The 57,671-nt window shown below is 37.0% G+C and carries 51 protein-coding genes (1 of these 51 running past the window's edge); 19 read left to right on the top strand and 32 right to left on the bottom strand.

What is annotated here, in order from left to right; genetic code table 11:
• Positions 1 to 338 (top strand): ATP-binding domain-containing protein (locus KME09_00005; protein MBW4532301.1); only part of this gene is annotated, 338 nt, incomplete at its 5' end.
• Between the two features lie 99 nt (positions 339 to 437).
• The gene (locus tag KME09_00010) at positions 438 to 1,496 is read left to right on the top strand and encodes a site-specific integrase (protein ID MBW4532302.1); all 1,059 of its coding nucleotides are present in this window, start codon (positions 438 to 440) and stop codon (positions 1,494 to 1,496) included.
• A gap of 497 nt (positions 1,497 to 1,993) precedes the next feature.
• Here KME09_00010 and KME09_00015 read toward each other — a convergent pair whose 3' ends face one another.
• Both KME09_00015 and KME09_00020 read right to left on the bottom strand, forming a co-directional pair.
• Positions 1,994 to 2,152 (bottom strand): hypothetical protein, encoded by a 159-nt coding sequence (locus KME09_00015; GenBank protein MBW4532303.1) that lies wholly within the window; start codon positions 2,150 to 2,152, stop codon positions 1,994 to 1,996.
• Complete coding sequence (locus KME09_00020) at positions 2,149 to 2,637, bottom strand: crossover junction endodeoxyribonuclease RuvC (protein MBW4532304.1); 489 nt, start codon at positions 2,635 to 2,637, stop codon at positions 2,149 to 2,151. The genes KME09_00015 and KME09_00020 overlap by 4 nt, the downstream gene beginning before the upstream one ends.
• A 33-nt stretch (positions 2,638 to 2,670) precedes the next feature.
• Between KME09_00020 and KME09_00025 the strand changes: the two genes are divergently transcribed.
• The 4 genes from KME09_00025 to KME09_00040 all read left to right on the top strand — a co-directional run bounded on the left by KME09_00025 (position 2,671) and on the right by KME09_00040 (position 4,868).
• Entirely contained in the window at positions 2,671 to 2,934 is a 264-nt protein-coding gene (locus KME09_00025; protein ID MBW4532305.1) for a hypothetical protein, read from the top strand.
• Positions 2,935 to 3,183: 249 nt separating this feature from the next.
• Positions 3,184 to 3,813, top strand: a complete 630-nt coding sequence (locus KME09_00030; GenBank protein ID MBW4532306.1) for a ParA family protein — start codon at positions 3,184 to 3,186, stop codon at positions 3,811 to 3,813.
• Between the two features lie 13 nt (positions 3,814 to 3,826).
• The gene (locus KME09_00035; GenBank protein ID MBW4532307.1) at positions 3,827 to 4,702 is read left to right on the top strand and encodes a ParB N-terminal domain-containing protein; all 876 of its coding nucleotides are present in this window, start codon (positions 3,827 to 3,829) and stop codon (positions 4,700 to 4,702) included.
• Positions 4,695 to 4,868, top strand: a complete 174-nt coding sequence (locus KME09_00040; protein ID MBW4532308.1) for a hypothetical protein — start codon at positions 4,695 to 4,697, stop codon at positions 4,866 to 4,868. Before KME09_00035 ends, KME09_00040 begins: the two co-directional genes overlap by 8 nt.
• Before the next feature lie 139 nt (positions 4,869 to 5,007).
• Here the strand turns inward: KME09_00040 and KME09_00045 are convergent, their stop codons facing one another.
• Positions 5,008 to 5,340, bottom strand: coding sequence for a hypothetical protein (locus KME09_00045; GenBank protein MBW4532309.1), 333 nt, complete (start codon positions 5,338 to 5,340; stop codon positions 5,008 to 5,010).
• Positions 5,341 to 5,456: 116 nt separating this feature from the next.
• Here KME09_00045 and KME09_00050 point away from each other — a divergent pair, with 116 nt between their 5' ends.
• Positions 5,457 to 5,870, top strand: a complete 414-nt coding sequence (locus tag KME09_00050) for a hypothetical protein (GenBank protein MBW4532310.1) — start codon at positions 5,457 to 5,459, stop codon at positions 5,868 to 5,870.
• A 111-nt stretch (positions 5,871 to 5,981) separates the two neighbouring features.
• On the opposite strand, the gene tnpA is transcribed toward KME09_00050, so the two are convergent.
• On the bottom strand, positions 5,982 to 6,392 hold the full coding sequence (gene tnpA, locus KME09_00055) for an IS200/IS605 family transposase (GenBank protein ID MBW4532311.1): 411 nt from the start codon (positions 6,390 to 6,392) through the stop codon (positions 5,982 to 5,984).
• Positions 6,393 to 6,431: 39 nt separating this feature from the next.
• On the opposite strand from tnpA, the gene KME09_00060 reads away from it, so the two are divergent.
• Positions 6,432 to 7,706: a transposase gene (locus KME09_00060; GenBank protein MBW4532312.1), complete on the top strand. Its 1,275-nt coding sequence runs from the start codon at positions 6,432 to 6,434 to the stop codon at positions 7,704 to 7,706.
• Between the two features lie 32 nt (positions 7,707 to 7,738).
• Here the strand turns inward: KME09_00060 and KME09_00065 are convergent, their stop codons facing one another.
• Complete coding sequence (locus KME09_00065) at positions 7,739 to 8,623, bottom strand: sigma-70 family RNA polymerase sigma factor (GenBank protein ID MBW4532313.1); 885 nt, start codon at positions 8,621 to 8,623, stop codon at positions 7,739 to 7,741.
• Between the two features lie 259 nt (positions 8,624 to 8,882).
• On the opposite strand from KME09_00065, the gene KME09_00070 reads away from it, so the two are divergent.
• Positions 8,883 to 9,932: an ABC transporter substrate-binding protein gene (locus KME09_00070; GenBank protein MBW4532314.1), complete on the top strand. Its 1,050-nt coding sequence runs from the start codon at positions 8,883 to 8,885 to the stop codon at positions 9,930 to 9,932.
• Here KME09_00070 and KME09_00075 read toward each other — a convergent pair.
• The 14 genes from KME09_00075 to KME09_00140 form a co-directional block, all read right to left on the bottom strand.
• Positions 9,929 to 10,546 (bottom strand): CAP domain-containing protein, encoded by a 618-nt coding sequence (locus tag KME09_00075; protein ID MBW4532315.1) that lies wholly within the window; start codon positions 10,544 to 10,546, stop codon positions 9,929 to 9,931. The genes KME09_00070 and KME09_00075 overlap by 4 nt on opposite strands.
• A gap of 150 nt (positions 10,547 to 10,696) precedes the next feature.
• Positions 10,697 to 11,188 (bottom strand): ferric reductase-like transmembrane domain-containing protein, encoded by a 492-nt coding sequence (locus KME09_00080; GenBank protein MBW4532316.1) that lies wholly within the window; start codon positions 11,186 to 11,188, stop codon positions 10,697 to 10,699.
• Positions 11,189 to 11,263: 75 nt separating this feature from the next.
• Positions 11,264 to 12,841, bottom strand: coding sequence for a hypothetical protein (locus KME09_00085; protein ID MBW4532317.1), 1,578 nt, complete (start codon positions 12,839 to 12,841; stop codon positions 11,264 to 11,266).
• Positions 12,842 to 12,881: 40 nt separating this feature from the next.
• Positions 12,882 to 14,666 carry a glycoside hydrolase family 9 protein gene (locus KME09_00090; GenBank protein ID MBW4532318.1) on the bottom strand — a complete coding sequence of 595 codons (1,785 nt, stop codon included), beginning with the start codon at positions 14,664 to 14,666 and terminating at the stop codon, positions 12,882 to 12,884.
• A gap of 716 nt (positions 14,667 to 15,382) precedes the next feature.
• Positions 15,383 to 16,327, bottom strand: a complete 945-nt coding sequence (locus tag KME09_00095; protein ID MBW4532319.1) for a hypothetical protein — start codon at positions 16,325 to 16,327, stop codon at positions 15,383 to 15,385.
• Between the two features lie 12 nt (positions 16,328 to 16,339).
• Positions 16,340 to 17,323, bottom strand: a complete 984-nt coding sequence (locus KME09_00100; GenBank protein MBW4532320.1) for a hypothetical protein — start codon at positions 17,321 to 17,323, stop codon at positions 16,340 to 16,342.
• Positions 17,324 to 17,355: 32 nt separating this feature from the next.
• Positions 17,356 to 18,156 (bottom strand): substrate-binding domain-containing protein, encoded by an 801-nt coding sequence (locus KME09_00105; protein ID MBW4532321.1) that lies wholly within the window; start codon positions 18,154 to 18,156, stop codon positions 17,356 to 17,358.
• A 366-nt stretch (positions 18,157 to 18,522) separates the two neighbouring features.
• Positions 18,523 to 19,518, bottom strand: a complete 996-nt coding sequence (locus tag KME09_00110) for a hypothetical protein (protein ID MBW4532322.1) — start codon at positions 19,516 to 19,518, stop codon at positions 18,523 to 18,525.
• Positions 19,519 to 20,078: 560 nt separating this feature from the next.
• On the bottom strand, positions 20,079 to 23,423 hold the full coding sequence (locus tag KME09_00115; GenBank protein MBW4532323.1) for a DUF3854 domain-containing protein: 3,345 nt from the start codon (positions 23,421 to 23,423) through the stop codon (positions 20,079 to 20,081).
• Between the two features lie 908 nt (positions 23,424 to 24,331).
• Positions 24,332 to 24,490, bottom strand: a complete 159-nt coding sequence (locus tag KME09_00120; GenBank protein MBW4532324.1) for a hypothetical protein — start codon at positions 24,488 to 24,490, stop codon at positions 24,332 to 24,334.
• A 73-nt stretch (positions 24,491 to 24,563) separates the two neighbouring features.
• Positions 24,564 to 26,585, bottom strand: coding sequence for a type I DNA topoisomerase (gene topA / locus KME09_00125; GenBank protein MBW4532325.1), 2,022 nt, complete (start codon positions 26,583 to 26,585; stop codon positions 24,564 to 24,566).
• Positions 26,567 to 28,060, bottom strand: a complete 1,494-nt coding sequence (locus KME09_00130) for a hypothetical protein (protein ID MBW4532326.1) — start codon at positions 28,058 to 28,060, stop codon at positions 26,567 to 26,569. The genes topA and KME09_00130 overlap by 19 nt, the downstream gene beginning before the upstream one ends.
• A gap of 253 nt (positions 28,061 to 28,313) precedes the next feature.
• A complete protein-coding gene (locus KME09_00135; protein MBW4532327.1) occupies positions 28,314 to 28,628 on the bottom strand; it encodes a hypothetical protein in 315 nt (104 codons plus the stop codon).
• Positions 28,629 to 28,754: 126 nt separating this feature from the next.
• On the bottom strand, positions 28,755 to 30,173 hold the full coding sequence (locus KME09_00140) for a DUF3102 domain-containing protein (GenBank protein MBW4532328.1): 1,419 nt from the start codon (positions 30,171 to 30,173) through the stop codon (positions 28,755 to 28,757).
• A 209-nt stretch (positions 30,174 to 30,382) separates the two neighbouring features.
• Between KME09_00140 and KME09_00145 the strand changes: the two genes are divergently transcribed.
• The 3 genes from KME09_00145 to KME09_00155 all read left to right on the top strand — a co-directional run bounded on the left by KME09_00145 (position 30,383) and on the right by KME09_00155 (position 34,713).
• Positions 30,383 to 31,888 (top strand): BamA/TamA family outer membrane protein, encoded by a 1,506-nt coding sequence (locus KME09_00145; GenBank protein ID MBW4532329.1) that lies wholly within the window; start codon positions 30,383 to 30,385, stop codon positions 31,886 to 31,888.
• Positions 31,889 to 31,909: 21 nt separating this feature from the next.
• Positions 31,910 to 32,581, top strand: coding sequence for a DUF928 domain-containing protein (locus tag KME09_00150; GenBank protein MBW4532330.1), 672 nt, complete (start codon positions 31,910 to 31,912; stop codon positions 32,579 to 32,581).
• A 128-nt stretch (positions 32,582 to 32,709) separates the two neighbouring features.
• Positions 32,710 to 34,713, top strand: coding sequence for a CHASE2 domain-containing protein (locus KME09_00155; GenBank protein ID MBW4532331.1), 2,004 nt, complete (start codon positions 32,710 to 32,712; stop codon positions 34,711 to 34,713).
• A gap of 156 nt (positions 34,714 to 34,869) precedes the next feature.
• Here the strand turns inward: KME09_00155 and KME09_00160 are convergent, their stop codons facing one another.
• Genes KME09_00160 through KME09_00215 form a run of 12 tightly spaced genes read right to left on the bottom strand, consistent with a single transcriptional unit; the run spans position 34,870 to position 49,701 of the window.
• Positions 34,870 to 36,081 (bottom strand): hypothetical protein, encoded by a 1,212-nt coding sequence (locus KME09_00160; GenBank protein ID MBW4532332.1) that lies wholly within the window; start codon positions 36,079 to 36,081, stop codon positions 34,870 to 34,872.
• The gene (locus tag KME09_00165) at positions 36,056 to 37,528 is read right to left on the bottom strand and encodes a hypothetical protein (protein ID MBW4532333.1); all 1,473 of its coding nucleotides are present in this window, start codon (positions 37,526 to 37,528) and stop codon (positions 36,056 to 36,058) included. Before KME09_00165 ends, KME09_00160 begins: the two co-directional genes overlap by 26 nt.
• On the bottom strand, positions 37,525 to 37,875 hold the full coding sequence (locus KME09_00170; protein ID MBW4532334.1) for a hypothetical protein: 351 nt from the start codon (positions 37,873 to 37,875) through the stop codon (positions 37,525 to 37,527). The genes KME09_00165 and KME09_00170 overlap by 4 nt, the downstream gene beginning before the upstream one ends.
• A 4-nt stretch (positions 37,876 to 37,879) precedes the next feature.
• Positions 37,880 to 39,682, bottom strand: coding sequence for a type IV secretion system DNA-binding domain-containing protein (locus tag KME09_00175; protein ID MBW4532335.1), 1,803 nt, complete (start codon positions 39,680 to 39,682; stop codon positions 37,880 to 37,882).
• The gene (locus KME09_00180; protein ID MBW4532336.1) at positions 39,666 to 40,409 is read right to left on the bottom strand and encodes a hypothetical protein; all 744 of its coding nucleotides are present in this window, start codon (positions 40,407 to 40,409) and stop codon (positions 39,666 to 39,668) included. Before KME09_00180 ends, KME09_00175 begins: the two co-directional genes overlap by 17 nt.
• A gap of 3 nt (positions 40,410 to 40,412) precedes the next feature.
• Positions 40,413 to 42,290, bottom strand: coding sequence for a hypothetical protein (locus KME09_00185; GenBank protein ID MBW4532337.1), 1,878 nt, complete (start codon positions 42,288 to 42,290; stop codon positions 40,413 to 40,415).
• Positions 42,283 to 43,029 carry a hypothetical protein gene (locus KME09_00190; GenBank protein MBW4532338.1) on the bottom strand — a complete coding sequence of 249 codons (747 nt, stop codon included), beginning with the start codon at positions 43,027 to 43,029 and terminating at the stop codon, positions 42,283 to 42,285. The genes KME09_00185 and KME09_00190 overlap by 8 nt, the downstream gene beginning before the upstream one ends.
• A complete protein-coding gene (locus KME09_00195; protein ID MBW4532339.1) occupies positions 43,026 to 44,150 on the bottom strand; it encodes a hypothetical protein in 1,125 nt (374 codons plus the stop codon). Before KME09_00195 ends, KME09_00190 begins: the two co-directional genes overlap by 4 nt.
• Positions 44,151 to 44,154: 4 nt before the next feature.
• Positions 44,155 to 45,150, bottom strand: coding sequence for a hypothetical protein (locus KME09_00200; protein MBW4532340.1), 996 nt, complete (start codon positions 45,148 to 45,150; stop codon positions 44,155 to 44,157).
• The gene (locus KME09_00205) at positions 45,147 to 48,329 is read right to left on the bottom strand and encodes a hypothetical protein (GenBank protein MBW4532341.1); all 3,183 of its coding nucleotides are present in this window, start codon (positions 48,327 to 48,329) and stop codon (positions 45,147 to 45,149) included. Before KME09_00205 ends, KME09_00200 begins: the two co-directional genes overlap by 4 nt.
• Positions 48,326 to 48,868, bottom strand: coding sequence for a hypothetical protein (locus tag KME09_00210; protein ID MBW4532342.1), 543 nt, complete (start codon positions 48,866 to 48,868; stop codon positions 48,326 to 48,328). Before KME09_00210 ends, KME09_00205 begins: the two co-directional genes overlap by 4 nt.
• On the bottom strand, positions 48,868 to 49,701 hold the full coding sequence (locus tag KME09_00215) for a hypothetical protein (protein ID MBW4532343.1): 834 nt from the start codon (positions 49,699 to 49,701) through the stop codon (positions 48,868 to 48,870). The genes KME09_00210 and KME09_00215 overlap by 1 nt, the downstream gene beginning before the upstream one ends.
• Before the next feature lie 431 nt (positions 49,702 to 50,132).
• Between KME09_00215 and KME09_00220 the strand changes: the two genes are divergently transcribed.
• From KME09_00220 to KME09_00235, 4 genes are all read left to right on the top strand, one after another.
• Positions 50,133 to 50,432 (top strand): hypothetical protein, encoded by a 300-nt coding sequence (locus tag KME09_00220; GenBank protein ID MBW4532344.1) that lies wholly within the window; start codon positions 50,133 to 50,135, stop codon positions 50,430 to 50,432.
• A gap of 8 nt (positions 50,433 to 50,440) precedes the next feature.
• Positions 50,441 to 51,313: a hypothetical protein gene (locus KME09_00225; protein MBW4532345.1), complete on the top strand. Its 873-nt coding sequence runs from the start codon at positions 50,441 to 50,443 to the stop codon at positions 51,311 to 51,313.
• A gap of 5 nt (positions 51,314 to 51,318) precedes the next feature.
• Entirely contained in the window at positions 51,319 to 52,083 is a 765-nt protein-coding gene (locus KME09_00230) for a hypothetical protein (GenBank protein MBW4532346.1), read from the top strand.
• A 69-nt stretch (positions 52,084 to 52,152) separates the two neighbouring features.
• Positions 52,153 to 53,739: an AAA family ATPase gene (locus tag KME09_00235; GenBank protein ID MBW4532347.1), complete on the top strand. Its 1,587-nt coding sequence runs from the start codon at positions 52,153 to 52,155 to the stop codon at positions 53,737 to 53,739.
• Positions 53,740 to 53,759: 20 nt separating this feature from the next.
• Here KME09_00235 and KME09_00240 read toward each other — a convergent pair whose 3' ends face one another.
• The gene (locus KME09_00240) at positions 53,760 to 53,954 is read right to left on the bottom strand and encodes a hypothetical protein (GenBank protein ID MBW4532348.1); all 195 of its coding nucleotides are present in this window, start codon (positions 53,952 to 53,954) and stop codon (positions 53,760 to 53,762) included.
• Positions 53,955 to 54,032: 78 nt separating this feature from the next.
• Here KME09_00240 and KME09_00245 point away from each other — a divergent pair, with 78 nt between their 5' ends.
• The 3 genes from KME09_00245 to KME09_00255 form a co-directional block, all read left to right on the top strand.
• Entirely contained in the window at positions 54,033 to 56,282 is a 2,250-nt protein-coding gene (locus KME09_00245) for a CHAT domain-containing protein (GenBank protein MBW4532349.1), read from the top strand.
• A 453-nt stretch (positions 56,283 to 56,735) separates the two neighbouring features.
• Complete coding sequence (locus tag KME09_00250) at positions 56,736 to 57,584, top strand: substrate-binding domain-containing protein (protein MBW4532350.1); 849 nt, start codon at positions 56,736 to 56,738, stop codon at positions 57,582 to 57,584.
• 31 nt (positions 57,585 to 57,615) lie between these two features.
• Positions 57,616 to 57,671: the 5' portion of a hypothetical protein gene (locus tag KME09_00255; GenBank protein ID MBW4532351.1), read on the top strand. The gene runs 676 nt beyond the window's last position; 56 of the gene's 732 nt are visible here — the first part of the coding sequence; its start codon is at positions 57,616 to 57,618; the stop codon falls past the right edge of the window.

Consider the following 57,671-nt stretch of genomic DNA (forward strand, 5'->3'; position numbering starts at 1 on the left):
CAAAATCTTTAATTGACTCTTATTCTAAAGCTTTAAATGCTCTAGGTATCACAACTTGCCAAATACATAGAAGCCAAGCTGACGATCTCACAACTCCAGGGTTAAGAGTAGCCACAATGCACCGAGTCAAAGGACTTCAGTTTGAATACGTGCTGTTGGCTGGTTTAACCAAAGATGAGTTGCCACCGAAAAGAATACTCGATCGCTTGTCGGATAATCGGGCGCGTCTGTCTTTAATCGAACGCGATCGCTGTTTGCTTCACGTTGCAGCTACTCGCGCTAAAAAAGAAGTTTTGGTTACTTATCACGGTCAGCCAAGTAAATTAATTGAACATTAAATAAACAAAAAACCGTATTTGAGGAGATTGTACCGTTTTTACTGCCGAAAACTAGGATTCTCGGCAGTAAAATATGATAAGTTGCCAAAAGCTAGAACCATGACGATTAACAACACAGAGCGCGCGAACCATAACCACCCAGATTCAAATAATAATTCTGACGGTCGAAAACGTCGAGGTCATGGAGCAAAACATAAACCAGTCTCCTTGCCGACTGTCGAAGTGATGAGACAGTGTTTTAACAAATATTTAGAGATTGAAGTAGCTAATGGTGATGCTGCACCCGATACAATCAAGACCTATCAGCGTAGAATCGAGCAGTACTTAACTTGGTGTAGCCAGAGGTCTTTATCTCCTGCTTTAGTAACCCAGGAAGATATTTTAAACTATCGAAGATATTTAATAGTCGAGCGCAAGCTTCAATCTAAAACGATCGCTTTGACATTAGTAGTAATTCGAGCTTTTTATCATGCTTGTTTTAAACTTGATTTGGTCAAAGAAAATTTGGTTATTGGAGTAAATCCGCCCAAAACTAAAATAGATGCTGTTGATTCGATCACTTTTTTAACCATAGAGCAATTAAAACATTTGTTTTCTCAGATGAGCAGTGATAATTCCGTCAAGTCATTACGCGATCGCTTCATTGTCAGTTTGATGGCATTAGAAGGATTACGCACCGTCGAGTTAAATAGAGCGTCTGTTGGCAATATAAGAGGAAACAAGGGCGATCGATGTTCCCTTTGTGTTGAAGGAAAAGGTAAAATTCGTACTGTTCCTTTACGTGACGATTTGGCTAATTTGATGTGGCGATATCTTGAAGCTAGATCTTTTCAAGGAGAAAAACTTACTTCGATTTCTCCCTTATTTATTTCCTTATCAAACCGTTTTAATGGGCGTAGATTGTCTCGTCGAGGTATTCGCTATATAGTTGATGGTTATTTAAATGAAGCTGGCTTAAAAGAAATCGATTTCAACTCCTCTCGCTCTTGCCATAGCCTGCGTCATACAGCAGGAACTTTAGGGTTGGCAGGGGGAGCAAGTTTGAGACAAGTGCAGGAACTTTTAGGACATAGCGATCCTAAAACTACAGCTATCTATGCTCATGTTTTAGAGCGTCATGAAAATAATCCTGCTCTCGGTATTAATGTTGAAATTTGAGCAGATTACTTTTATCTACGTGAGCGGGAAGACCCCGTTAAACCGAAGCTTAGCGAGAAATGATGTTTTGCTTGCTCTATCTCTTCTAACCTTTTCTGAAGTTTATCTACAACTGTTGAAGTGTCTTTAGATCCTTTTCGATTTAACCTTAAATTTAAATTATTGAGCATGATTATTAGGGTATATTGATTGATAATTCTGCCGACACTTTTTATGCTTCTTTGCTCAATTACGATTTTATCTCTTGCAAACCTCAGAAGCTCTATAATATAAGAATATTTAATTAATTATTTATAGAAGAAATCGTCAAACTTCAATCGAGTACTAGTTAAAAATCATACTGTTTTTCAAAGCACAATCGACAATAGCAGCGCGTAGGGAGGGCGAATTTAAAGCCAATGTTTTCATCTTTGCCGAATCAAGCTGTGGCTTTGCTCTTTCATAAAGAGCAATCGAGTTTTCGCTATTATGTGCATTGTTAAAAATCACCCCATCAATCAACCCGTAAATCTCAACGTTTTCGTCAAATTACAGACAGGGCGGAACGCCCAATGCGCCGCTAGGGGCTGTGCTTCGCTACGCCAGTAATCACGAGATTCAATTTCTAATTCTTGGTCGCGCTCTGAAACATCAATTCCGCAGAATCTTATTCTCAACTAATATTATTCCTCAAGCCACACAAACCCGCATAACCAATACCAATGGCATCAACGCTATCATCAATTGGCAAAGTTTCTAAATCGAATAAAACCTGTACCATCCCTGCTACTTCATTCTTATCCGCTTTGCCATAACCTAGATGACATTTCCAACTTGATTGATGTAGATATACAGGTTGAATCCCCATCTCTCGGTAACAGACTAAATTAATCACGCCAAAGGCTTGTAATACTCCTCCTGCTGCCTTGATGCTTCTACCAAAGAAGGGCATCTCAATCGCTATGTGTGCGGGTCGAAATTCAGCGATCAATTCCACCATGTTCTGCTCGATTTCCAGCAGTCTTTCAGATGTGGTTAACTGTTTACTAGTTTCTATCGTTCCAAATTCTAGTAATCGTGCATCTAGGGCTTTAACCTCTTCTAAAAATGCCCAACCAATTGTTGCTAGTCCAGGGTCAATTCCCAACCAGGTTTGATTCATTCGACCACCGCATATTGCTATATATTATTTATCATGGATAGTTTTCCGTCTGGAATTAACCGTCAAACCGTCAAAGATACTTTGAAAAAACTTAATTCTGGAAAAGGGCAAAAGAAAGTCCAAAAACTGCTGCGAGAGTACACAGATAGCAATCAAAGTCAGCTAAACGATGATGAGTTTATCGAGCAGATAGTCAAGGATACAGAGATTCTTAATTTACTAAATCTTGACAGGATTAAACCTACCAGCTTAAAAGCTTCTCTATCGGCTTTGCTTTTAAGAACACAAGTAAAATAGCGATTACCCTAAAGGATATGCGTAGCGGTATTCTTTAGCACTAGCCCTAAAGGATTCCTTTAGGACGTTAGGAGCTAATCCGTGATAGACGCATCCGAATAAGTGTACCCTTCTCGCAATCGCACTTACTACAACTTATCTTACAAAGAAACCTTTTTTGCTTATATTATCTTATATCATCACACTTTTTCATACTTTATGTTATCGTACTAGCGGTAAACAGTTTACTTATCTCTACACATTTTTTCGATGACGATTTTTTCAATTTGCAATATAAAAGGCGGTAGTGGCAAAAGTACAACAGCTATTCACTTAGTAAGTTTCTTATCAAATCATGGCTTCAAGACTGCCTTGGTAGATTGTGATGGACAACAATCATTAAGCGCCTGGGCCAACTCGGTGGATTCTTTGAAGGAGCTGACGATCTTTAAAAGTACCGATACTGATGAAATTGAAGACGAGATTATTAAGTTAGAGAGTAGCTACGATGCGGTAGTAGTAGATACAGCAGGGAGTTCAGAAGAAACTATGAAAATTGTAATCAGCCTCAGCGATCGGGTTGTTATACCCCTGTCTCCCTCGTCGTTAGATATTACTTCAACAGTCGCGACTATAAAACAGGTAGTTCGGGCAAGAAGACGAGCAGCTAAAAATATTTCAGCCACGGTATTTTTAAATAAAGTTGTGAAAAATACCACATTACTAAAAGAAACTAGAGAGCTATTTGCGGATTTTGAGGATATTAAATTTAGTTCTGTAGAAATTCCTCACACTCAGAGAATAATTAGGCTAACCTCTGACAAGCAGACAGCATTTGACAGCAAATCTAATGAAGATCTTGCTAATTTATACAGCCAATTGTTCGCTCAGATAATTTAATTAGAGGGGTAAGATGAATTCGTTAATTCTAGATACTGATAAAACTGCCAAAGGAAAAGGAAGATTCATAGCTTTAACTGAAATTACTGTTTTGAGTTGGATTAAAAATTTAATCCCGCCCCGGTCTGAAGAAGAGCAAAGACTTTTGCTCGAAAATATTGAGGATAATGGACAACAAACCCCCGCTCTAGTCACACAGCTTGATGGTCATAAATACGTTTTAGTAGACGGTCATGGACGCTATGAAGCGCTGCAACAACTACAAGAAAGTTCAATTTGGGTTGTCAGTCAGAAATTTAAGGATGAGCAGGCTATCAAAGATGCCATGCTACGCATTCAATTGGGAAGACGCAATCTAAGTGAAAATGTCAGGATACGTCTTATTGGCGAGATTTGGAATCGAAGAACTCAACTTTCAGAGGAGGGTCAGGCTGACCCCCTGACCAGGAAAGAATTGGCCAATCAAACTAAAACCAGTGAAAGTACAGTTAAAAGGGCTGCCAAATATGCCTCTGCCGTTGACAAGATTGAGTCTGTGGTTCCTGGAGCTAGAGCAATAATGGACGATCCTTCTACTCCCAGGGCGATCGCCGAACCATTAGTCGAGATTGCCAGCATCAATCCCGAACTAGCTAAGAATATTCTCGCTCAAGTTTCCTCTGAAGAATCTGATAAGGCTAAAAATAAAGTGTTCAAGAAAGCCCTAGCCGAGGCTCAAAGGTCGGGGGGTCAGTCTGACCCCCCGAACAGAAAAGAAAAGTCTCAAAAAATAAATCTATCTCCCGAAATTGTTGAATTGGTGATGCCCATTGCCAAGTCTAATAACTTATCATTGGCAACCCAGATTGAAAATCTAATTAAAGAGCATTTAGCGGAAATTAATGAGTAAGGTCAAAAAAACTGTAACTTTGTCATCTGAAACAGTCGAGCGAGTCAAAGAAATAGCAAAACAAGAGTCTCGCTCCTTTTCGCAAATGCTAGATATTTTAGTTAAAAGACAGTTATCTGATAATTGTCTAACGGATGATATAGCCAATAACAATCCTCACCTTTAATTCACTATTGAATTGTTATTAGCTAAAAGGGTATGTAACAGATTTTGAATATGAGCGCGAGTTTCCCGAATTAAAATTGTTACAATCGTTGGTCGAACATCGAGCAAGTTCTACAGTTAAGCTTCGTATGATTCATTCATTAATATCTCACCGAAAAATAAAGCAAGGTCGAAATAAATGATAGAAGAAACCACAAAAAAAGTAATTGAAGCATACTTTTTTTAAGGGCAGATTGCAATAAACGATTATTTTCAAGGATAAATTCTTGTATAGCTATTAAATGTATAACTCTAGCATTCAGCGTTTCTGTCAATTCACACAAGTCAAGGCACTCGTGTCGTAATTTTGAATTATATTTATAATATTGAATTGCTAATTTGATAGCTTCTTGCGGCTCTGTTTCTAGATACATTCTGAGAGTTGTAGCCACAAATTCTTCAGCTAGACGCTCTGGCTTATCTTTAGAAGACATTAAATTATGATAATTCTTATGGCTCGATTTTACATCTTAATTATCATATAGAACAGAACTCTACCGATTTCTTTAATTTTTATTCGCGACCTATTCACCAAATTCAAGATGAAACTATGAATTTTAAACTAGAAAAATTGTCAAATAAAGTAAAGCAAATTAAAGTTAGTGATGAAAATATAACCACAAGAATGTTATTTTTTGAAGAATTTATTAACAACGTATCTGTTAATGGAGTTTACTATTTTGACGAATTAGAATTTATTTCAAAAATGTCTTTTGAAAGTCAAAAAGATTTTTTTACTTTCTATGATTGCTTTTTAGAATCTAGATTTATAGAAGTTGAAGCAAAAAAAGTCAAAATAATAGTTACACTAGAAGATAGTAAATATTTTTTTAGTGTTAAATTTAATCATAAAGAAATTGAAAAAATAAGTTTTTACGATCCTAGTATTGACAATAACGAAGAAAAAATTCTCATACTTCAAGAAATTTGGAACGATCTTTACAGAGCCATTAAAGAACATTAAGAAATCTCAGTTAATGCAGACAATATTGAGACAAAGCAGCAAACAACAAAAATTATCTTTCTTCTGGTTGAAGACCCTCATGTCCCGTGAGGGATGAAAACCAGACAGGGTTTAACTTGGAGAATCTTGGTCTTGGACATACTTTTTCAATACATCTATCGTAACCCCTCCGCAGCTTGAAACGAAATATGCACCTGTCCAAAAGACTCGCTTGCTATACGTTTTAGAAACTATAGACTCGAAGGATCGCCACATTGTCTTCGATGATGTGGCTTTTAAATTGGCTATCAAGCTGCTTAACAGCTTGTGAGGTGGAAACGACACAATTAGATGAGCGTGGTCTGACTCACAATTAAATTCAAGTAATTCGCTATCCCAAGATGCCAGTACGGATCTGAACACCCTTTCTAGTTCTGTTTTCATCGCAGCATCAATTACTTTTCTACGATACTTAGTTACCAGTACAATGTGAACGGTTAGATTGAATACTGCTCTACGAGTAGTGCGATAGTTAGTTTTCACGGCTTGAAAATATATGTACGGTTAATGTATAATCTTACCATGCGGAAAACTTACCAGTACAAATTAATCCTGACAGCTACTCAACGGCAAGAAATTGACCGTTGGTTGAGTATGCTCAAAGCGCAGTATAACTATTTGCTGGGAGAACGTTTTAACTGGTGGGAATACAACCGTTCCTATCTAACAATTCCTCAAGGAGAATACTGTCTGCGGTGGTGCGAATTAGGCAGTGGCGAACTTAAAGACAATCCAGATTGGCACAGTCAATCGGCTAGTCTGCCACAATTAAAAAAGGATAGACCCTGGTACGCCGATATCTACAGTCAAGTTTTGCAAGATTGCGTCAAGCGGGTGAAGCTTGCTATGGAGAAATTTTTAGCTGGTGATTCTAAAGGTCGTAAAAGTGGTCGCCCTCGTTTTAAAAATCGAGCTAGATATAGAACGCTCACCTATCCTGCTATTAAGGATAAAAACTTAGTTGGCAGTACGATTAAGCTACCCAAGCTAGGAGTTCTGAAGTTCCGCAAATCCAGGGATATCAAACCTGGGTTCAAGCTAAAAACAGCATCGATTACCAGAAAAGCTGATGGTTACTACCTCAATCTTTCGGTAGAGGATAAGTCTGTTCCCGACCTGGAGTTAGATACTGTACCAACCGAATCTAATACAGTTGGGATTGATGTTGGCTTAGAAAAACTATATGTAGATTCAAGCAACAATCAAGCTAACCCACAAAGGCACTTGAGAAAATCCGAATCCAAGCTGGCACTTTTACAAAGAAAACTAGACGACAACGCTCGTGGCAAGAAGGCGAAAAGACTCATACGACGAGCAATAGCTAGACTTCATCAGAAAATAGCCAGGCAGAGAAAACATTGGCACTATGGCGAAGCTCACAAGCTTGCTAGGAACTGCCAGGTTTTAGCTATCGAAGATTTAAAAATTCGCAACATGAAGCGAAAAAATAAACCTAAGAAAGTAGATGGTGTGTTTGTTCCTAACGGGCAAGCAGCATCTAGGGGTCTGAACAAATCTTGGAGCGACAACGGAGTGGGTAATTTCCTAGAGATACTGTCTCAAGTTGCTCAAAAGTACGGCACGAGAATAGTTAAAGTCAACCCCAGGGGGACTTCTCAGCATTGTAGCAGATGTCTAAATCGGGTTAGCAAAACCCTGTCAGATAGATGGCATCAATGCAATAGCTGTGACTTAAGTTGCGACAGAGACTATAACTCGGCACTTCTAATTAAAAAACTGGCGGTGGGCAGTCGTCAGTCTAAAACGCTCCCTTCCCTTAAAGATATAATGGGCTGAGGAGAATCCTGCGTGTCCCGCGCAGGAGTATGTCAATTCACTGAGCGTAAGTACTCGATCGCTTTTTTCTTGAGTAGCTGTATTGCTTTATTGTCAATCTGCCTAACTCTTTCTCGGCTAATTCCACAAATATTACTAATCTGCCCGTAGCTCATAATTTTGCCGTCATTTAAGCCATAACGCAAGATAATTACATCTCGTTGCAGAGGAGAAAGGGTATTTAACAGATTTTGGAGATGAGCGCGAGTTTCCTGACTTGAGGCAAAATCTGCTGGAGAAACAGAGTCATCAGCTATAATTTGTCCTAACTCAGTTTGATTTTCATCAATCGTCACGTTAAGACTTTTAAGTTTGGTAATTTGGGCAGAGTGAGCCAAAAATCTCAGCTTATCCAAATCCATACCTAATTCTGTAGCAACTTCACGATCGGTTGGTTTTCGACCCAACTGTTGCGATAGCTGGCGAGTTACCTTCTTAATTTTGTTCAAATCTTGAGTAATATGAATAGGCAGTCGAATTGTTCTGGCATGATTGGCGATTGCCCTAGTCATTGCTTGTCTAATCCACCAGTAACTATAGGTGGAGAATTTATACCCTTTGCTTAAATCGAACTTTTCAGTTGCTTTCATTAAGCCAATACTGCCTTCTTGGATCAAATCCAAAATTGATAGACCAAGGTTTTGATATTTCTTGGCTACAGACACCACCAAGCGTAAATTTGCCTCAACCATTTTTTGTCTTGCAATTTGTCCCCGATAGATGATGCGTTGCTCGTCTAGAGTTAAGTCTGCTTTATTCTTATTTAGTAAAGGCAGCATAGCCTGGATTTGATTTGCGTATTCAACCTCCTCTTCTGCCTTCAATAAGGGAGTACGACCAATCTCAATTAAATAGTCTCGAACTAAATTATTAACCATCAAATTTCGTAATTTCTCAACTTAATAGATCTTAAAAATGTTATATATATTGAATATCTCCGATGGCTCAAAATATTTTAGCGCTCTACCTTAACCAGAAAAGATAAAGACCTCTGTATTCAATTTTACCCTGATAAGTCTTGATTGCATCGGTCGCTTAATTATTCGCTCCCAATCAGCAATCGCTTTTTGCTAAAAGTCACAAAGGTTGCACCCTTAACAAAATTTGTTGTGTATCTTGATAATAATTACAACCAATATGTTTAAAAAGATTTGGTTATTAGCTCTTGGATTACTGATAAGTTTAATTATCATAGCCAATAGCGATCGCCAAAAGTCAACAATGTCAGAGCGGATTCTTGAAGATCCTCCGAAAAATGTTGCCGAACATCCGATAGTAATTGGCTATAGTAATTGGCCTGGTTGGTGGCCATGGGCGATTGCTGAATCAGAAGGTTTATTTGCCAAAAATGGTTTGAATAATCTTGAATTGCGCTGGTACGACAATTATACTCAGTCAATTGATGATTTGAAAGCAGGAAACATTAATGGAAATTGTCAAACTTTAAACGACACGCTTTCAACTGTTGATGATGCGCTCAAAGGAGAAGTTGTTGTGCTGATAAATGATAACTCTGCTGGTAATGATAAAATAATCGCCGCTCAAGGAATTAACGAAGTAAAAGATCTAAAAGGAAAAAAGGTAGCAGTTGAAGCGGGAGTGGTAGACGACTTTTTGCTAACTTTGGCACTAGAGCAGGAAAATTTATCTCGCAGTGAGATTAAAGTTTTTAATCTAGAAACGGGAGCGGCAGCAGAGGCTTTTGTTACGAAACAAGTCGATGCAGTAGGAGCTTTTCCTCCATTCTGGTTAACTGCACTACAAAGGTCGGGATCTCAAGAACTTATTTCTTCGGCTGCTTTTCCAGGAGCAATTCCCGATCTACTGGTAGTAACAGAAGAATTAATCGAAAAATATCCAGAACAAGTTCAGTCGTTAGTCAATACTTGGTTTGATGTATTAAGGTTTATGGCTAGTGATTTAGATCGAGCCGAAGAAATTATGGCAAATCGAGCAGGAATTACTCGTAGTGAGTTGCAGCTACTTAAGGCGGGAACAAAAATATTTACATTTAATGAGAACCTAGCGGCTTTTGTTGAAGGAAACAACATGACATCCATTCATTATGCTGCTGAAAAAATTGCTGAAAATCTACAATTTGACCTGAAGTTAATTAGTAAAAAGCCAAATATAAGAAGAATGTTTAATTCAAATTTTTTAAGCGGCGTTAAAAAATCAAACAGTTAAGCCATAATCGGACCATTGATATCTGTGCCAAAACTTTGCGTCCAGTAAGCACTGCCATTGTCGCCTACACTATATCCTACTCCAAGCTCCTCAAAAGCAGGATTGAGAATATTTTCGCGATGACCATCGCTTCCCATCCAACCAGTTACTACGGTTTCTGCATCTGCATACCCAACAGCAACATTTTCCCCTATTGTTGAGTATTGATAACCAGCATCTAAAATACGCTCGTCAAAATTACTACCATTTGAGCCAGTATGGCTCAAGGTGTCTGTATTAGCTTGATCTTGAGCATGTAAATCGGCGGCTCGATCTAACTGCTCATTAAGCTGTAAAGGATCGATTCCGACTTTGGCACGCTCTTTATTCACCAATTCGAGAATTTGTCGATCGAATGTATCTGATACAGGTATTTCTTCTGTTCTAGCCTTATCGGACTGGTGTAAAACAGTCCCATCGAATAACGAGCTATTTAACAAATTGCCTCCTTCCCCTGCTGAATATAATCCGAACTGATTATTATTGCTATCGGTCGATTCTGAGCGATATCGTTCACCATTGTCGGTGGGGCTTGCGGCTGACCGTTGGTCAGAATAAGCATGATAGTCTTGCATGTCACCTAAAGTTTAAAGTTGAATGAAGTATAAGTTTTTAAGCGATTACGTTCCGTGCGACGCTGCCCGTAGCCGATCGCTGCGTCCGTAATAGCCGCATCGCTGATTGGGAGCCAAGAAAAATTCGGCGGCGACTATACCTAAGAATAATCAGCACTTTTTTCTGATGAATAAAACAAGTGTCCCCATCAATACTAATACAAAGGCATTTAAAAAATTGTTGAGATAATGCGGTCCTACTAAAACGGTATGAAAAATCGCAAGAGGTAACGCAGGAACAGTTAAAAAATGTAATTTCCGCCACCAAACTTTTCCCAGCTTACGCTGCCAAAATTTAAAAGAAGTAATTGCTGCTGGGATCATGAGTGAAAGTGATACAGCCCCTAAAGCTATTCCCCAATTTTGCCAGAACGGCTTGAACAAAACTAATTGTTTAAAATTTATTGCCTCTGAATTTGCCAATAAACAGTGAGTGATACCTGCTACAAATGCGATGATTCCAATTGTCCGCCGATGTTTAAGGGGAAATTGCCAGTAAAACTTGATCGGACGAGCAACTAAAGATAACATTAAGCAAAATAAGCTAATATGCCCTGAATAAAATCCAAGCTCATTTAATTGCAAAAATAGAATAACTCCCATTTTTATTACCTTTAAGTCAAAAGAAGGCTGTCGAGAAAAATCTAAATCTGGCGATTTAGATTTTTCTGTAAGCGATCAAGCAAATTCAAAAGCTCCGTCAGTAACATTAGAATTAACGGTTACATCAGTACCGTAATTGAAATTGCCATCATGATTAATGGTAAGCGTACCTGATACATCAAAATCATGAGCGTCACCACCGCGAGAACCATCGGCACCTTGATCGCTATACAAACCTAATTTGATCTGGTTATCTGATTCTTCCAGCACAGTAACCGCGACAGTGTGACCAGCAATATTAACCTTGTCTCCATCACCACCACTACCGCTAAAGTTCGCGATCGTATCTTGTCCGATACTATCTAACCAGTGGTCGTGATAATTATTGTTTTCTCCTGTTACACCTGCCCAATCAATTTTTCCTTCCGCATCAATATGCTGCTGGTAAATTTCTGGTTTGGCATTTAATAGCACATTGACATCAAAGATATTGGCTCCTTCACCACCTGATAAAGAACTATCTCCGCTACCGTTAGGATTTGTGTATTGAGAACTGAAGTCTAATTTATCTATGTCGTTTCCGTCGTCAACATTTGCGGGAACATTATCACTTTCAATCGGTGTACCAGCATCACTAAATAGATTGGGCGCTTCTTCCATTGGCATCTCTGCCATATCTTTTGGTGCTTCTTCCATTGGCATCTCTGCCATATCTTTTGGCGCTTCTTCCATCGGCATTTCTGCCATATCTTTTGGCGCTTCTTCCATCGGCATCTCTGCCATGTCTTTCGGTGCTTCTTCCATTGGCATTTCTGCCATATCTTTCGGCGCTTCTTCCATCGGCATTTCTGCCATATCTTTTGGCGCTTCTTCCATCGGCATCTCTGCCATGTCTTTCGGTGCTTCTTCCATTGGCATTTCTGCCATATCTTTTGGCGCTTCCTCCATCGGCATTTCTGCCATATCTTTCGGTGCTTCTTCCATTGGCATTTCTGCCATATCTTTCGGTGCTTCTTCCATTGGCATTTCTGCCATATCTTTCGGTGCTTCTTCCATTGGCATCTCTGCCATGTCTTTCGGCGCTTCCACTGTCGGCATTTCATCCTGGCAGTCTTTGGTTTCTACATCCTCCATCGGCATCTCTCCCATATCCTCTGGCGCTTCCACTGTCGGCATCTCCCCCATATCCTTGGGTGCTTCCACTGTCGGCATCTCCCCCATATCCTCTGGCGCTTCCACTGTCGGCATCTCCCCCATATCCTCTGGCGCTTCCACTGTCGGCATCTCCCCCATATCCTCTGGCGCTTCCACTGTCGGCATCTCCCCCATATCCTTGGGTGCTTCCACTGTCGGCATCTCCCCCATATCCTCTGGCGCTTCCACTGTCGGCATTTCATCCTGGCAGTCTTTGGTTTCTACATCCTCCATCGGCATTTCTGCCATGTCTTTCGGCGCTTCTTCCATCGGCATTTCCTCTGTTTTAGTGCTGTGGAGTGGCTGTATGCCCACTACTCCATCAAATAACGAGCTATTTATTAAATCCTTTGCGTTTTCTGGCGAATATAATCCAGCATTGCTATCATTCGATTCTGAGTGGGATTGAGAAATTTCGCCACCATCGAAATAAATATGAGATTTTTGTGTGTTATTCATGTGATATATGCTATATGTATTTGAGCGATGAACTATTTGACTATTTGACTCCAGGAATTGAACTTAGATCGCCATCGGGCAATGGATCTCCGCCGAATTTTTCGTATTGTTGAACAGCAGCAGCAGCAAACGGGGCATTATAACCAGTTCCAACCTCATTAGTCACCCAGTCATCGCGTTTATCTTGATGCGAATTATCAGTATTGCGCGGTCCTCCGACCAGCGCTCCTACTAAAAGATTGTCGTTTGGGCGATCGCTACCATCTAGCGGGGCAGTACCCGCCGATCCCCTGTGATGTGCCCTCACAGGATAATTTTCGCCAAACCCGACAACGTAACTATAGTTGAGCGGATTATCCCCCAACACATAGTCAACCTGTTTCTGAGCAAAAGTCGAGTATTCCTGGTTTGGTTCGACAAAATCATCATACCACTCCAGTAAATAAGCTGCTGACATATCTAAAGGCGCTGAAGCCCATTCAGCACGAACCGCAAATCCTCCTTCAGTATGCTGTACTCCTCCAGAACCATTAAGCCAATTTTGCGCCCAGGTTTTAAATTCCTCTTTAAAAAAATTATCAGAGCTTTCAAGTGCCAACAATGCCATGGCCGCATAAGAATGATCGTCAGCAGCATAAGTCCACGAACCAATATGTCCAATGCCGTCACGATAATAATTTTCTGCTTTTGATAGGTAGGCTTTATCACCCGTCGCCCGATAAAGCCAAACAGCCCCTAAAACCAACTCGTCTTTATAGCCACTCCAGCTCGTGTAGAACGGATTTGCTGCGCTGACCGAATCAGAGTATTTGCCTTGATATTTTTCCGCAAAGTCGAAAAGTTGCACGGCATTTTCTAAAAGCTTTGCCGAATAGGCCTCATCTACTCCTGCAAAAAGAATTGAAGCCGAAGCCAAAGCCGAAGCAGTTCCAGCAGCAGCATCAGACCCTGGTTTATTGGCATCAACAGCGAAAGATGGTCGAGCAGTTTTTTGATCGATTTGTTCGGGCGGAACCCAAAAGTTGTGATCGTTGGCATCACCAACCTGAACCCAAAACCGAGTAGTACTAGACCCATTAGTTTCGTTGCACTTTAGAAAATAGTCGGTTCCCCATTTGACCGCCTGGAGGAGATCGTCAAACTGCCCAGCTTTTTGATAAGTCTCTCGATAATCTACCCCGCTCCACGCCAACATGGCCATGCTAAATGCCATGGGTTGAATGAATTTGATATGATCTCCCGCATCGAAGTAGCCTCCTACCAAGTCGCGCCCGACATCTTTACCGTCGCTAGTAGTGGAGTCAGAACGCCATTCTAAACGGTTGTCGGCAGGTAGCGGACCCGAACGGTTGGCTTCAAAAAAGAGCAAGCTTTTTTGTAGGGCTTCGCCATAGGCGAATTTTCCTTGTTGTCCGACGGATTGTTCGGGAGAATCGGGAATGTCCACAGGAGTGTTAGGACTGGTAGGAGAGGTGACGGGAGTAGGAACTTCAGGAATGTCTTCACCTGCTGCACCGCTAAATTCTGGATTCAAGGCTTGTTGTCCACCGTCATCGATAATGAAAATGGGCTTGATAGACTGTCCTGAAGTAAGGTCGATCTGGTCGTTTTGTCCCGTGATGGTGTAGCTGCCGTTGCCATTGTCGATTAAATCTACACCATAGGCTGCGGTAATTTTATAGGGCAGGTTGAAGTTTACTTGCCAGTCATCCGCCTGAGACTCGGCTTTAAGTTCTAATTCTAATTTGTATCCTCCTTGCCAATCTTCGACAATCGATGGTGCCGCGCTGAGATTCGCCCCACCTAAAGATTTTTCCTGAATCATCGGTGCAGTATCGGTGTTAGTTTCTTCCTCCGTCGGAGTTTGATTTGCCCTATTGTCTGTAGTTTCCTCCACCATCGGGTTTTCAGCTATAGATTGCACATATTTCTGCCTTTCTTCTTCAGTTAAACTACTGTAAATAGGTTCACCGACATTTTCCAAATTTAGATAATTGCTAAATTTGAGAGCGGCTTCTTCTGGATTGCCTTTGACTAAAATAATAGCTTTTGTAACTTTTCCTTTAGCTAAGCTGGAATTCCAAGAATCGCCTGCAAAGTTAACACTGTTTTCTCCTGAAGAAATAAGAATTCCGTAATTTTTAATAATTTTATGGTTTTCAGGTAGAGTAATTGATGCTTGCCAATTTTCAACATCTTCTTTGGCAACTATATTTAGTTCTACTTGATAACCATCAGAATAAAATTTGGTAATTTGATAGTTTATTTCAACTCGGTCTAAAGACTGAACCTCTGGTACTCGATCTTGGTTATCTATAGATAAATTTTGGGCTATTAATTTTTGAGCCCAATTTAGATTGTTACGCAAAAGTGGAGGATTGCTAAAACCTTGCCGATTTAAAAACAAGGGCTGACTATAACCCAACCTAGCTGTAAGGGAAATTAAACTTGAAGCAATCAATCCAGATGATAAACAAAATACTATTCGATTTTTCATGGTCAGATATTAAGTTGATTTGATTTTCAAACACGCGCCGAATATTAACGAGATTCCAAAAAACGAGAAATTATAATAATAATGAAAACGCTAAGTATAAATAAAAATATATATATAAATGGTAAATAACGTTTTAAACGTTTAAACTTAACCCAAGATTTACCCGATTTACCTTGTTTAGTTGACTGTAGCTCGGTTTTAGAAATAACAGCGAGATCGATAGTATTGATAGAATCAACTTGCTTCATTTCTTCTTTAGAAGCCTCTAATTTTTTAGTTTTACTTTGGTCGAGTAACCTATTGTTTGCCTCTTGGCTATAAAACACTTGCGTTCCGCCCGAATTGTTGACCCATTCGCCGTAGTCGGGTAAAAGCGAACAATCGTATATTTTTCCAGGCAACAATTCCGTTCCATTCGTATGAATTAGGTCGCCAAGATTCAGGATCAGAAAATCTTTATCTTTTTTTAAAATATTTGCATTGTATACTCCTTGTTCAAAAGATAATTCCTCCAACGCAGAAACTAGCGAGGATAAATTAGCTCTTTGGGATAAGTCCTTTGCAGAAGCATAATGGTGCAAGATTACGCAATTTAGCTCGATTGCACTCCGCCAAAAATAATCGCGAAAAGCAGGAAATTTTTCCATAATGTCTTGAGCAGCTAGAAGGTCTAAATATAGTACCTGCAATCCCTGCGTAGAATATGCTTTATATATTTGCCAAAGTTCTTTGGGAAACAAGTGAGACAGCCCGACAAAACCTGAATTAAGAATAGTAATAAGCTCCCCACGATCGCTTTTTACTCGAACGCTACCTTTAATTATTAAAAAAATCTTTTGTTGGCTATTTGACCATAATAATTGTTCTCCATTAAAGGTATCTATACTCGAAGCACTTGTATAAAACTCTAATTCTTCTTGCGAAAGCTTATTTTGAAAAATAGACTTAATAAAACTTTCTCTGTTTTTAGCAATATTAGTGTTAGTCATAAACCTTACATATTAAGTTAGGTGTTCTATGAAAGCAGCTTCAAACTCTGCAAAAATTGACAGCATTATCGGTTCTAAATTTGAGAGTAACTTTGCTTCTATTTGTTGCCAAGAAGCTGGAGAATCGCCCCAATAATTTAATTTATGACCGCCAAGCCAAATCTCTAGAAGTTTTTCTTGCTCCTTAGAATCAATTTTATTAAGCAAGCTAAAAACTGGAATAGAAACGCTAATATTTAAAGAGTTTTTATCTTTTAATGAGTTTTTTATATGTTCTAGTAATATAAAAGATTGATTTACATGACTAGAATATGTTTGACAAACTTTAATTAATTCAAAGATTACAAAACTCATTTGCTCATATTTTTCTGCTTCTAACTTTGCTTCAAAAGCTATATCAATAGCATTTTTCATACTCGTATTATTTTGCTCTAATTCTTCATACTGGTAAAGCTTGTCAAAAGCATGCCAAGCAGATTTTTCCCGCTCTACGTACCAGATTTTTTTGGTTTCTGATTTACCTCTTTGAGAAATTAGCTTTTTTATTAGCTGCTTTAAAAAATCAAGCAAGTTTTTGGGACTGGCTTCTGCAAACTGAACATTAAGCAGATTTCTTAATAAACTAGTTGATTCCGTTTGTAATTTTTGGCTTAATTCTTGAATTTTAAAAAATATTGTATCATGATAATATATATCTAGACTATTTTTAACGATCGCCAAATCTTTAGCAGTAATATCATTTTCTAATTCTTGCTTTTTATCAATTATCTCAGTTAACAACTTGCTAAATCCACGCTCTTTTTCAAGCTCTAAAGCTTCCATTACAAGATCGGCATTAATACTTACTAAATACTGATTTTGTAACAAATTTATAACTTCGCTAGCCATCCAGTATGTCCATCCTTTTATAAGAACATCAGATACTTTAAATTTATTTTGTGTATGCAAATTGCTATTGTTAGCGCCGTTATTGATGGCTAGAGCATTTTTATTCATAAACTTAATAATTTTAGACACTTAATACAAATTTAATTAAGAGGAACATAATTAGATTTTTCGATAATTTTCTGACCTGGCTGCGAAGTCAGAAAGTTAGTTACTGCTTCTCCCGTCACTCGATCGTTAGTATTGTCCTCGCGAAATACTAGGAATAAGCGTCTAGTGAGAGGATAGGCACCCGTTTTAATTACTGTACTATCAAGTTTATTATTATTAAAAAGGTTAATAAAAGAGGAATTGCCATCAGCTATACTATATACTTTGATTAAGCGTTGGTTTTGAACCAAAGATGCTGAAGCCAAAGATATGGCTCCAGGAGTATTTATTACCTTTTTTATAACTTCAGTATAACCCGATAGTTTGATGGCTGTAGGAAAGTTTTGAAAATCAAAAGTGCCGTAATTTTCATTGTTTACAATTATTGGCACTATCGGCATACTTTCATATTGCGGATTAATTTGCTGCCAATTAGTAATCTCTCCTGCAAATATTTTTTTAACTTGTTGAAGATTTAATCGAGCAGTAGGAGTCCATAAATTGCTAAATACAGATATTCCATCAATAGCTATTGGTGTTTGCCTAAGTTCAAATCCTCGTCGGCGAGCTACTTCATACTCGTCATCGGTTAAAGGTCTTGCATTATAGGCAAAACTTAACTCTCCTTGTAACAGCATTTCAATTCCTTTAACAGAACTAAAGTCACCATTACCTGGTTTGGCGTATCTAAGCTGTAGGTTGGGATATTTAGTTTCAATGGCTTTATTTAAACCATTTGCTACTAAAGGCGCAAATATAGGATCTCCGCCATAGCTCGATAGACCACTAATCATTATTTCTGACTGTTGCTCTGTCGAAATAATTTTCGATCTATTCTTTGATAAATTATTGGTAAAGCTAAAAAGTAATCCCAGTCCGAGCGCGGATAATACTAGACCAAGCTGTAATTTTTGAGATTCTAATTGCTTGAATTGTTTTATATTTGGCAACTTAAAGTTTTGTAAAAAACTATTCAGCGCAACTTTATTAGAATTATTGTTTTTTACTGTCTCTCCAACATTTAAATTTTTAGTAACCAAAGAAGTGGAACAAATTTCACAGCATATAGCATTTACTCCTTTTTTATGAACATAATGTTCGCATTTTGGACATTTATTTGCTTTTGAACTGACTGAATTTAAATTAGCTACCATAAATTTCTAAGATAAAATAAAAAATTGACGAAAATCTACGTATATGTCTAAGACAATAGGTTCGAGATCTTCTAACAGTTTTGTCTCAATCTGTTGCCAAGATATAGAAGAATAACCCCAATAATTGATTGAATGACCGATCCAATTCTCAAGCGATTTCTTATATTTAATAGCATCAATCATATTTGTATCTAAATACATAAATGCAGGCAATGATTTAATTTGAAAAGCTAAATCGTATTTTTTATTTAACGATTCTTGTAACTGCTCTAAAATTCGAGATGATTGTATTAACAAATCGTAATAAGTTTGCGCTCGCTCGATTAAATTTTGTAAGGCATCTAAATAAATCTGATAGTAGGTAGCTTTTAACTGAGCTTCAAAAATTGCAAAAATGGCTTTCCATTTACAGTCTGTGATATTATTGTATTGCACTGAATCAACGGCAACTTTTTGCAATTTTTGGTTGAGAATAAAAAATGATTGCCATGCGGAAGTTTCATATTCTTGATATATTTTTCTATTATTTTCAAAAATATTTTTTTGAGCAATTAGTTTTTTTAATAAGCTATCAAAAAAAAGTGTTAATTGAGAAGAACTACTTTGCTGCCAATCAAGAGAAATTAATTGTTGCATTGCTTCGGTATTCTTAGTCCTAGCATTCTGCAAAATCAGTTTTATTTCTTGGATTGCATCGTCCAAATAATTAAAAAGCAATTGATTACTATTCAAATTAAAATCCTTAAAATTTGTCGATTCCTTAGTTTGCCAAACTTTTAACTTTAATTTCTTTTGCAGGATGTCAAAAGATGTTTCGCTTTGTTGATTGGTTAAATTTAATGAATTTAGCAAAGGTTCGCCAAATTTAAAATCAGTTGCAGTTTGATGCCATTGCTCTACTACCCTTTTTGCGACCACATATCGCCAGTTATTTAACAAATCCTGTAGTTGTAGATTAATGGGTTGAATTCGAGTATCAGGACTATCAACTGTATGATACATAATTACACTATCTCACGGGTACAAAACCTGCTTGCTCGATTCGATTATTTGCTGACCTTTTGTGTTGAGTGTAAAGTTTTTAGCATTTTGGCTATTCGTCTTTTAGTTTTTGCCCAAGGCTGTGGCTGCTTTTTTCTATTTTCCAAACCCTCTAAAAAAAGTCTTGTAGTTGGTGCCGTTTGTTTGGGAGTAGTGTACTTAAATGGTCCGCCTGTAGGCTGGCTTTTGCTAGTTCTTTGATTGAGTCTTTGGCAACAAATTTCACAATGGGTTTTACCAAAAACATTTCCTACATAGTGACAAGTTGAACATTTGCGGTAACAGACTAAACAAGCTGTAGCCGAAACTGTAGCTTTTGTAACTTTAGGATTTGTAGACTCGTCGCTCCATGGATCTTTTATAATATTCATCGAGAAGTGCTTTAGTGGATACTCTGTACCTCATTTCGTTATGGCAGGTACGGGTAATTAAATATCAACTCTTACAATAAGATATCTGCTTTTTTAAGTGCAATTACTTAAACTTAACATATAATAAAGCTTACATACTATATTCTTTCCTTACGAAAGGGTGAGAACCGTATCTCGATCGTGTCTTGACTCACGAGCTAACCAGTTATTAAAAACCTCACCTCTTTTGTCAGGGTCAACATTACAGCCACCATAAACACGCTGCTTAGACGAGCGATCGCCACGCCAACATTTAAATTCGAGTTTTAACCCAAGCTGCTTAAGAATTCTTTGAGCCACTGCGATCGCCGAATCTTTTTCTGGATTGACACTTACACCTAACAGAGATTTAAGTTCGTGCCGAAATCTTATAATCATCTCTAGCCAGTCAGTTAAAGAGGACGCGGTAAACTCTCGCTCTGGCTCTAAAAACTGCTCGATTGATAAAATTTTTAAAGCTTTAATTGGTGCTGATAGCTGTCGATTATTAATGTCGGGTTTGAATACTTTACCGTTACCCTGTTTCGACATCTGTAAAAGCGATCGCCGATCGCGTCCCTCTAAATAAATATTGCCGACAGTTAGATAATAATGCAGTTGTAACTGAGAATACCAGCCAGAATCATCTTTTTCTACCAGTTCTGGTGTCACCTCAATGCCATAGCGTTTATTCAAATTTCCTTTTCTTTCTGCCAATCTTTCAGTTTCCGTTTTAGCTTTTTGACAATCGAGCTGTTCTAATTCTCGCTCGGATAAGGTTGGTGCTGTCGATACTTTTTGGCAAAAACTACGATAATTTTCTTGACACACCTGTACGACTTTTTGTTTGATGATGTTGGTATCATCGAGATCTTCTAACTCGACTGGCTTTTCTAATTCATAACCTTCACTAACAAGTTTAGCAAGAATTGAATCTCGATAATTATTTTTGCCAGCATTAACAACACAGGCTCTTTTGCCCCAACTCCAGAATGAGGCGGGAGAAAAATTAACCTCAAGACCGTCAAAATCTTCAACAGAAGCTTGTTGAAGAAGCATAATATTGGCTTGAGTCAACTTATGCTGAGATTTGAGTAAGCCTTTTACCGAAGTCGAACCATTACCAATACGATTTCCTTTAGCAGTTGTTTTGATCCAGATATGGCGAGGCACATCTTCTCTCAGGCGTTCGATAGTTTGGCACACAGCATCAACAGTTTGAACTCCCTGAGCGATTGCCCAAACTGAATCAAAATGACCTCTGATATCGATAGATACCCCAGTTTCAATTATTGGAGACGCAATTACAATATCGTAGCTGCTAAGAATATGGTCTAAATTTGCCATACAGCCCATTGCTGGATGCCCTGGTTCGGATACAGTTTCTCGATCGATTCTGAGAATTCGACGGTCGGGAAACCTTTGTTTGAGTACGAGTTCCAAATTGGTAGAACCCCACTTACTTTTAGCTTTTTGACCAGTGGTTTGGACAAAAACTTTGCGGTCTTGTTCGATAGTTTTAATTAAAGTAGCAATTAATTCACGAGGATCGTTTCCCGTGTAAGAAATTAATTTACGCTTGATTGGCGAACGATAAACGTTTTGGGCGACCCAAGTGCTGACGGGAAAACCGATGGAATCATTTACATAGTCAAGGGCGATCGCTGATAAATCGGCATCGCTTAAATAAATTTGACCTCCTGAAGAAACGACTGTTCTGAGCAGTTTTTGAAAATTTTCGATAATTTCTACACGATTACTTTGGCATGTAGAACTGTCTAGTAGATGCCAAATTACCTGTTCTGCTTCGTCTAGAATTACTACAGATTCCGACCAATCTTCAGGATTAAAATGAGCTTGAGAATTAGGGTGAAGAGAATCTATACAAAGCCCGTATCCCAGTATTCCTCTAGTTTCACTATTTTTGACTTCTTCAATATGATCGACGCCAAATCTGGCGCATAAAGCTTTGGCAAGCTGAATTCTGTGGGTAATAATTAAGCAGGGCTTACCTTTTAAAAGTAGCCGTCGCACAATACGAGATAGCCATTCAGTCTTACCTGTGTTTTTTGGCGATTTTAGACCAATGAGTCGAGCATGTTCGGGAGGAACTAAATTATCCCCAAGATATCTTTGATTGACTAATAATGGCTTGTATTTAGAAATATCTAACGCAGCTTTCAACTTGAAATTTGATAGGGAAGTTCGAGCTTGGTAAAGAGATTTAAAATAGTCAATTCCTCTTGCTGCAATAAGGTCGTCTACTCCTTTTTCTAGATCGCTCCAGGTGATGACGCTGACAGAAGCTCCCTGGAGTTGTAGGAGAGTTCCTGTTTTGGCGATCGCAGTACGAACATTTTGAACTGTTTCAGGTTTAGTATCGTTATCAAAACAGAAGATTATTTCTCTTCCACCCTTAGCCAATAATTCAAGTTGGGGAATTAGGCGAGGAGTACCTACTTTATTCCCCCATTCATCTTTGGGTTGACGATAACCATTGTAAATTCCAGGTAAGGCGATTCCTACATAGTTAGCACAAATTATCGCTCCAGCTTTTTTGCTGCCTTCAGTAAGAATAAGAGGAATTTGGGGAGTCTCGATGAACCAAGGCCAGAAACCTCGATCTTCTATCTTGCTAAGTCTCTCAACTCCTCTGCTATCAGTGTTTCTAAATTGTTCTGGATTATATTTGAACTTATTCCGTATTGGCTGAAGTAATCGATCGATTTTGCGATATTCTCTTCCTGCACAAGCTTCTTGAAGTTCTCTAAGGAATTTAGCTTCTGTCGATTCTTGGCTGTCAAGGCGCTGTCCCCCGAATTCATTCGGGAGGGGCTGTGACTCGAATTGCATTCGAGTCCTTGAAAGCCCCGTGGGCTTGTACGCGCCGTCAGTTCCTCTACTTTCTGTAGTTGTCGTCTCACTTCTGGATAAGCATCTTCTGTTATTGGAATCAACTGTCCGAATCGATCGACCTCGAACATTGCCTCTTTTTTCTGAGTCAAATGTCCAATTCTCCTGAATTCTCTTAATCCATTCATTTTTTACTGCCTCATTTTGATTTTTTACAATATTCCAGCTATCAAGGAAACTGACTTTAAGAGCGATTAACTCAGTGGGTACATTCTTTGGTGTCTCATACTTGATGAGTTTGTTTTTGTATCGATCGCAGCTAAATCCTTTCCCTATTTTCTCCCGATAGCGATAAGGGATATCTGGCTTAAATTGCCCCCAACTTGAATCTTCGCCAGTGAATAAATCTATTCCAGATACCCACCAACCGCCTTTTTCTGTGTGTTGGTATCTTTTTAGTAGTCTATCGCGTATTCTACCATCATTACGGCGATCGCTTTGGGCAATTCCGTACAAAATTCGGTCATAAGGTTCAAAATCTTGCAGGGATACAACATTTAGATCGATAATACTTTGGCTGACGGCTGAATTAAGCCATTCTTGATTGTGTGTTTTAAAAAGCACAAGCTTCTCCAGATAACTATGTTGATTGTTTCTGGTTGTTTGTGTATTACCCAAATCAAAAACCACTCAAATTAAGCTTGCTCTAGACCCCCAGTTCGAGTCATAATAGAGATTCAATTATTGAGATTGGGGTTGGTCTGTTTCTCGATTGCCGTCGAGAAAGAAAAGAATTGAAATTTGTGTTTTTGATTCGGATAACAGAAAACAACCTTTTTTCTAATTTCCTCAGCTAAATAATTCTTTACTAAGCCTAGTTAGGGCTAGTCCTTGTGCTGACTACTTTCTGGGTTTAAATTTGTGTACGCAGCAAAATTTGTCTGTCAAAACTTGTCAAACAGGTAATTTGATTGGTACAATCAAACAGAAGGCAGCAAAAAGACCAGCGCAATTATTTTTAATAATTTGCTCTTTAGCTGATCGGTCATTAAATTTGGATAGTTAATTGTTACATTCTGACTTTCCTCCTTCCCTTAATCGGGACTTTTCCCATTCTTGGGAGCTACTTAAATAGAACGCCGATTAAACCTCCTACAGTTCTCTATCGGTGTTCAGTGGTTTTTTACTAGATTGAATAAAATCCAATTAGCTGGTTAAGATTGTAACTCTATTAGAGTCATCTAACCAGTTTTAAACCGCTAGGGATCGTCTTTTAGATCGAATTGCTAGGGTTTTTGGCTTTAATCGATCGCAATCCTTAATATTTTTAAGTTGTTTTTAGTTTTTCGCTCGACCGAACATTAAACCCTTGTTCGAGCGAGAAATTGATGACGGCGTAATATTTAAGTAGGATAATTTTTTGATGAAAGTCCGAGTATCTTAGTAGAAGATTTTAATCTAAGTGTTTTCTCTGATAACATCATAACGTTTTAGGACTATTTTGCAAACTAACTACATGAACTACCTAGTGTTCAGAAGGCGCGTTTTTTGTAGGTCGGCTTTTGGGTAAGAATACTCTTACCCAACGCCGTGGTTGGAGATGCTGGGGAAACCCCAGCCTCCCCCACGACCAAAACGCGACCGTGGGAAGCTTCCCCCAAAAAAGCCGCCGCTTCGCTATCATCTCCCACTAAACTCCTATCGTCGTTTTGAGGGAGAATTCCCGCTCACATTCGTTAAATGTTTTTATTAGCGAGAGATCGGTTATTTTTGTTGGGTCTTTAATTTGATTGGAGAAGATTTTTTCGTAGACTGACATTTCTTTTTTAAATTTTGCTGAGATGTTGGCTCTCCAAGCTCCCCGTACTTCTTGCTCCACCAATTATCATTACGAGTTAAAAAAAATACGACTTGCTTGTGGTTAGATTTATTCCTAGATTTTGGGTCACAACAGCGCAACAAAGACTTCTGCTCATTTTCTTTAAGATAATTGTATTGTTCGAGATTCTGGTCGCAGACGGGACATTTGTATTCCGATAGGATTGTAGTTCCTTTGGGTTTTCGGTTAGATTCTGGCAAGGTTAGTTTGGCGAGCGCTAAGGCTGGGGAAAAATAAGTCTGATTCCAGCTAGTGAGATAAGGTTGCCATTTCTTCTCTCCTTGAGCGATCTCATCCAATGAAGCTTCCATGCCAGCAGTGAATTGAGCATCGATCAAATCGGCAAAGTTTTTGCCCAGAAAAGAATCCACTGTCATGCCCAGTTCGGTAGGAATTAGCTTGTTCTGGCTAATCTTGACATAGGAGCGAGCTTTAATCGTCTTAATTGATGATGAGTAGGTGCTGGGTCTTCCAATACCTTTTTTTTCCATTAAAGCTACCAATTGAGGCTCACCGTAGCGTGATGGGGGAGAAGTTCTTTTGGACTCAATTTCAGCTTTAGATAGTTCAAGAGTTTGTTCTGGTAAGAGAGTAGGCAATTGGCTATCGGCACTAAGGTTATTCCAATATTTGGCATAACCTATGAATTTAACCATCTGACCTTTCGCTTGCCAAAATACCGAACCTGATTGTGATAAAACAATAGTCCGATCGATTAAAGCTGGACGACATTGAGAAGCGATCGCTCTTTTCCAAATTAAGAGATACAGCTTGAATTCTTCATCCCCTATTTCTTGTTTGAGTTTAACAGAGGAATAGCTCAAATCGCTGGGACGAATGGCTTCATGCGCTTCCTGACTATTTTTAGCTTTTTGGTGTTTTCTCGGTTTTTCCAAAACATTTTGCGGATCTTTGTTTTCAAGCCAAGCTTTGGCCGCGTCACAAAATTCTTCGGAAAGAACTACCGAATCTGTTCGCATATAGGTGATCAAGCCCTTTTCATAGAGAGACTGGGCAACTTTCATAGTGCGATCTGGACTCAGCCCTAACTTTGAGCCAGACTCTTGTTGTAGAGAAGAAGTGATCAAAGGAGGAGGAGGATTTTTAGAGGTTGTTTTTTGCTCGACTCGAACGATCTTGTGGGGACAACTCTTTGCTATTTCAACCAAATTTTCTGCTTGAAATCGTTGATAAATTCTGGTAGATTCAGTCTGCGGCTTTTCTAGTTCTGATTCATTTTCTGATTCATTTGGAGTTACGTTGGATGCTCTGCCACCATAACTATAGAAAGATCTAAACCCTTCTGCATATTTTACGAAAACAGAAAAATAATCCTCTGGCTGGAAATTATTAATTTCTTTTTCGCGATCGCAAACAAGATGCAAGACTGCCGATTGAACTCGACCAATGCTTTTGGCTCCCAGATTCCAAACCAGTGGGGAGCCTTTAAAACCAACTAATTTATCTAGTAAAGATCTAGCCAAACCCGCGTCTACAAGGTGGGAATCGAGCTGACGAGGAAAGGCGATCGCTTTGTTGACAGCATTTGCGGATATTTCGGCAAAAGTTACTCTAACAATATTGCGATTGACACCTTTAAGAATCTCCCAAAGATGCCAAGCAATTACCTCTCCTTCGCGATCTGGGTCAGTGGCGATAAAAACCTTCGCCACTTTACCCGCAGCTTCTTTTAATTCCTCGATTGTTTTTTGGGATTTAAGATCTTTTGGCTGAAACCGCATAGAAATGCGATCGCCAACAAAATCAAAGCCCAAGTTATCTTCCCCATCGTTAGCCAAAATGCGAAAATGACCGATGCTAGCTTTAATGAGCCAGTTAACACCCAATATCTGCGATATCTTCTTGATTTTTCCTGGACTTTCGACGACTAGTAAGTTCTTTGGCATATATTTTTTTGTTTGTTTTCAAGTTTGGGGACGATACTTTCAAAAATTTGTTGCTCTTTTTGAGGACTTAAGTTACTTCCTTTGTCTATCCAAACCTTTCGATTTGGTTCAAACTCCGCTCGTAAAAATTCAGATTGATCTATTTTATTTTGGAAAACAATAGTCTTGGTTTTCCAGTCGATACCAAGAATACTGCTTTGGTTTTCCAAAATTGATTTTTGATTTAGTTTTAGATAATTTGCTAATACGCTGGTAACTTTGGCTATACGTTCCTGCTCCTTTGAATTAGAGACATTAATATTGACCCGATCGTTTTTGCCGATAGCCCTATTAACTTTGTGGCGATATTGAAGTTCGTCCCTCGGATGATATCCACTGTATAGTTTCCCTAAATTATAAAAATAATCAGGACTGATTGCTAAAAACTGCCTGTCTTCTCTCTCGTCAATATCATGGTGCTGTTGTTTATCAGTTTGCCCCCACCAAGCAAACTGCGGGCTGTATTTTTTTTGCTGCAAAAAATCAATAGCGCGGGCATACTGCCTAATGACAGCAGGGTTTTTAACGGCTCCTGCATCGGGATAGAGGACAACTTTTTGAGAATTCAGAGTTTTTGATGCCGAACTTAAATATTCCTCAAATGTTTTTGGAGAACTAGTGAATAGACCTCCCGAAGCTCCGATAACTATTTGATTGTATTTATTGGCAGCTAACTGACATTTGAAACCAATGGCTTCGGTAAGTCCTATATACTCAGAATCTAACCGACCAGAATGAGGTAAACAATAAGCAAGGGGTAGCTCTAAATTTTTCTTATCATGGGAGGTAATATTATAGTCCCTCGACTCTACCTCAGTCTTTGCCCAAAAATATTTATGTTTTGAAGTAGTATGGCCTCTGTATTGCCAGCCTGTATATTTGCCTCTATTATTTTTGATGGGAATAAGTAAAGCTGGAATTTTGAGAGATAAGTTATGTCCATCAGCAGTTACCCCAGCTAGTAAATTGCTAGTTTTTTCAATTGGTTGTTCGGCTTGTACTGACTTATATTGATAGTCTATTATTTGTTCTCGACTAAATCCCCTCTGTTTTAAATTCTCATAATCTCGATCTGAAATTGATAGAGATTGAAGCACTTTTCTAATTTCGCGATCGCGGTCGTCCTCATTTAGTAAAGCATTTCGCCATTTTTCTACTGCTTGTTTGTTTTGTTCGGCTTTTGCTTTTAGTCTCTCTCGATGTAGATTTTCAATTTCAATTTTCTTCTGAGCAGAGAGTGACGATATATCGTTATTTGAATTACTCCACTCACTAGATAATTCTGCTGACAATTCATGGCTGATATATTTGCCCCAAGCTCCATTTGCAGTTTCGCCAGTAAATTTATAATAATTTGTATCGCCACGTAAATTCATGCACAGCAGATGTTCTCCCTCAATTCCTAATTTTTTACTTTGGCTTGGGGTACTAAACACGATCGTAGCCTTGAGACATTTTGCAGAAGTACCCAAGCAACAAGGGCAAGGATTTGTTTTACTCGATCTTATATAATTACCATTCATCATAAAATGTTGAGAGGATACTCAGTCTTCGGCTTTGCGCTAAAGCACTAGCTCCGCGTCGCCAAGGCTGAGAGGATTCAATAACCCCTACCTGCCCTAACGGGACGAGGTAGGGGTTATTGAAAACCTATTTTAAAGATAAAAAACGCAGCACGACTAGCTCGATTCAACTACATAAATCTTGCTCTAGCTTCTGCCAATAGGTAATATCTGCTTCTTCAATACCAACTGCGAAAACTAAATTTCCATCGAGCATTTCGATGCTCATTCTTTCGTCATTAGATTTGACAGTTAGATAATTTCCAGATTTAGTAATTTTATTAGCAATCGAATATGAATTTTTTTGCAACTCAACATCTTGTGGTGACAGGAAAAAAGTAAGAGGTTCCGCTTCTCGTTCAATTAACAACGAAGCTACTTTAAGAATTTCATAAGCTGGATTGATTTGATCGGGAAATAATTCTAACATACTTTTTGTCATTACCTTTGATTTTATATTACTCTGTTTAAAGTATAAAAATGAAAGTAATTAATACCGATCGAGTGCAAATATACGAGATTGAAAATTTAAGTTAAATTTCTCAATTTGCTAAATTTGAACAGTAGTTCATGTAGATCGAGAATTAACCTGGTTGTAGAACTCAACTAATTCTAAGCATTTATCCAAATCGGGATCGACGATAATAGCTTTACATTCAAGATTGTCTATAACTGATAAAATTCCAGGATGCGGGATATAACATACCACGACAATATCAGATCTATCGGTCGATAGAGAAACTGCTTGATCGACCATTTTCAGTAATTCCATATTGTCTAAATCATCATGGTGGCTATAAAAAATGTTTTGTGTTGTACTGTTAAATGGACATTGCCAATTAGCAACAGGGGGGAAAGAAAGGCATAAAGATACTGTTTGAGATAACTTGTTAATAAACTCGTTAGAACTAGGCTCTAAAGCGAATACAGAATGTTGGTCTATATTCCAGCTTTTTTGCGGCTGACGAATTACTTTAAGTATCTGTTCTTTAGCTGAAGTAATAGCAGTTGAGGCAGCTTGAACTATCTGAAGTTCGTTAGTTACAGTTGATTTTTCAACTATTTCTGTGGGTTCTGTTTGAGAAAGAGAGTTGCCTAACTTTCTTTGTTTTCTGTATTCAGTTAATAATTTTTTTGAAGACTCTACATTAATAGTAGATTTTCCAGATTTAACGTCATTTATGACCTCTTCTACTAATTCATCAGGTACTTTTGCTAAATTATACAGTGCGGAAATTTTAATGTTAGACAAATCTTTTATATTATAATCTTTGAATCGATCGTAAAGTGTCATAAACCTATTGGCAGTATGATAACCAAAACTTTCTCCAAATTCAAAATTAAGCCAGCCAAGAAACTGACCGTGTTCTAATTTAGCCTTAATATCTAACATATACTTTCCAATTTTCATTGAATTAGCTAAGTTATCAGCAATTAAAACTCTAATATTTTGAGTTCTCTCATGAATAAAAGTTTGAGTTGTCTCATCTAGAGTATGATAGTCAAAAACACTTTCCTTTCTTGTTTCAAGAGTTTTGATTGCGTCTAAATAATGTTGTTTTCTATAATTTTTTTGGTAATTAGGCTTGCCATAGAATGCAGTAACTCGATCCTCAAATTCTTCAGCTTGATTTTGTAGATATGCTTTGTCTACGTAAGCTGAGTAGACAACTATACTTGTATTATGGTTTAATGAACTTAAATAGGATATAAAAGCTAATCCCCAGCCCTTATTTTTCCATTCATCTTTTATTTCTTGATAATCGTAAGGTTCGTTATTTCTGGGAATTCTATAATCGACATAGCAAATAGCAATGTCATTTTTTTCCCAAAGCTTTAAAGCCTCTTCATAATTTGCAGCAAAAAGAACTTGTTCGGCAGGTAACTCAAGATCTCTCAGTACATCTTTTTTGCGAAATTTACTCGTACAAATTTCGTCGTCCACAATTAAAACTAAATTTTCTTTATCTTTATTTTTAACTTTCATAGCTTTCTAAAACTAAAAAATTTATGGCGAGAATTAAAATTGCATTTATTGATAAATAAGAACGATAGTAACTAATAATGATACAATAATTTTGTTTAAATGTTAATTTAACTTAAATAAAATATTTAAATTGGCTAAGAGCTAAAGAAATTTATTGAATGTATAAGTCTATAATACGGGTAATTATACTCATTGGAGTTTGGCAACTATTGAACAATTCCTCAGCTTTGGCACGGGATAATTCAAAACCAAAATTAATAAAAGTAAAAAGAATCGAGTTTGTGGGAAATACTGTATTTTCCGACTCGGAATTGAAAAAAGTACTTACTCCGTTGCCAAATCAGCCTGTATCTTTAAATAGGCTTCTTCAACTGAGGTCAGAGATCACCGACTTCTATGTCAATCGAGGCTATATCAGTAGTGGGGCATTTTTAAAGCAGCAACAGTTCAAGAATGGAGTTGTCACAATCCAAGTTGTTGAAGCAAAATTAGCGCAAGTGGAAATACGAGGCAGGTTTAAGTTAAAGAAGAGTTATATAACTTCGCGTCTTCCCGTAGGTGAACCTTTAAATAAAGAGACATTACTGTTGTCTTTGGGAAAGTTAAACGACGATCCAGCAATAAAAAAAATAAGCGGCGAGTTAGTTCGGTTGACTCCTAATAGAAATAACTTAATTCTCGATGTTGAAGAAAATAGAGCATTAACTTCACAATTAAGCTTGAATAACTATTTTTCTCCTTCTATAGGAGGTTGGGGAGGGACGGGCAGCTTGAGGTATCACTTACTAGGATATGGAGACTACCTTTCTATTAACTATAGTAGAACTGCCAAAAGTGGGCTAGTTAGATACGGAGTTAATTATAGTATTCCTTTTAACTTTCAAAATGGCACTATAAATTTTAGCTATTCTAATGCCGACTCAAAAATTGTAGAGGAGCCTATAGCTAGTGCTATTGATATCCAGTCAGATTTACAATTGTTTAAATTGAGTTTGAGGCAACCTGTTGCATTAAGCAGGAATAGTAATCTAACATTTGAAGTTGCTGCGGAACATATACAAACACAAACTTTAGTTGATGATTTTTCTTTTGCTTTTACTAAAGGTCTAGACGATGGTAAAGTTACACTTAGCGCTCTACGCTTAGGTCAAGAGTTTTCAACTAAAAATGCTAGTAATTCTTTTGTGGTACGCTCTCAGTTTAATTTAGGAGTAGATTTATTAGGAGCTACAGTTACGGAAACTGGTATAGATGGGATTTTTTGGAGTTGGCAGGGACAAGGGGAATGGATTAAAAAAATTGACAATATTTTTCTGGTTATTGGTGCTAATGTTCAACTAAGTGGTGACAAGCTGCTGCCAATCGAGCAACTTAGCTTAGGAGGCAATGGAAGCGTTCGCGGTTATCGAGAAAATTTGAGCATTGGAGATAATGGGGCGATCGCCAATGTGGAAGTACAAATACCTTTATTTAATTTTGCTAATGAGAGGGGAGTCATCAAGATTGTCCCATTTATAGATGCTGGAACAATTTGGAATAATTCAGAAGAAACAATATTACAAGATACATTAGTTTCTGCTGGACTCGGTTTAGATTTGGAGTTGAAGGAATGGCTTCAGGCTCACATCGATTACAGCGTTCCTTTAGTAAAAACAGATTTGCCTAAAGACTTTTCGGAAGAAGCGATAACTTTTAACTTAGTTTTTCAACGTTAATAACTACATAAGGGGTTTATTATGCTTACAAAAACAATAATTTTCAGTTTATCTTTTACAGCTTGTCTCTTTTCAGCTTTTACTTCTCAAGTAATAGCTTCTTTAGGGAGATACGTCCCATATAAAGAAGATCGAGGTCATATTGTCGAGCAAAGAAGAAGTGTTGGCAGTGGCACTCGCTCTGAGTGCGAAATAGCTTTTCCTCAAAACTCAATTACTCTGCTGGTACCCGAACAGAAAGTGGTCCATAGAACAGCTAAAAGCAAACCCAAGCTGTATTTAAACTCAACAGTTGATTCGCGCATCCCGATAAAATTTGCTCTGGTAAATTCTCAAACTACGGAGACGGTGATGGAAACCTCTATTAGGCCAAAATTGGGAATCAATACAATTGAATTGCCCACACAAACTAAACTTGAAAAGGAGAATCTTTATTTATGGTACGTCGCGATCCCTTGTAAGGGAAGTTCTCAATATCAAGATACGCTAACTTCTTCAGTTCAGTACAAACCTGCTACTTTTACTGTAGCAAATCAGCTAGAAAAAGCTAAAAATAGCGCTAAGGTTGTCAATATTTATGCAGAAAATGGATATTGGTACGATGCTTTAGAGGCTTCGATGATGATTAAAGATCCTGAGAACCCAAGCTCTATTAAACGGTTATTAGAAAGTGTTAATTTAAAGATTGAGTAGCTTATAAGACAGGGAGGGTTCGTGACATAAACCCCACACCAAGAATATTTGCGCTTGTGTGGGGTTTATGCAAGATAAGATTAGGATAAGCTAAGATGTCTTGGATAAATAAAGCGATTTTGTAGTCTATGCTGGAAAAGTTTCGGGAGATTCGTGAGAATCATTTTATTAGATATTTTATATATGGTCTAATTACAGCAATTCTAAGCACTTTGTTTCTGGGGTGGAGTCAAATTCTACAGCCATTGGAATTAATAATCTATGATTTTAACTTCTGGTTGAAACCTCCTGAAGTGACGGAAGAGCGTATTGTTATCGTAGAATGGGACGAAACAAACATAGAAGCTTTTGAAGAAACTATCATTTCCGATCGAACTTTATCTTTATTGCTTGCAAAAATCATCGAGCAAAAACCAAGGGAGATCGGCATGGATATTTATCGAGACATTCCTGTCAGCTCTCCTCAGCTAACAGATGAACAAAACTTGAAATATTATCACGCTTTAGATAATATTTTTCGCAATACTAATAATTTATTTATCGTCAAAAAAGTTATCGAGCCAGTTATAGCAGCACCCAAAATCCTCGAAGAGAAAGATCGAGTATCGGCATCAGATTTACCAGTTGATGAAGACAGAATTGTTAGAAGAAGCTATGCTTATCCGCTTACTACCAAAGAAGGAGAAGCTGTTGGTTTGGAATATTTGGGGGTAAAGCTTGGATATGAATATTTAGCAGATGTAGGTTTTACGGCCGAGCCAGTGGAGCATCATGCCATAAAAATATTTAAAGATCGAGTAGCGATTATCCTAAAACCCTTGAAGTCTTTTCTTGGTGCCTCAGCCGATGACCAGTACAGTATTAATTTTCTAGTGAATTGGCGAAAAGCAAATCCAGCATTTAGGAAAATTTCGGTGATAGAAGTTTTGAATAACCGTGTTCCAGCAAACTTTTTTACAGATAAATTAGTTTTTATTGGGGGAACTGCAACATCTACGGCGGATAGACACGTAACTCCTTTAAATAGATGGAATCAATCTGTAGTTTATGGAGTAGAAATTCAAGCACAGGTTGCTAGTTCGATAATTAGTGCTGCCCTTGACAATCGGCTATTAATCAATCGAGTTTCCAAATTTAAAGAATTACTCGTAATAATAATTTCAACAGTATCGATTATATATATTTCCTATCAGAATCAAAATCTTCGCAGTATTAATTTATATTTTTTAACTTTAGGATGTAGTGTTGCTATTAACCTATTCATATTTACATTAAGTTTTCTTAGTTTCAAAGTAGGTCAATGGCTTCCTATTTCAACTGCTATTGGTAACACATGGATTCTTTATTTTACCACAAACTATTATTTGTATAAAAAAAGAGAAAACGAAAGAATCGAGCTATTACAAGCTTTTATTGGAGACTTAAATCATTATTTGGGTAATCGCTTAGAGCCAATTATAGCAAATAATGATGAAGTAAAAGAGCTTGCTAATGCCATCAAAAAAAATGACTATGTTGATAATGTGCAAAAAGCGGAATCTATCATAGAAAGAACTGAAGATTCGGACAAGGAAATTTCTCGCATTTCAAGCTATCAGAATAAAATTAAAAATTTTATTATATTTAATTTTTTAAAAAAGCAAAATAATTTAGAAAGAATTAATATAAATACTTTTATTGATAGTGTAGTTGAAGATTTTATTCATAATAATGACTATGATTATGAAGTAGAAATTCAGCGAACATACGATCGCAATCTTTTAGAATCTCCAGGATATATCGATACTTTAGCTTTAACTGTAGTGGTTGAAAATTTACTCAATAATGCCTTTTATGCTGTTTCTCCTCATTATAGAAAAGACCCTAATTACAACCCTTTAATAGGAGTCAGAACAAGGCTATATCGAGGATTAATTAGAAAACGTCTTGAAATTTCAGTGAAAGATAATGGTGTAGGCATTCCCAAGAAAAATCAGCAGAAAATATTTGATGCGAATGTTTCCTATAGAATGGGACAAGGAATAGGCTTATTTTTAGTAGATATAATTGCCAAAATTTACAACGGCTCTATCAAAGTCAAGAGTAAGGTCGGAGTTGGAAGCACTTTTATTTTTACAATCGTATTTCGATAAATCCTACCTTAATATTAAACAAATGCCGTTAATTTACAAAAACAATAAATTGCAACAAATAATCCATAACCCAAAAGTAATTTGTATATTAACCTGATGTATCTTTTGTTAATTTCAAACATAATAATTAGATACCTTTAATTTGTTATAAAAAACTTAATTGCCAGAGCCTAAAAAAATCAGATCGTTTATCTTGATATTTCCTAAAGGAAAAGGAAAAGGTCCTATAAAGTAAGCGGAATCACCACATTGAGTTTTGATATTAAAATACATAACCACTCGTGCAGAATCAGCAGATTCCTGAGTGTCCCATAAAACGCTTTTAAAAGTATCTCCAAAAGGATGAATTCCAGTTGGTTCCCGCCCTCCACTCAAACAACCAGTGCCACCATTTACCCAATGATCTTTTCCCCTAATCCATTGATTTCCTTCAAATCCACTAACTAGCTTACGTCCTAAATTCTCGATATCATCAAGTTCTAGGTGAGCGCAATTATTGTCGCAAGGAACTTGGAAGCCATCAATTTTACTACCGCTAATAGTTCTATTTGCATTAGATTCGGCATCCCCCCAAATAAAATCAACTCTAGCAACAAAGCTAATTTCTGCTTGAATTGGATTAGGGTATTCAGAAAATGGTAATTCATTTAAGCCTGGAACATCAGAAATATTTGAATCTTTATAGTTTTTAAATTTTTTAAGTTGGGTATCCGATAAACCAGGAATAGAATCAATTTTGTATTCTTGAAGATTGATAGAATTAAGCTGAAGATCTTTTATTTGGGGATCGTTAATTAGTTCCTCAATCTTAATATCTAAATCACTACTATACCCATTTTGCCTTAACAAATCAGCAATGGGCTTAACATCAGAAGCTGATTCTAAGCCCAATTCAGGGATTGCAGTTACTAATGATTCTAAAGACTGTTTGCCAACAATTGAAAAGTCTTGTAAGGAAATATCTAAAGGAATTGAAGATATTTCGCGATTGAGGCTAAGGTCTGAACCTTTTATATGATTATAAATATCTTCCAAGCTGTAAAGCTGTGGAGAAAATGACTCTTGTAAATCGCCTAATTTTAATACAGTATCGATACTATCATTAACTTTCCATTCTCTTGATGCTTTCCAACCAACAATGTTATCGACCTCCTTTTCCACTAAACCATCTTCTCTAATTGAGTCTAAATTTGAAAAAGAAAATTTACTCCAGTCTGGAAAAAGTTTTACTTCTTGATTGGAGAAATTCTCAGAAGTTTGAGCAGAAGCTTTTTTACCTACTTGAGATAGTACAAAAATAGTCAAAACTAATATTAAAAAATATTTTAAATATTTAAATAGGTTAGTATAATTTTTGTGATTTATCATGAATTTTACTATTTTGAAAAGAATCGATTTTAATTTTTAATTGAGCAAAATATTTGTGTTTTTCAGATGTGATCTGCCCTTCAACTCTTTTCCATCCATTTAAAGTTTTTTGAGATTTAAAATTATTATTTAAATCTAACTTATCCCGATATTCAATAATTTGAGACTTTGGATTATAGGATAAGACAAAATTATTTTTTTCAATTTTATTTACCTGATTTATATCTAAGTAGCTTTTAACTGTAAATGATACATTTGAAATAATTAAATCCTGTTTTTTGTTATTTAGATCTTCTTCTATTGCCTTATTAAGGTTAAAAACTTCACTTATGGACAAATTCACCTGTTTGCTTTTTGGGCTTACGCTAAGTAGATTAGCACCTTGATTGTTATTTAACTCTATTACGTTTTTACTTTTTCTCATGTAAATGTTATCTTTATTTAACTTGAATTGATAATTACCGTTTTCATAGTTAGCTAACTTCCTCATTAAACTAAATACAGATATTTGATATTGCTTTTCAACTCGCTTATTTCCAATCACTGACATGCTATTATTACTAAATGATTTTAAGGCTTTGCTCAGCTCATTATAACTTCCTAAATTACCTTGCAAGACTACGTTTTCTTTCCCAGGAAAACCAACCAATAATAATTTTCTATTTGGGTCATATATTTCAAAAGCATTATTCTCAATTTTGCGAACTATGTAACGATCGACATAATATTCTTGCTCATTAGTTTTTTTATAGCCATAATCAAATTTGTTTTTAGCTTGAATTAATAAACGCTGGCTAATAATTCGAGTTCTAATAATATCAGCCTGAAGCTTTATTGTTTGTCTAAAATTTATTAAATTATTAATATTTAATTTAACTGAAATATTTTTAAGATAATCTCGTACAGTAGTATAAGTATTAACAAGTAAACTATTTTGTTCTTGGCTTTTATAAGATTGTGGCGGACTTATATTTATTTTTTTGATATGATTATATACATTGCTTAATATTTGAGGATCGTATTCTAATATTAATTTTGGATTTGCCTCATACACTTTATTTATTAAGCTTTCAGTTAATTGAAGATTTATTTCATTAATAGGTATTATTTCTGGAAAAAAATCATTATCTTTTCCATATGCTACTAGCTTATTCGATTCTGAATCAATAATTGCAACTGACTCAGAATTTCGCCAAAACTGATAATTGCCAATTTGCGAAATAGTATAATCAACATGATTATTTAATGAAGTATTTGTTAAATCTAATGCTATTTGTACAATTTCTTCTTGTTTATTTTTTAATTCATTATCTCGATCGCTTTTTTTATTAAAATCGATTGTATTAATATTAACAAGCGCTTCTTTTTGATTATTAAGTATGCTTTGCAATCTAGAATATTCTTTGTTCATTTCTATCGCTATATTTTTATAAACTGCAATATTCATTGTTTTGTTATGTTAAAATCAATTATTTTAAAAATTTCTAAATTTTCAGTTCTATTAATAATTTCAATGCCAGAAATTATGAATAGTCCACATTCATTATCAAATCGCCAATCTATAATTTCTGGTTGCTTAATAAAGTTAGTCTTGTTTGTAAGAATTTGTTCGTCGTCGTCAATATTTAATGTCGCACATAATAAATTATTCAATCTAATTTCTATTTTTTGGGGAATAAAATTAGGAGGAAATGGATATTTTTTTTCTTCAATAGTTAAAAAACTTATTAATTTAATATCATTGATTATAAGCTTTTTAACTTTTTCAGATATTTTTAAACTTTCAATATTCATTAGCTTATTCCATAAAGTCAAACTCTGATGTATTTATATTAAAATTAGGAGAAATTGGTACTTCTGGCATAGGAAACATTCTATAGCTTTCTTCTTTTCTATCGGTCAATATCCGTTCGCCAATTATCTGTTGATTGGATCTATACTGTTTTTCTCGTTTTATGAGGCAGGATTCAATATTGTTATGCCACATAAAAGCAGTTTCATTTTGCATTTTGATATATTCTTGGGAAACATGAAGTCGATCGATATCTATAGGGATAAAAGCCTCTTTTTTATTTTGAGAATTTTCGTTTTTATATATACAGCTAAAAGGTTTCATTTTTAAAATGTTAGAAGGCGATCTAAGTTCTTCTAACTCGTAATGGGTAGAAATGGTTTTGCTTTTTTGCCCTCCATAATTGATTGTTTTAGATTCGTTAACAATTTTTACTTCTCTTTTACCCATAGTATCTGACCATTTTTTTGCTGTTTCTTCGCTTTGTGGGTTAAACCAAAAACGAGTTTTGATGCCAGCATTAAGCTTGCCAGCCATGTTACTGTTGTAAGTTTCGAGTATTTGGGGATCTGATTGATAGCCATAAATCATGACTAATCCTTTCGATCTATGTCTGGCAGGCCAATCTATTGATTGGATTGATTTTATAGTTGGATATTCATCTACACAAAAAACCAGCGGAATTTTTCTAGATTTACGAAAATTGCGATTTATAACTAACTCAATTTTCGCTGAATTCATTGGACTTAAAATTTCTTGTCGCTCTTCATCGCTTTGAAAAATTAGAAGCTCTTTACTGCCCAAATCTAATGAAACATTTGTCTTGCCTACAAAGCATGATACTAAGTCTGGCCTGACAAATTTTGATATTATGTTTTGCGCTCCAGCCAGAATACCAGCAGCAGTTGTATTATCGTTCTTGTTCAAAGCTACGGACAAATAAGGGCTAAACCCTTGTTCGTGCCAAGCTGACAATCGATCTTGTTCGATTGCATAGGCTAATCTTTGTCCCAAGTCGGGCATTTGAATTATAGCTGCTGCCATTGCCAGGTCGGGAAATTTTGACCCCTTTGCTACTAAAATAGCAGTCACTAATAATGCTTGCGAAGCGCTATCAAAAAATTTATTGCTAGTAGCGTTTGCTTCTCTTGATTCATAGGTTCTTACAAGTGTTTGACACATAGTAAAATCCAAATCATTTTTTAAAAAATCCAGATCGTTTATGATGCACGTATAGTCCTTCCCAGGAGCAAAGATACGGATTTTGTATCCGTGCCGAGCAGCATACCCTCCGATAAATGGTGTTTGTCCATCCTTACGTTCTGAGGGATCGTCATCATCATTCGGATTGCCATACTTATAATCATATAAAAGAATCGGATAGCTTTGATCGATGGCTGAAACAAGCAATCGATCGATAACGCTAAAGGTTTTGCCCATTCCAGGCGCACCAACTACTTGAATGCCAGGATTAGCGTGCGGTACAAATAAGGCTGGTGGACGACCGAGAAACAATAAGTAAAACCAAATGACTAGAGGATTTAATTGCCAATCTTTAAAAGAGCCACAGTACAGACAAACATGCTTGACATTTTGTGCTTTTAGTTGTTTTGCCGCCGTCCTAATTAGTCGGTATTTAGTCCAATTTTCAGCGAAGTGAGCAACTGACCGTTCGCTCTTACTTTTTTTACTTTGCGTTACAGCAAATAGCTGTAATAACAATGCCATTGCGATCAGAATTAACATGTCGGGCTGGGATAATATCTCCAGGAGTCCGCTATCATTAAGTATTTCAATAAAAGTTTCCATTTGGCTCTAATGGTAGTAATCTTCTTTTGGCATCTTCTTGCTGGCCCAGAGTGCCAAGCTTCTGGACGACACTAAGAGGTATTCCTGTTTTTTCTAAAGCTTCTGTGGTTGATATCCCGTTCATTGTTTGAGCGATATATTCTTCAATCGCTACAGCTAAGGGTTCATTGCGTTTAATACGATCTTGCGCGATACTTGTATCTAGTCCCAGTTTGATATCTTCGGGGGTTGCATCTCCAAATTTAGTTTTAACCGTGTTAACTACTTCAGGCTCTGGTTTCGGTTTGGGTTGAGGAATCGGTTCGGGTTGAGCAGCTTCGATAAAAATTCGGTCGCGATCGCTATCATTATTATTGAGAATAAATTCATATTCTTGTCTGTTACCTTCTCCATCAACGGTTTCAACAAATAAATTAGGATATTCATTTGTCGTAGTACCTTCTAAATCTAGGGTCTGTATTTGTCTGACATATAGAGATCGAGCTTGTCCTGTTTCAATCGGAGCATTTGGGGTATAAATATTTTTTGATTGATCTGACAGCAGGACAAAATCAATAATCTCATTGTTTTTAAATACAATCGGTGTACTCTTCCCTGGAACTACACCCGCCGTAATTGGTTCTTGCTGTGCCTTTATATCCTCCACAGTAATATTTTCAGCCATAGCAGGTATTATGTTTGCCACAAGACTAAAAACGGCAATCGTTAGACTGTACTTTATTTTCATTGTTTACCGATTAATCTCCAAAAATGAATTAACAAAAATAGTGACTTGCTCACCAGCTTCAAGGTGATAGATTGGCACCTTTGCCAATTCTCTTTCTACGATTTGCTCCGATCTTTCATCCAATCTTTCCTTACTCGCAGTAAAAACGCCTTCAGCAGCACCATTGAGTAAAGAAGAATTGCGATCGCTACTGGTACGAATAACGAAATCGTCTGAAATTGTTGTATTCTCGTCAGGTTGATTCAACTCTTCAAAACCTTTTGCGCCAGCCGCCATCAATCCGATCAAAACATCCTGACCTAAAACAGCACCGCCAGGATCGGTAGTCTGCTCGGAGACTAAAGGGCCATTATTTTCTCCCCTGATTACAATTGCTCCAGGAGGGAGCAATTCTTGCTTTAAAATACCCTGGGAATCTTCATAAGAAACCGCCACCGCATTTAGATAAGTTAAGCCACTGGTATTAACAGATGTTACTTCAACAATTAAGCTTGAATTAGCTTCAAGAGCGATTGAGCCATCACTAGCTAATAGAGGTTCGGTCAAACTAATTACGCCCCTGGATTGCCCAGGATCGATCCCCTCACTCCAAATAATTGAACTTGAAACTTCTCCTGATAAAGTCGTGCCTAATGGGACTTGTTTACTATTGTTAGTTGCAGTAGCGTTAGAATCAGCAATTGATTCTGATGTAATCTGAGATTTCTGACTATTGGGAGGATCTTTATCTACTGGGACATTACTTATTAGTTCAACTTGATTATCTTTGGGAAGAACAGGTAATATTTCGCCCGCTCGTTCCTCACTGTTTTGAGGAACGAGCGGGCGTTGAATAATATTATCAATATTTTTAACACTTGCTAGCTCGACAGATGAAGTAACACCCATTGATGCAAGTTGTTTTAACCTATCTTCTTTATCAAACTGCTTTCTTTTTTTTTCTAGATAAGTGTCTGCTGGTTTGTCTTCAAAAAGCAGTTTAGTCACTGCTGGACTATCTAAAGCAAATTGTTTTGGTTGATTTTCGGTTTGTTCGGTTTCAATTGTATTTTTTCCAATGGAAACACTAGCTACTTTAGTTCCTTCTTCCTTTGTAATTATATTGTTTAAATTAAAATTATCTTTTTCACTGGGCTTAATGGCAGTATTATCATTATCAGTTTTTTCAACCTTAAGTGTACTTACTTCCCGAACGCTTCTAGGCTGTTTAGGTTCGACTGTAGAAGTATAGTTAGAAACACTTTGACTGCCAGAATCAATAGCATTTGTGGCGACTAAATCACCATTATTTAAATTAGATATAGCTGCTTCGCGATTGCCTACAGCAGAACCTAAATCGGCTAATTTAGCCCATTGTTCCAAAGGGTCAACTTCAATTTCTTCAACCTTTTCAACTTCTGCTTGCACTGGTGCTGGTTGAGTAGTAACAGGCTGTGCTGTTGGCTGTGCTGTTGGCTTTGGTAAAGGTTTTTCTACCACTAGCTTCGGCTTAACCTTTTTAAAATCGCCATCTTGGTCGCTTAGGGCAACTTCAGCCTTCAAGCTATCTTCGCGAACGATTTTTGCCTGGGCTGATGAATATGGTTTTTCAGTCGGTTTGTTTTGAGATACAGATCCACCGCCTGATATTTTCCCATATAGAGAAAATACTAAGACCAAAGCAAAAATAGCGAAGGATGCAACCACAGCTACTGTAGTAAATCGCCATTTTATATCCTTTTGTTTTTGGCGGTCGGAAACAAGCAATTGTTTTTCGTCTACTAAGGGCTTTTCTTCTATAGAATTTGTACCTTGACTTTGTTGGGCAAGTTCTTGAAGTTGTGCATCTGAAAGTCCCCGATCTTGTTCTAAATTTCTAGTGTCAATTAGGGTGCTATTCATAATTATGGATTGAAGTAATGATTAGTCCATTTTTCATTAAATGAGCTAAATGTTTACGAAAAGCGCTTGGCTCATCAGCGCCAAAAACGTTGCGATAAGGTTCAATTGTTTTTAAAACAATTTTTTTATTAAATCGAGCTTGTCTTTCTTCTCCTGCTTGAGTAAGGTCAACCCTTGTTCCAATAACGTTTACTGCATATTGATTCTTGTTTCTAATTGGCACTCCTATATGGTAAATGGTAAATTGTGAGGTCATAGAACCCGAATACACTTCATCAGGTATCAATTTAGCCATTTTTTTGAGGAATTCCTGCCGAAATCCTGTTTGAATCAAATAAGAAGCCGTATAGACTCGGCTAGGAACCAAATATTCTGTTCGATCGCCACCTTCCTCCTTAATTTTGACTCCTTTATCTCTAGCCTCAGTGCCAGGGATACGACTGTCCCACTCCCACGTCAGGTAAAGCCAATTGCTGACTGTTTCGCGAATAACATCTTCAGAGCGGAAATCACTGTCTTGTTCGATCGCAGTTTGAGTAGATCCATCCTGCTGTTCGACAAAGATTTTTTCTTTGGTAGCAAGCTGATGATTGTTACCCACCAGGAGCAAGTTTACTAACAGGGACAAAAATAAGGCACCTGTCAAACCCATTAAAGATGCTACGACCTTATTTGTTTCTTTTATTCCAATTAGAGCGGTTTTTGATTTTATCTCAATTAAGTTGTTCCGTTTATTCATGAGATTTTTGTTGCTTTATTAGCCGCAATTTTTGCGGCAATCGTTTTCGCGACAGCAGCTCCTCCACCTGTAACAACAACACCTCCAGCATTTATTCCTGCCTTAGTAGCTCGCGAGATCCCCTCGAATAATCCATCTCCTATACCTTTAGAGATAGCTATCGCTAAAATAGGAGCAATGAGCGAGATAAATACTAAAAAAGCGGTATCGACACTTGCCGAACCTAAAGGTTGTCCTGCTTGTTCTGTTAAAGCTAAGACATTAGCGGTAAACCCAACTACGATTACATAACCGAGGGACATTAATAACAAAGAGATATAACCTGACAGCCACTTGATGATATTTGGTCCTTGAATCGGTAGAGTTGATAATCCTAAAGCAACAGGAGCATATAAAGCTGTAAGTAATAACGATGCCTCAATTGCGTTGACAAAACACCATTGGAGCGTACTCAAAATATACTGGAATAAATTAACAAAAGGAATATTAATAGTAGAATCTAACTGAGTTACTACGCCACGGGCAATCTGTTCCAAAATATTATCTTGAAGCGGTGATGTACTACCAGAAAGACTCTGTGAAAGCTGTTGTGCCTGTTCGATTTTGATAGGGTCTTGAAGACAAGCCTGTAATTCTGAACCGCTTTTATTAATACATTCAGAAAATATTTCTCTGGCGCGAGAATTAGCTACAAGAGTGTTTTGTACTTTTTGGATTGCATCGCTAATACTAATTCCTGCAAACGTCATTTCAAGAATTCTACTCAACCAATACTGACTGAAAGCGCGTAAAACCTTGATTAGATTGGCTAAAATAAATCCGTTACCTGATAAGAGAATGCCAATTGCTAGAGGAAACTTTAGCATATCAATCACTCTTTCTAATCCAAGAGATTTGTTGTTTGATTCCTTAACTGCCAAATAAATTAAAGATAAGGCGGCAATCAGCCCTCCTAGCTCCGTTAACGCCTGCCACAATGGCTGCCCTGGATCGACGGAAATTTCCCAAAGACGATCCCATGAACGAGCAGTATTTTGAGTTAGTCTAAAAGACTTAGTTAAAACTTGCCTCGCTGCCTCGTTGCCGTAGTTTAGTTGTGAAAAAAAATAAGCTTGAAACATAATATTACTTATTACCTGGTATGGTTATTAAGAAAAATGAGTTTTCAGCAGCGCTTGAAGCTGCTGTCGAAGCTCTTTCTTCACGGGTATTTGACTCTGAAATTTCTCTTAGGTTTTCAGATTCGAGCTGTAACCCTAAACTGCGGTCTATCTTCGCATCTTGCATCTCTGAAATAGTAATCGCAGCCGTCTGTTGCTCGATTGCATTTTGGTTGGATAAATTTCGCAAAAGATTTTGGGAAACATCCTGATTGGTGCTGTCTTTTGCAATGTTGATTGATTGCTCAGCCGCAGCATTAGCAGCGTCAATTTTAAGATTAATTTTGGACTGACCTGCCAGGGACAAAGCGCTATTTTCAGAGTATCCTTGGGTTAAATCTCTTAAATATTGCTGGTAGAGTTTGTATCGGCTATTATAAGTAGTCTCAGTTTGAGTGCCTAAAATATCGTCAAATTTAGAAAGATTAGGATCTTCATTGAAGAGAACACGGGCTTGTTGTACGTTAGGAATTCCCAAGTCTCCTGTTTCTACTTCCTGCCCATCACCGAAGCTTAAAAAGGTTTTGAGATCGCCAACAATTACTGATAAGTCTTGATTTATTGAAGTGATAAAATCCCCAGCTCCCAAATTGTCAAGTACAAAATTAACTAAAGCATTTTTAGCCTTATCTTTAAGAGAATCGATCGCTTGGCTGGAATCGAATTTAGGATCTACGGATAAATTGCCATCTCTAAGTTCGACGTTTGGCTCTAAAACAACTCCATCCTCTCCGCCAATGCGAGTAGCTGGATTTAATTTAAATTCTGGATTGGCATTAAGGTCAACATTATTTTCATTAACTTCAAGATCGACATTTGGGTCAATATTAGGTTGAGTATCATTAACTTCAACATCTATATTATCAAGATTCGATTGCGCCCAAACGGGTAGGCTACATAGTACTTCGCCTATTAATAAGATAAGTATTAGTATTGATTTGAAATATCTGTATTTATTCATGAGGCTTTCAATCCTATTTTAGTTAAAGGAGAACCTGAAATTAATGCGTAGCGAAATTCTTGGCTAAATTGTCCTAATGCTACTAATTTTCCTGAATTAGTATTTGGGTATTGTGCGAATACTCTTTCTCTCGCCGCTCGTTCATCTGGGCTATTTGCTAACACGCCCAATTGAAGACTTGAAGGAAAATATAGGCATTTCCATTGGCGATCGTCACGGCACAAAAGCCATTGAGAATACATCTGTTGTGGATTAGCTGTAAAAGTTTCTGAGGCGGCTTGACGAATTAAATGTGAAGGTACTCCTACGACATCACGGTATCTTTCAGCCGAACCACTATTGGTTTTACCGATTAGCCAATAGTCTGTATTGGTAATAATTTGGCTGCTGACGGTAGAGTCAGCGATTTTAGCTATCGAGTCAATATCTTGACCGATAATTAATACGGACTGACCTTGTTTTCTGCCTGTGGCAAACCTCTGACCGACAACTTTGGCAAATCCAGCTTCTCCTAACAAAACTGAACACTCATCCATCACAAATAAACTTTTTGGAGATTCTAAAGCTGCATTGAGACAGGCCATTTGGCTGACTAGGGCCATGACGAGAGAATTATTTTTATTAGTCAATCCTGATAAAGCAAAAAATGTCATTTGTGGGGATGGTGGCAGATCCGACGGTCTACTGATAGCTCTACCGATATTAGGATCTAGTATTTTGGCTCCAATTTGATTGTTAATCTGATTAATAGCACGTTCGTCAATTTCCTTGCAGTCAGTCAGACCTAATTTTTCCTTTGAACAAAAGAAAAGTAAATCTTCAAGGACTGGAATGTTTTGCCATTGGGAAGATTGCCATCCATGATCGAAAGCTTCGTTGTAGCGGTCGATAATCGATCGATCGTGGAAAAAAGTATTAAGCAATCTCAACATTACTGAATCCACTCTTTCATGCAATTCTTGATCTGCGATTTGACCCATTGCCATGGCAATCAACACTTCACGTAAAGAGTTTTTCCAAATTCTTAAGCGCTCTACCTGTGTTTCTGCGTCAAAATTGCTTAAATCTGGGGGCTGAATGACGTTGAATGAACGTTTGAGAATGTTGACGTAAGAACCTTGTTCTCCCAATAATTGGGTTACTGCTTCAAAGGTCGATTCTCCAGCATTAGACATATCCATGCCCACTACTTTTATTCCTTGTGCTAAAGCCTGTTTAATTATCCCAAAAGATAGGATAGATTTACCTGACCCAGACTTACCCGTGATAATTGCTCGCTCATTATTCTTGAATAAATCAATGTATAAAGGATATCCCCCTTCTTTATTAATTAGTTCCAGGCCATTTTGATGAATATTTTGTGGTTTAGTTAAGGGCAAGATTCCTCTGACAGATATAGTATCCAGTTTTGTTCTTCTTTCGCTTAAGGTTTCAATCGCGGTCGATCTGAGTAGCTGTAGATTATTGATCGGTAAAGTTTCTAGCCACAATTTCCAGCAGACATTCTTTTCCCGCTTAAACTTTGCTGGACTAAAGGAGTTTATAAGGCGAGTACAAGCACGATCTAATTCTTCAAGGTTTTGACGATAAACTAGCAAAGTAACTGCTGAAAAAACTAGTTCCGCACCCTGATGTAATCTCGCTTGAGCTTCGATTGCTTCGTCTTGTTGAAGAGTGGCGGCTACATCGATTCCAGCCCCTTCCTCAATTGCGGCAGCGTTAGATGCGGTACTCTGTTTAGAAATTTTGATTAAATCATCATGAGCTTGCCTTTTGTCGCCATTAGAGATTTGCACAAATATTTCTGTGTCCCTAACTGTTAAATCGCTTATTCTTGACCAAACCCAATTAAGCTGATCTCTTGGATCTTCCCACCCATCTGGAGTTCCGCCTTTATCTAAACTGGCTACAGCAACCAGTTCGTTATTAACAGCTACTACATCTCTACGTTCGTAATGCTGAGGACAACTTTCTTTTCCCCTTTCTCCCGCTAATAGGATAGAAAGCGTATCTGTAGGGTTTTGAGGGTCGGATACTTTGATTTGATAGTCAAATTCTGACCCGATTTTTTTGACTTTAATAATTTGAGGTATGGTCGGAGCTGGACCACTATTAAAGCGATACCACAGTAGTTCTTCCCAAATTTCTTGTGGGTTAAGAGGGCGTAATTTTAAACCTCCTTTAGTCCCAAGAGTAGTTTTCCAGGGATAATAAGAGTTAGCGTAAATTTCATTTGCTAATTGGACATAAATATTTCGTAGATGGTGATCTGTTGTCCCAGCAAAACTTTGCGCCTTTGAGTTAAATGATTGTTGTAGCGAATGAGTAATTTTGCTTAGGAAATCGCTTTTATCGCGCATATCTTGTCTTTCGCGAGTCCAAGTAGCAAACGCATACTGGCTCCACTCTTGTCTTAGACCTTTGGTAGTAATTTCTTCGACTCGCAGTTCTTCTCCTAAAAGCAGTAAATCTATTAAAGGCAATTTACTTTGGCGACGGAGTTCCCGCAATTGATTAATCCGCTTTCTAGTTTTACTTCTACAACCTAAAAACAGAGTTAAGCTTTCTGCAAAAGGAATATCTTTTAGCGCTTCGCTTAAGGCTTGGGCATGAGAATCAACTTCAGCATCATATAGTTCGGGATGAATTCCATCCAAGGCAAATGGTATATTTGCCGACCATTTACCATGAGGATCGCATTTGAGCAGAATTGCAAATTTATCTTCACCAAATTCCAGCTCCATGATTCCATGAAGATCGCTCTCGACTTGAAATGCAACGATTTTTTGTTTTTTCCCCCCAGTTGTATTAGTTGTTTGGGATTGGGATTTAGGTTGTCGTTTCAATTTCATTTGACGCTCAAAAGATCCTTCAGTTGCAGGTACAAAATAACTATGTAAATTAAAATAACCTTTACCTGGCAAGGGCCAAAATTGATCGGTGAACTCATAACTGTTTTTTCCAGCTAGCAGAAGCCAAATAATAGATAGCCAGATTGAGGTCAACCCCCACCAAAAAGTCTTTAAACCTAAAAGCATATCGAAAATAACGTAACAAATTGCCGAAATTGCAGCAATTGGAGTTAGCTGTTCGTAGGTTAAAAAGAAAAATTTTGGTTTATCGTCCAAAGTACGAATAACTTTAATATAGTCTTCTTTGCTTTTTAAAGAATTCTTCACACAGTATTACCTCCAAGAATTACGGTCGAGATAACCTGAATTCCAAGCACGGTAAAAAAAGTAATGCAAAAAGATTTGACGACGTTACTAACATCATTACCATGCGTGGCACCCCATGCCGCCGCCGCCGCCATAGTAGCTAAACCTAAAATTACGACAATCCGAATAAATGACCAAAAGCTTTTAACGGCGTTGGCATCTATCCCATCTGGACCACCAGAGCTAACAATCTGTGATGTCGCTGTTTCAAGCGCCTTAAAAAGTGCAGCCGAGTGGGCTGCGCTTTGATAAGATAAACAAAAAGTAACGGCTAAAGCAAAAATAATACTATATTTCCAGCTAAGTTCGATCTTGAAAAGATGATTGATTACAAATGTGGTAAGAGCCGAAACTGCTATCGAAATTAAAAAGATAGCGAAAATCATCGGCTCTGTATAAACGAAGTACGCTAAGACTACAGCTATTAGCCGAATAACCATATCTCTAGATTTTGAGTCTAGAGGTAATGAAGTGAGAAAACTATTACCAATTATATTCATCAGATTTTTTGTTGCAAATTATTTTGAATTTCTTTTACCCTTTGGATTGGTTGTTTTTGCTTCCAGGCAACAAAGTTTTTTAAATTCGTGATAGAAATCTCATTTTTCTCAATCTCTACCAGCCCATTGCTATGAATTTTTGCTTTGTAAACATTCAATCCATTCCGATCTTTTCCTGTAATTGATAAAATATTATGTTGAGAAAAAAAACTTTTAAATTCATAAAAACTTTCTTCAAATTTATCTAAATTAAATTTCCAAAATATTTTATCTTGAGTTTTAAATCCTTCTAGTAAATGTTCGGCTAATAAATTACCAGATTGTTGTTTTACCAGACTTTTCTTGTCTTTTGGCAATTTATTAATGTAATCAATATCTTGATTAGTTAAATCATTTTTAAGCATTTGCCATTGCTCGTTATGTTTGGCTACCGCATGATAACGATCGCCAATTTTGATTTCACGAGCTTCTGCGGTATTAGATATAACAACCTTTCCCCATCGTTTACTCTCTACCAAATATGAATTAGATTCTGAGTGTTTGTTTAACTCGTCTAATACTTTAAAATATCTATGAAAATGACTATAGATTTCCTCCGCAGCTTGAGAATCTTCAATAGAATTTTGCAATTTAGCCCCAGGTTTGAAAGCAGCCGATCCAATCTTTCCAATTCCCGATACCGATTTAATTCCCAGTGAAATAAGATCTAGACCATCAATTTGTGAGCTATTCGATTTAATCTCATCGGCAAAACGATCTAATCGATCGAATGACTCTGCTGCCTCATCCGCGAGTAAATTGCCAATTTTTTTTTTTGGTTTTTGGGAACTCAATTCACCATTTGTTTCGCGTTTTGCGCTAAATACGATTGAATTAGCTTATAACAATTAAATATTAAAAATCAATAATGACAATTTTTAAAAATACACTTAAAAATTATGATTTAAAATTTTGTAATGTAGTATATTTTTAGCAAAAGAAAATATTATTTTGTTATTTAACGGGTAAAAATGTAATATCATATTACACTCGAAAAAATACCTGTATTTTTGCTTTCATGCGTATATTTTGGCTTAAATACACGTATTTTTGCTTTAAAAAAAGTTTACAAAGGCTCTTATGTCGTTGAGTCAATCTGAAAATTTACGTGTATAATTTGACTATAGCGCATCAATTTAAGTGCTAAAAGCTTTCATACATGCATTAGTTACAACGTTATTTCGTTTCAACATGTAAACAGACTAATAAAATCTGATAGATATTTATGATGCCAGAAGAAGAATGTAATAGCACTAGTAGCACTGACTATATTCAAATAAACTACAAAGGTGATACGGATGAAGGAAAAATAATTAACTACTTTAGACGCAATCATGCAAAGCGAAGTCAATTTGTAAGAAACTGGATTGTTAACTGTTTTGCATATCCATATTCCGTAGAACAGGGCGCTGAACCCATCCAAAGAATACAAGCTTGTATGGAATCAAAAGCCAATTTAGAGAAACAATTAGAGCAGGTAAAAGCCGATTTATACAGAGAAATCAACCGAAAAGAAGATAATTAAATGTTCTAATGAAACATCCAAATAAGACAGATGAAATTAAGATCGAGAACGAAGGTCAAACTGCTACTTCGTCTAATACTAACAGTATCTACATTGTAGGTGGAGAAAAAGGTGGAGTAGGTAAATCTTTTTTTTCACGATGCCTAATAGAATATTTTATTGCTAAGAATTGGAGTAATTTATTTACATTCGTTGAAGCCGATCAAAGTATAGACGACATTATTCCTTTGTATCGAAACTTTTGTACTGACTCGATCGCGATCCAGTTCTCGGATAATAAATATGACCAAGACCAAGCGGATAAAATCCTGACACAAGTTAGTAAAAAAACGGTTTTACTCAATCTACCCTCTAATATCTCTAGTATGTTTGATGCTTGGGTAGAAAGATCTGGTTTGACTACTCTCGAATTCAAAGAATACTGTAGTAATATAGTATACTTTTTCGTGACAGATGGATGTTCACAAAGTGTAGAGAGATTTTTAGCTCAACTAAAGAAATATCCCGCACAGAGTCTTTATCATTGTTTGGTATTCAATCCAGGTCGATGTACCTCTGGTGGAGATTTTCGATATTTAGAAAATTCGTGTCCTGAGTTACTAAAAGCTATTTTAGATAACCAGATTCCTATATTAAAGCTACCTGAGATGACTCCATCACAGCAATTTTCTTGCGATCGCCAGAAAATTCCTTATGTCGAGCTTAAAGAATCAAATGATTTTCGCACTAAAAGAAATGGCACGGTTCTAATAGACAAACTTGAAAAACTTTTCAATCCTTTATTCGATCTAAACCTATCTTCCGTAGAAGGTTTGGCTAAAATCGTTGAAGAACAGAAAGTTCATCGCGAGTCAAAATCACTTCAATATTTGTATGGCTGAGCAAGATGGAAAAAGAAGAAAGATTAGAAGAAGCAAAGCAATTAAAGGAGGATCTTTCGTTTCTCAACGGCACGCTGCTGGACGAATTTTTAATGCACAAGCCAAAAGAAGTTCAACGGCGAGTCCGTAAAACTGTAGAAATCTGGAAAATCGATCACAACGATCCATTTTTTTTAATTTTGCTTCAATGTGGAATTACTCAGATATTATATGAACTTTTTCCGAATGAAATTCACCAAGCTTTCGACCACGGTAGAAGAGAATTAGTTAAAGTCATTGAAGAGTCAAAAGCCGAATTTTTGACAGATTTAACAAATCTAGTCGAACAGCAAGAAAGGTTAGCGTTAAATATTTCAACGGCAAAAATTAATACAGAGATTCACAAGATTCTCAAAGAAATTAACCACAATCAAGGGGAGACATCTTTTACAGTTAGCAAGAAATACTCATTCCTAAAAAAAGCATCTTGTCTGATTGCCTTATGTTCTTTCGGCGTGGGATTTTTTGTTAATGAGACGGCGATCGCCAAAGAGCGACAGCAAAATATAGCCAGACATGATCGAGAAACTCTTAAATGGGCTAAGAGCAAGGAAGGTAAAGTAGCCAAAAATATTATTAGCTGGAATGACGATCTGGTAGATGGCAGTTGTAAAGATAAAGTTAATTCATTGGGTCTTAGTTTTCAACTCGGTAATACCAAGACGACTTCTGGCTTCTGTGTAGTTTTTGTCGAGCCAGTTGAGCGAAGAGAAACTGGAGAACTAAATTGACGCACCCCAGCCTGAAGGGGACGCGAAGCTAATCCTTTAGGACGGGGTTTCAGACCCATTTATTAAACGATGAAAGCGAATTGGTCAGATTTACCAAAATATAAAATAGCAGCGATTCAATTTAATTTAATCGATCGTTCTTACCTAATCTTAGAAATTGCTAAACAATACTCCGATCCTAGCAATATATATTTTTGGAATCCAAGTTATGATTACTTACAAAAAGCCGAAATAATTGAAAATGCCGTCAATTTTCATAATACTAATTATTGTGTTGAGGAGAAAATTACGGCAGTCGGAGAGAAAATTAGTAGCCCTGGAATCCTAATTTTTGAAGGTTCGGGAAAAATTAATTCCAAGTTAAATTACGAATTAAGAAACTACTATTTTCAAACAGAAGCAAAGCATCAAATAATCTTAATAGATTCAACGGTTTCAATTCCTCTTGAGCTATACGCCATGATCGCCGTGTTAGAGCTGGGAATTCCAGACCATGAATATATTAATTTATTGATCGAACCATCAACCGATGATTCGATCGCTCGATCTTTAGTTCGAGCCTGTTATGGTCTGCCCAGAGGGGAGATAGAATTGCTACTTAAAAATCATCTGCCCTCAAAGTCTTTAGTCGAAAACATTACTGATTTTAAAACGCATAAATTAGCTGCAAAAGGACTAAAAATAGTTCCCAAGCCAGATGTTTTTGCTGGGGGGCTAGATTTACTCGATCGAGATTTAGAGAAGATCGAGAAACTATTTACTCAAGAGGCAAAAAATAGAAATCTCAGACCGCCAAAAGGTTGTTGTTTATGGGGTTTGCCTGGTACTGGTAAATCTCTAGTCGCCAAGATGATGAGCATCAAACTAAATGCGACTTTGATCGCCTGTGACTGGAACCAATTGATTGATAATAACTTGACCCAATCTTTAACTAATTTAGAGTATGTCTTAGAGGTGGTCGATGGTATTGGAAACTGCATTCTATTTTTTGATGAGTTTGAAAAAGCCTTCGCAGGGTGGAATTCTAATAGCAACGGTGGAATCTTAGCTAAAATGGCTGGAAAGCTTCTGACTTGGATGCAAGATCATGAATCTCCTTCGATTATGTTAGCAACAATAAATCATCTTGATATGTTGCCACCAGAGCTAATTAGGCGATTCAACTATATCTGGTTTTTCCCTTCTGATATGCATGATGGAGCGCAGTGGGAAATTTTCCAGCTTCATTTGGCGAAACATTTTCCAGGATTTCACGAGCAGCTTACGGATACTCAATGGCGGACATTATTTACGCATTATCGTGGTTGTTCCCCAGCAGAGATTGCTGGAGCAGTAGAACGGAGTCATCACGAAATTTTCCATAAAGAACTTCACCATGATCTGACCCCTGAAATTCTCTTAGAAGAACTTTACGCAGAACGGACAAAATTTAAACCTGCTGCTACTAATAAAACCATTTCAAATGCTTTAGCCAAGATTCTAATGGAGGCTGACTTTGCCAGACCTGTAAGGGGAATAGACACGAGTAGATTCGCCCGACTACCTAGAGAATTATTTGAGAAAGATCCCGATCCCGACAAGTCAAAAGTTGGCTATGACGAGTACGAAGAATTGTATCACAAACTCGTTCGAGTATCGGGTCAAGCTTTTTTGTGAAGTTGATACGACAGTTTATTTTAATCGATTGTCTTCTGTTGATTAGGCTGTTCTCTGGGAACATTCAGAGGGTGATCGATTAAAAATCCAAATATTAAAAAAAAGATAGACCAGAAGGAAACCACAATTATCAATTTAATTACCGCTACATTGGCATGGTACTGGGCAATTTCTTTAGTTACGGAATCAGCAATATCTTGATTTTTGTTTTTCATTTTCCAAGATAATTTAATCTTTTTTGATACTTAAGCATAATGTTTTAAGATAGCATCTTATCAATGTATGTAAAAACAATGAATTTTAAAATTAATTTAGTAACGTTATTAATATTAACAACGATGGTTACGACTGAGAAATCGATTTTAGCAGAAAATAGAGGCGCTGGTGCTACTACTGGCGATTTTTCTTGGCAAAAAGGCAAACCGATTGAAGCTATTGATTTGTGGCATGAAGAAGCCAAGTTATTCCATCAAGAAAATAAACGTAATTTGGAATTAGAGACAATTCTCAAGATTTCTCAAGGCTATACTCAACTTGGGCAATTTCGTCTGGCACTCTTGGAACTAGAGAAAGCTAAGAAATTTCCTGGGCTAAACTCTAACACAAAAGCTTTAATTAAATTGGGAATCGGCAACGCTCAAAGCGGCAACGGGAACTATAAATCTGCTTTGATCGCATATCAAGATAGTTTAAACAAGAAAGTATCCTTAATTACTCTAAATAACTTAGTTAAAACTCTGCGAGAGCTAAAAACATCGGTATTATTAGAGGCTGAAGAAATTATTAGGGCTAAAGATTCAAAAGACTATTATTCTCTTGCTAAAAGTTATGAATTACAGGCTAACGTTTATGCCGAGCGAGCGCTAATTTTAAGTAAGCAAGAAAACTCACTGGCTGCTGTGTCTGCTTTAGTTGAATGGAGTAAACTGGAACAAAACACTTTAAGCTTACATCAATTAGCTAAAGGTCAGGAAACCCTAAATAAACTCCCTCCATCTAAGCAGCTAGTCTATGTGTTAATTAACTGGGCAGGAGTAGATAATGATAGATCGGTATACTGGCTAGGCAAAGCCGATGCGATCGCCAAATCATATAAAGACCCTCAGCTCGAAAGTTACGTACTTCTCGAATTAGCCTATTTTTATCAAAAAAAGGCTAATTTAACTCTAGCATTAGATTATGCTAAAGAAGCCGAACTAAAAGCAAGCTCGACCTTAACTTCAGAAAGTTATTATCGTTCGCAAAAGTTAATAGCGGACATTTATCAGGCACGAGGTCTGAAGGAGCTTGCGCTTGAAAAGTATAAAAATACAATCGACACAATTGACGTTCTAATAAAAACAGTTTCTTCTAGTAGTCCAAGCCGCGTAGTTAAGTTCAACAAAGAAATTCAGCCAATATATGAAGATACTTTAAAAATTATTTTAGAGCAGCCTGAATTATCTTCTCTTAGAGACGCTATTGTAATTTCCGATCGACTGCGCTTGTTGCAACTCAACAACTATTTTGGCGAAGACTGTTTTGAAATAGAAAAGCAGCAGTTAAGCAATAGTTCCCGTATTAAAAAAAATATGGCGATTCTAAATTCTATTGTATTACATGACAAAGTATATTTTATTTTACGATTGCCCGATGGTAGGATAATAAAAAGCGAAAAAATGATTTCTAAGTCCGAATTGTATGAATCTGCTAAAAAGTGGCGCGCTGAATTAAACACTTCATACTCTTGGAGGTTCCGCCACCATTCAAGATATTTCTATGATTTGATCGTAAAACCTTTTGAAGCAGAACTAGCATCGGTACAAGAAAAAGAAAAAGTCTTGGTTTTTATTCACGACGGAATTTTGCGTAATTTGCCGATGGCTGCACTCTTTGATGGCAAAAATTATCTAGTCGAGAAGTGGGCGATTAGTTCCTCAATTGGCTTAAAAATGACAATTGAGCCATCTAAAGTTTTTTCAAAACCAACAGCATTGGTCTTTGGTCTTAGTAGTCCTAAAAAAGCAGGCTGGTCGACAATACCAAGCGTAGACCAAGAAGTTAAGAAGGTTGGAGAATTAATAAATTCTAACCAATATTTAGATAGTAATTTTACAGAAAAAAACTTATCAGAGCAGTTAAAGCAGAAATCATATTCTGTATTGCATTTAGCTACACATGGATATTTTGGCGGTACAGCAAAAACGTCTTACATATTAGCTTATGATAAAAAAATATCGGTTCCTGAATTAGAGTTTTTGCTAGAGAATAGTGTGAATGCGCCAAATTTGCTCGTGTTAAGCGCTTGCGAAACGGCTTTAGGCAGTAAGTTTTCAGTTCTTGGTTTGGCTGGTGTTGCTGCCAAAAGTGGTGTTAGCTCGACGTTAGGGACATTGTGGCAAGTTGCCGATGCAGACCAAAAAGAAATGATAAATAATTTCTATACCAATCTTAATGATGATTTGTCAAATAAGGCGGTCGCTTTACAAAAAGCTCAAGTTAAACAAATTAGACAATTAGCTCATCCACAAAAATGGGCTGCTTTAAACTTAATTGGTAATTAGTATGGATTTCAGAATTATTTTATACTTATCTATTTTGCTTCTGCTCATGGAAGCTTTTTGACAGATATATTTCATCAATATTTGCGAAATTTTCCTATATCCAAGCTTGAAGCTATAGAAGCAGTAATCTTTTACAAATATTGATGGTTGAAGTACAGCCTAAAATCAAATTTCTCAATTTGCTAAATTTAACTTCCCGAAAAATTTTCTTTCTCACAAAAGCTAGAATTAAAGATGAAGCATCAAAATAATTCTTTTATAAAGGGACGCAGACGACCTAGAAATCATCTAAACAATCTAAAAACATCACGGCATTTCAATTCTTCATTCAAAAAGAGAGTTATTTTTTGTTTAAATTATTTCCGAAAACAAGATCGACAGGGATTAAATAAACTATCTAACGCTTTTAGCGTAATAGTCTTAGGTATTGTTTGTCTCTTATGGAGCGGCTATTTGTATTCGTCTATAAAAGAAAAAGCAACTGCCCCTAAAGCAGCATCAACTTCTGTTACGGGAATATTTAATTACGCTGGTTCGCCTATATATTCGGCGCTTATCGCTTCAGGTATAAACACACCACTACGAAATTTAAACCCCAAATTTGAGGTAAGATACACCAAGCCTCTCAACAATGATTTTAGTACAGACTACGCGATCGCTCAATTAATTGAAGGCGAATTAAGTTTTGTCTATACCGATCGACCCTTAAACGATAGAGAGTATCGAAGAGCAAATTTACGCTCTTTGAATTTAGAACAAGTTGCTTTAGGAATTGATGGCATTGTGGTATTTGGCAATAACTCTCTGCCCGTATCAAAGCTTAACCGAAACCAAGTCAGAGAAATTTTTGCAGGAAAAATAACCAACTGGAGTCAAATCGACCCGCAAATTGACTTGCCAATTACACCAATAGCAATCAAAAACGAAAAGGTTGAAGGAATAGAAATAACGTCGGCAAATATAAAGTATGCTGAAAATCATACTTTGGCTTTAAGAAAACTAATTGGCACTCCTGGAGCAATCTGTTTTGCTTCCGCCTCTTTAGTTCAAAATCAGCAGCTAGTTAAAGTGCTTGCTTTAGCAGATGGCGACTCGACAAACTATATTAGTCCGAAGGTTGATGGTAAAATCAACCTAAGAGCATTTCAGGACGGAAGTTATCCTTTAACTAGAAGAATTTTTCTTATTTATCGTCAAGATGGCAGTAGCGACCAAAAAGCAGCTAAATATTATGCAAATTATCTTAAATCTCCAGATATACAAGAAATAATTGAAAAATCAGGATTTGTCTCAATTTATTAATAACTAAAAATATAATTAATCGATCGGCACAATGATTTTAGTTCATAAAGATAAAAAAGTTAAGAAATATAAGAAGGCTAAAGCTAG

This window comes from Pleurocapsa minor HA4230-MV1 (genome assembly GCA_019359095.1).
Taxonomy (GTDB): domain Bacteria; phylum Cyanobacteriota; class Cyanobacteriia; order Cyanobacteriales; family Xenococcaceae; genus Waterburya; species Waterburya minor.

Excerpts from the sequence above, each read along its gene's own strand:
- KME09_00235 (MBW4532347.1), top strand. The coding sequence starts at position 52,153 with ATGAAAGCGAATTGGTCAGATTTACCAAAATATAAAATAGCAGCGATT.
- KME09_00135 (MBW4532327.1), bottom strand. The coding sequence starts at position 28,628 with ATGACAAAAAGTATGTTAGAATTATTTCCCGATCAAATCAATCCAGCT.
- topA (MBW4532325.1), bottom strand. The coding sequence starts at position 26,585 with ATGCCAAAGAACTTACTAGTCGTCGAAAGTCCAGGAAAAATCAAGAAG.
- KME09_00180 (MBW4532336.1), bottom strand. The coding sequence starts at position 40,409 with ATGAAAATAAAGTACAGTCTAACGATTGCCGTTTTTAGTCTTGTGGCA.
- KME09_00110 (MBW4532322.1), bottom strand. The coding sequence starts at position 19,518 with ATGTATCATACAGTTGATAGTCCTGATACTCGAATTCAACCCATTAAT.
- KME09_00100 (MBW4532320.1), bottom strand. The coding sequence starts at position 17,323 with ATGAATAAAAATGCTCTAGCCATCAATAACGGCGCTAACAATAGCAAT.
- KME09_00190 (MBW4532338.1), bottom strand. The coding sequence starts at position 43,029 with ATGAATAAACGGAACAACTTAATTGAGATAAAATCAAAAACCGCTCTA.
- KME09_00095 (MBW4532319.1), bottom strand. The coding sequence starts at position 16,327 with ATGACTAACACTAATATTGCTAAAAACAGAGAAAGTTTTATTAAGTCT.
- KME09_00210 (MBW4532342.1), bottom strand. The coding sequence starts at position 48,868 with ATGAATATAATTGGTAATAGTTTTCTCACTTCATTACCTCTAGACTCA.
- KME09_00035 (MBW4532307.1), top strand. The coding sequence starts at position 3,827 with ATGAATTCGTTAATTCTAGATACTGATAAAACTGCCAAAGGAAAAGGA.
- KME09_00245 (MBW4532349.1), top strand. The coding sequence starts at position 54,033 with ATGAATTTTAAAATTAATTTAGTAACGTTATTAATATTAACAACGATG.
- KME09_00150 (MBW4532330.1), top strand. The coding sequence starts at position 31,910 with ATGCTTACAAAAACAATAATTTTCAGTTTATCTTTTACAGCTTGTCTC.
- KME09_00010 (MBW4532302.1), top strand. The coding sequence starts at position 438 with ATGACGATTAACAACACAGAGCGCGCGAACCATAACCACCCAGATTCA.
- KME09_00170 (MBW4532334.1), bottom strand. The coding sequence starts at position 37,875 with ATGAATATTGAAAGTTTAAAAATATCTGAAAAAGTTAAAAAGCTTATA.
- KME09_00050 (MBW4532310.1), top strand. The coding sequence starts at position 5,457 with ATGAATTTTAAACTAGAAAAATTGTCAAATAAAGTAAAGCAAATTAAA.
- KME09_00080 (MBW4532316.1), bottom strand. The coding sequence starts at position 11,188 with ATGGGAGTTATTCTATTTTTGCAATTAAATGAGCTTGGATTTTATTCA.
- KME09_00090 (MBW4532318.1), bottom strand. The coding sequence starts at position 14,666 with ATGATTCAGGAAAAATCTTTAGGTGGGGCGAATCTCAGCGCGGCACCA.
- KME09_00045 (MBW4532309.1), bottom strand. The coding sequence starts at position 5,340 with ATGTCTTCTAAAGATAAGCCAGAGCGTCTAGCTGAAGAATTTGTGGCT.
- KME09_00030 (MBW4532306.1), top strand. The coding sequence starts at position 3,184 with ATGACGATTTTTTCAATTTGCAATATAAAAGGCGGTAGTGGCAAAAGT.
- KME09_00240 (MBW4532348.1), bottom strand. The coding sequence starts at position 53,954 with ATGAAAAACAAAAATCAAGATATTGCTGATTCCGTAACTAAAGAAATT.
- KME09_00040 (MBW4532308.1), top strand. The coding sequence starts at position 4,695 with ATGAGTAAGGTCAAAAAAACTGTAACTTTGTCATCTGAAACAGTCGAG.
- KME09_00160 (MBW4532332.1), bottom strand. The coding sequence starts at position 36,081 with ATGATAAATCACAAAAATTATACTAACCTATTTAAATATTTAAAATAT.
- KME09_00140 (MBW4532328.1), bottom strand. The coding sequence starts at position 30,173 with ATGAAAGTTAAAAATAAAGATAAAGAAAATTTAGTTTTAATTGTGGAC.
- KME09_00065 (MBW4532313.1), bottom strand. The coding sequence starts at position 8,623 with ATGGTTAATAATTTAGTTCGAGACTATTTAATTGAGATTGGTCGTACT.
- KME09_00165 (MBW4532333.1), bottom strand. The coding sequence starts at position 37,528 with ATGAATATTGCAGTTTATAAAAATATAGCGATAGAAATGAACAAAGAA.
- KME09_00225 (MBW4532345.1), top strand. The coding sequence starts at position 50,441 with ATGAAACATCCAAATAAGACAGATGAAATTAAGATCGAGAACGAAGGT.
- KME09_00185 (MBW4532337.1), bottom strand. The coding sequence starts at position 42,290 with ATGAATAGCACCCTAATTGACACTAGAAATTTAGAACAAGATCGGGGA.
- KME09_00020 (MBW4532304.1), bottom strand. The coding sequence starts at position 2,637 with ATGAATCAAACCTGGTTGGGAATTGACCCTGGACTAGCAACAATTGGT.
- KME09_00060 (MBW4532312.1), top strand. The coding sequence starts at position 6,432 with ATGCGGAAAACTTACCAGTACAAATTAATCCTGACAGCTACTCAACGG.
- KME09_00195 (MBW4532339.1), bottom strand. The coding sequence starts at position 44,150 with ATGTTTCAAGCTTATTTTTTTTCACAACTAAACTACGGCAACGAGGCA.
- KME09_00175 (MBW4532335.1), bottom strand. The coding sequence starts at position 39,682 with ATGGAAACTTTTATTGAAATACTTAATGATAGCGGACTCCTGGAGATA.
- KME09_00075 (MBW4532315.1), bottom strand. The coding sequence starts at position 10,546 with ATGCAAGACTATCATGCTTATTCTGACCAACGGTCAGCCGCAAGCCCC.
- KME09_00025 (MBW4532305.1), top strand. The coding sequence starts at position 2,671 with ATGGATAGTTTTCCGTCTGGAATTAACCGTCAAACCGTCAAAGATACT.
- KME09_00155 (MBW4532331.1), top strand. The coding sequence starts at position 32,710 with ATGCTGGAAAAGTTTCGGGAGATTCGTGAGAATCATTTTATTAGATAT.
- KME09_00105 (MBW4532321.1), bottom strand. The coding sequence starts at position 18,156 with ATGATTAGTGGTCTATCGAGCTATGGCGGAGATCCTATATTTGCGCCT.
- KME09_00220 (MBW4532344.1), top strand. The coding sequence starts at position 50,133 with ATGATGCCAGAAGAAGAATGTAATAGCACTAGTAGCACTGACTATATT.
- KME09_00070 (MBW4532314.1), top strand. The coding sequence starts at position 8,883 with ATGTTTAAAAAGATTTGGTTATTAGCTCTTGGATTACTGATAAGTTTA.
- KME09_00085 (MBW4532317.1), bottom strand. The coding sequence starts at position 12,841 with ATGAATAACACACAAAAATCTCATATTTATTTCGATGGTGGCGAAATT.
- KME09_00200 (MBW4532340.1), bottom strand. The coding sequence starts at position 45,150 with ATGAATAAATACAGATATTTCAAATCAATACTAATACTTATCTTATTA.
- KME09_00230 (MBW4532346.1), top strand. The coding sequence starts at position 51,319 with ATGGAAAAAGAAGAAAGATTAGAAGAAGCAAAGCAATTAAAGGAGGAT.